The sequence below is a fragment of the Streptomyces sp. NPDC003077 genome, from assembly GCF_040611095.1.
In the GTDB taxonomy this organism is placed as follows: Bacteria; Actinomycetota; Actinomycetes; order Streptomycetales; family Streptomycetaceae; genus Streptomyces.
Window position 1 is genome coordinate 1 of sequence record NZ_JBEXNM010000024.1, and the last position, 55,008, is coordinate 55,008.

The window sequence follows — 55,008 nt, forward strand, 5'->3', positions numbered from 1 at the left end:
CGGGGGGGGGGCGTTTTTGGGGGGGGGGGTTCTCACCCCCCCCCCCCCGCCTCTCCCCCGCGTTATACCGGCGCGGGGGGGGCCCCCACCCCCCCCGGCCCCCACGCCGACAGAAGGACGAAAAAAGCGGGCTCAGGCGGTCCTCTCCCGATCACGCCACGGCAGTTCGGCCGTGATCTGCGTCGGCCCGCCCTCGGGGGAGTGCAGGGCCAGCAGCCCGTCCACCGCGCTCAGCCGCTCGGCGAGCCCGGCCAGGCCGCTGCCGCCGTCCAGCCGCGCGCCGCCCCGCCCGTCGTCCTCGACCTGCACGAGCAGCCGCTTGCCGACCCGCCACACCTCCACGGACGCCGAGCGGGCCCCGCTGTGCTTGGAGACGTTCTGCAGCAGCTCCGAGACGGTGAAGTACGCGATGCCCTCGATGGCCGCCGCCGGCCGCTCGTCCACGTCCACCGAGACCCGGACGGGCACCGTGCACCGCCCGCCCAACGAGGTCAGCGCGGGCCCGAGCCCCCGGTCGGTGAGGATCGCCGGGTGGATACCCCGGGCCAGGTCCCGCAGCTCCTGCAACGCCAGCTTCACTTCCCCGTGGGCCTCGTCCACCATCTTGGCCGCCGCCTCGGGGTCCTCCAGCAGCTTCTCCTTTGCCAGGCCCAGCCCCATCGCCAGTGCGACCAGCCGCGCCTGCGCGCCGTCGTGCAGGTCGCGCTCGATGCGGCGCAGGTCGGCGGCGGCGGTGTCGGTGACGATCGCCCGGTCCGACTCCAGCTCGGCGATCCGCCGCTCCAGCTCGTCCGACGGGCACAGCAGCCCGCGCACCATCATCCGGTCCACGTTCGCCAGCCCCCGGGCGATCCACGGCACCAGCGGCCACAGCCCGACCAGCGAGACGAGCGTGACGGAGAAGGTGAGGACGGCCCACGGCAACCGGATGAACATGTAGAGCGCGTGCCGCCACCCGACCGGATCCTTCAGGCCGGCCCACACCCTCGCCAGGAACCCGGGCTCCGCTGCCCGCAGCGGGCTCGGCTCGTCCACGTGCACGCCCAGCAGCCTCCGCGCGCGGGCGCGTTCGAACTTCCCGTACTGACGGCACGCCATCAGCCCGCTCGCCAGCAACGGCAGCCCGATGACGGTGACCGCCATCCCCATGCCCGCGACCAGCCAGACCAGCAGCACCATGAAGGCGACGACGTTCACCGGAAAGTTGCCCAGCAGGTGCGTGATCTCTTTGGCCGTCACGCCGTCGAACACGGGCCGGGGTGGCGGCAGCCGTTCCTCGCCGTGCGGGTCGTCATCAGCGTCGCCGCCGTACGCGGGCGCGTGCGCCCCCTGAAGGGCACCCCCACCTGCGGCGAAATCGGAACGTGCGGTCATACCCCCAGCTTGCCGGGTCGCCCCGCCGGTCGGCCATGGGGTGGGTCGGTCACCTGGGGTGGGGTTTGCCCTACCGGGCGGCTCGCTTCGCCTCCCGGGCCCGGAGCGTCCCGCAACTCGAACCAGACCCGCTTGCCGGTCGGCTCCAACCCGCCGTGCCAGGTGATCCCCCACGCGTGCGCGCACTCTTGGACGAGCATCAGCCCGCGCCCGCCCTCCGCGTGCGGGTCCGGATGACGAGGGCCACCGGGTGGGGGTGTCCGGGGGTGGGCTCGTGGCGCCCGGTCTTCTACGGAGATCAGCACCCACTCCGGATGCACGGTGGCGACAAGCTGCAACTTTGCCACGTCGGTATGCAGGTGCACGTTCGTCACCACCTCGGAGACGAGCAACCGCGCCGGATCGGCCAGCCCGTCGTGCCCGGTGGCCCGCATCAGGGAGGCCACCATGTCGCGGGCGACCTTGGCGGCGTGGGCGTTGTTGGGGCGTCGAGGTGGTAGGTGGACGTACCGGGGGGCAACTTGGGCATGGCTGGGCTCCTTTGGAGGTGAGGCGCGTTCCTTCGGGGTGGGGAGCTGGGCGTTCGTGCGACGGCGCGGTGATGGCTTACTGTCGCCCTGCGGTCACTTACCGTAAGGCTGGATGAAGCACTTGTGATTCACCTGCTGGAAAAAGTGACCCTTCGTGTGGTGCTTCGTATGACCGTGCGACAACGACGGCCCGAACCGAGGGGGCGGAAAAGATGCCGGCCAGAGCAATGCCCACGGCGCGGCAGCGCAGGCTCGGTACCGAGGTGCGCAAGATGCGCGAGCGCGCAGGCATGACGGTGGGGCAAGGTGCCGAGATCCTGGGCGTGGGACGCACATTGATCAGCAACTCGGAAGCCGGCCGCATCGGCCTGAGCCCGGAACGCGTAAGAACCTTCGCCGAGATCTACGAGTGCCGCGACACGCGGTACGTCGACGCCCTCGCGGACATGGCGGGCGAGCGCGGATCCGGATGGTGGGAGGAATACCGGGGAAAACTGCGAGCAGGCGCGTTGGACCTGGCGGAGCTGGAACATCACGCGGTAGGGATTCGGGCGGTCCAGATCATGCATGTGGCAGGACTGTTGCAAACCGAGGCGTACGCCAGGGCAGTGATGCTGACCGCCGTACCGGATCTGGAACCCGCCCAACTGCGGCGCAGGCTTTCCTATCGGATGAGGCGGCGCGACGTGCTGGATCGCGAAAACCCGCCCGAGTGCACATTCATCCTCCATGAAGCCGCACTCCGCATGGAATTCGGCGGCAGGCAAGTGCTACGCGATCAACTGGAGCACCTTCTCGAAGAGTCGGAGCGGCCGAACGTCGTGGTGCGGGTGGTGCCTTTTGCCGCAGGCGGGATTCCGGCTACCGGCCTTGCCATGCAATACGTCAAGGGGCCGGTGCCGCGACTGGACACCGTTCAACTGGGCCTTGTGGAGCCCTCCATGCTCGACGCGGAGTCGGTGCTCGCCAAACACCGAGATGCTTTGGACAAGACAGAAGCACAGTCACTGGAGCCCGTACCCACCCGAGATTACGTGCGATCGGTCGTTCGTGACCTGTGAGAGGTGAATCAAGCATGTACTGGCAGAAGTCTTCGTACTCGACAGATGCCGAAGAGGCTGCCTGCGTCGAGATATGTGCTGTGGACGGCGCTGTCCACGTGCGTGAGGGCGATGTGCCGGAGGCGCAACTTCGACTCGGATCGGCAGCCATCGCTGCTTTCCTCCGCGCCACGAAGGCAGATCGCTTCGTGCGCTGACAAGGATGCCGCCTTGTGCCGTGTGGCCCCGGCACGAGCGGCGTACTGGTGACCCTGCTTCAACAAATTCCGGAAACCGGTGTTAACGCGGGTTGCGTCAATGATGCCTATGTAGCACGGAGACCCCTCATTTCGCTTGCGCCATGAGCTGACGCAGTGTTCGATTCGCACAGTGAACGATCAGCAGATACCTCCCCACGCATCCCCTTACGCCCAGCCCCATCACTATGCGGCCCACATGCCGCCGCCCTCCTACCCGTATCCGATGCCGCACCCCGCCGGCCCGCCCGAGTGGATGCTCGCCGACCAGGGTGCGCGGTTGGGGGCTCGGCTCATGGACGTGGTCTTCGTGTTTCTCGGCATGGGGATTGTGGGCGGGGCGGTGTCCCTGGTAGGCGCGCTGACAGCGGACGGAGCCGCTCAGAATGTCATCAGCGGCGTGCTCGGCTTCATCGGCGCGGCGGCGTGGCTTCTCTACGAGCCCGTCATGAATGGGTTGTTCGGCGGCACCTTCGGCAAGCGGATCTGCGGTCTGCGCGTGGTCCGCCTCTCGGATGGCGCGGCGGTTTCGTTCTGGCGTGCCCTCGGGCGCTGGGCGATCATGTGGCCCATGGCAATGGTGCCGTTCCTGGGAATCCTGAACGCGCTCTGGTGCTGCTGGGACAAGCCGTACCGGCAGTGCCTGCACGACAAGGTGGCGGGCACGGTGGTGGTGAAGCGCGATATGTGGCGGGGCGTCGGCTGAGCGGTACTCCTGGTCTGTTCTTCCATCCGGTAGCCGTATGGGCAGATTGCCGACGGATGAAGCCCTTGGTGTCCTTGATCGCCCGGGAACCGACGGCGTTGTCAGTGGTGTCTGATAGACCTGTGGTGTTCCTGTCGCGGCGTCATCAATGATGTTGCCGATACAGCCGTGGCACCGGTTGGGTGGACAGGGCACACGCGAGTACATGAATGCCGAACGCGCACGCCGGGGGAAGGCATGCGCGAAGGGGGAGGTTGAGCAACGGTGGGCCTGAAGTTCGACATGGGCAGCCAGACGCTGTCGACGCTTTCCGGCCAGACTCAGGGGTCGTCGGAGGACCTGGGCGCCCTGGTGAAGCAGTTGGTCGTCGCGGCGCAGCCGCTGGAGGGCAAGTTCAACGGCCAGGGCAAGGCGGCCTTCGACAATTTCAAGCGAAATTCGGACGAGATCGCGGCATCCCTGAACAGCGCGCTCCGATCCATTCTGGGCGGTCAGAAGGGCATGGACCAGTCCTTCATCGCCGGTGAGCAGGAAGCCGCGGACAACGCCCGGCAGTCGATGGCGTCGGCGAATTTCGACGCGGCCCGCTTCTCCGGCCGCTGATCGGCATACGAGGAAGCGGCTGACGTACCGGCTCACAGAACGAATACCCTCCCGCGCGCAATGCCGCGGGAAGGCCACACGGGGAGGACACACACAACATGACGGCTGGCATGGACCGGCGAAGCTATGACACGGGAGCTTCCGCCGAGGCGCAGTCCAACATCCAATCGGTGATCGCACGCCTTGAGTCCCTCATCGGCGAACGGGACCGCCAGGTGAAGGCGGCGATGGCCGACTTCACCGCCGACGGTGTCTCGGAGCAGTACCAGGCGGTGGAACAGCGCTGGAACCGTTCCGCGAGTGAGGTGCGCTCGATCATCCACCTGCTGCGCTCGACGCTGGAGAAGAACGACGGCACGGCACAGACGACGCTCCAGCGCGCCAAGGCCGCGGTCGACGGCATCGGCTGACCGGCGCGGCACCTGGCTACGAATGCTGCGGGGACGTGGCTGGCGCATGCGCATGTGCGAGGTAACGGGGGAGCTTGATCGGTGATCTGGGGGATACGGGGATGACGAGTTGGGACATCACGCCATCGGGCGTGCACGGGGTGCTGAACAAGACCCGCGGTACGGCGGGTGATCTCGCGAACAAGATCTCTACGTACACGGGCGACTTGGCCTCGGCCGCGAGTGCTGCCGGCACGCTGTCGTTCGGCGGCAAGGCGAAGTCTGCCGCGCAGGGCGAGGGCGCTTCGGGCGGGCCGGTGGGCGCGGCACTGGCCGAATTCTCCGAAAAGACCCAGAACGATCTCGTCTTCCTCGTGGCACGCGCGATGAAATCGGTTTCCGGGGCGACAGACGCCACCCTGGCCTACATCCAGGGTGACACGGAGATGGCAGCGAATTCGCAGCACACTGCTCTGGGAGCGCCCGATCTGAAGAAGTTCGCCGCGGAGGCCGAGCGGTTGAACGGTGATGGCGGGAAGCAGGGGGGTAAATGAACGCCAACCTGATAGACCCTACCGGCATCCCCACCTACACGGGGAACATCGACGAACTGGAGAAGAAGGCCGCCGACCTGAAGAAGGACGCCGAGGCCATTCGCGATGGTGGCGCGGATATCCACTCGGATTTCCAGGGTCTGCGTGCCTTCTACCAGGCGCCCGAAGCCGAGCAGCTTTTCGCCACGACGAAGCCGGTGGCCGACAAGGCGGACGCCTTCGCAGGCGATCTGGAGAAGGTCGCCTCGGCTCTGGACGGTTTCGCCGCCGAGATCCGTCCCCTGGTGGAGAAACTCGACGATCTGAAGCAGCAGGCAGCCGCCTTCATCGCCGAGGACGTCAAGACGGACGAGGACTGGCAGTACGACGACGACAAGGTGGCCAAGAACAACGACCTGTGGCAGGACGTCACCACGACGGCCGACGCGTTCTGGGCCGCCGAACGGGCCGCTGCCAACAAGATCACCGCGCTGGTCGGCGGTACGCACTGGGTCGTGGACGACGGCACGCACAAGCCCAACGCTTACAGGTTCTCCGCCGAGGACATGAAACGGGCGGGGGCAGCGCCTTGGGGAAAGCCCGTCGAAGAAGAGCACCATTGGTATGAGATCGGCCACTGGGTCAAGAAGACCGTGTGGAACGGGCTGATTGTCGATTTCATCGGCAAGGGCATAGTTCAGGACGGGATTGTCGGCACCGCCGATGGCCTGCTCACCCTGTTCGGTGGCCATGGCGGTGAGCGGGCGAAGGCAGCGTGGAACGGACTGGGCAATGTGTTCAGCGGCCTCGCTCAGTACACCATTTGGCCGTTCGAATGGCTCCTTTCCCGCACCGTCGGCGGGACCAACGGGGACAACGAGCAGAAGGCGGCGTTCCGCCAGGTTCTCAGGGGCTTTGTGGCCTGGGACCAGTGGCAAGAGAACCCCGCCCGAGCGGCGGGCGGCGCCGCCTTCAACGTTGTGACCACCTTCTTCTCCGGGGGAACGGCCACGGCCACGCGAACCGGAGCGGGAGCGGCTGCCAAGGCGGCGAAACTGGCGGACGCGGTCGGCAAGATCGGCCGGGCGATCGACCCAGTGGCGCAGGGCTCCAAACTGGCCGGTGCGGCTGTCAAGGCCGGCAAGATCGACCAAATGGTGAGCTCGGCCTTGCAGTCCACCAAGGCGTCCACCGCCCTGGAAAAGCTGCGCAACGCTTTCACTGTCACGGCCACCACCACTCCGTCCGGCGCCACCCACCTTCCGGACGGCCGTGCACTGAATGTGCACGGGCCCGTGCCGGAACTCCCGCCGGGAAAGACGGCGGTGGAGGTGTCGCAGAGCACAGGAGGCGTTCCGGCACACTCGGTCAAGTACGGGGATGACGAGTTCCTGACGCCGGACGGCCGGGTTGTCGATGGGAACGGGGCTCCGCGCAAGGGGTCCGCGGCGATGGTTGAGCTCTCCGAAGCCGACCGGGCTGTATTGGGAAATGCCCATTCGCCGGCGACTCGTGAGCACGCCACTGTATCGGTTGGGCATCAAGCGTCGGTCATCGGAGATAGCCAGCATGGCTCGTCCGGAATGCGCCCGGACTCCGGGAGCGTGCCCACTGGCCATGGTGATTCCGCCAGAATGGAACACCGCGGGGGTGGACAGCCGCAGGTTGGCAATTCACCTTCGGGCACCGTCCCCACGCACCATGGTGGACACGGGGGTCAATCACACAATGGGAGTGGGGGTTCGGCGGACGCTCACAGCGATGGGCGGTCGACGCAGACAGCCCACAACCCGCATGGTGGTGCCGATACATCTCATGACCACAGCCCTGATGACACTGGCTTCTCTGACGATCTGCCGCACGGTCCTGAGGAGAACGGTGCTGCTGGTGCCGCTGTTGAGGACCAGGGCGATCACTGGACGCCGATGGACCCGAAGGTCGTCGAGGAGCGGATTGCACAGCTGGAGAGTGAAGGCCATGCTCCTGGCCGCCATCTCCATCCGAGTGATGATGCGCTGAAGCGGCGCCTGGGTACGCCGATGACCGACCAGGACGGCAACCTGAAGATTTACAGTCCTGCCTCTGAAAACGTCGGACATGTGAAATCAGAAAACAATATTGACCCGTTGACGGGGACGACGGTTGACGGGGCTAACGGAAGGGTGCACAGAGTGGGCGGATGTGCGACCCGTTTCGATAGTGCCGAAGACATGGTGAGGGCGGACGCCTTTTTCAGAGATTACATCGCCAGGAGCGGAAGGGTTCCTACTGAGTCGTTCCCGATTTCTGACATCCTGGGCCCTGGTGGCCATGAGCGGCTGACTGGATTCTACAGAGATCCTTTGCATCCTGATGAATTCCTGCCGATAGACTTCCGTGGCGGAAGTATTAAGGCGATCTATCGGGAGGTGGACGGTGAGTACAAGCTCATTACCATGTACGCTAACCATGCTCCTGGACGTCACCCTTGAGAGGGATGCAAAATGAACGATACATTTAAAGGCTTCATCAAGACGTATCTAGACATTGATGTGGCTTACTATCCGGACCTGCGCCTGAAGGAAACGCTGCATTCATGCGACGATGAATTCGTTGATGCTGTCCGGAGTGGATTTAAGGATCTGCTTCGGTCGCGCAGCCTGTCTCCATATGATTGGGAGGGGCTGACCATGATCGAATTTGAGGATGAAGATGCCCTGTATGACTACCTGAACCGGATGTACGCATACCTCTTCTTGGGTTCGGAAGATCAGCCATTTCCCCCTGAGTGAGGTGGCCCGGCGGTCCTCAAGGGAGGCTCGTCGGGCCTTGCCACCTAAACCTCGGAGTTTGGGAACACGTGATGACCGGGGGAGCGTGCCATCGTCCGATGTTGCCTGCGCGTCGGCGCAATGCCGAGTAACGCCTCACTGGGGTGAGGGACCATGCCGGAGCCGTCTGGGTTCCTTCGATCCTGCCTGGTCGCACCGTCACGATTGAGGCCCCGTAAAGTACCCCCACAAAGACCCGGGGAGGAACACAACCGATGGCGCGGGACTACGACAGTCAGTTGCTGGAGTCGGTTTCCGTGCGGCGTCGGAGGTTGCGGGACGCGTTGCTGTTCGGGGAGCAGCGGGCGCGGCGGAGTCTGGACGAGAACGTCGGGAAGATCTTCGGGAGTGTTGCCCTGGCGGCCGTGGTCTGCGCCGGGTGTGTGGGGTGGTCGTTCGTGTCGGAGAAGCTGGCGCATGACGGAAGTGCGCCCGGCGGGCGACCGGGTGTGAGTGCGGGGGCCACGTCGGCATGGTGAGGACGGAAGCCGGGCGGCGCATGGCGCTGAGCCGGGTGACGCTGGTGGGGCGGCGACGGCGGGTCGACATGGTGCTGCCGGCGCATGAGCCCGTCGGCGCGTTGCTGCCCGAGATCCTGCGGCTGCTCGGTGACGAGGTGGAGAAGAAGCCGTCGTTGCGTCGGCTGGTGACGTCCGACGGGACGGTGCTGGCGCAGGACGAGACGCTTGCTTCCGCGAACGTCGTCGACGGAGCCGTGCTGCGCCTGGTGCGGGAACAGGAGACGCCGGCCGCGCCCGTCGTGCACGACGTCACCGACGAGGTCGCGGACGACCTCGACGTCCGCGGGTGGCGGTGGGGCGAACGCAGCCGGTCGTGGTCCGCGGTCGCGGGCGGCGTACTGCTGGCGGTGGTCGCCGGGGTGTGCGCGGGGTGGTGGTACGGGCACGACCGTGCCGCTGTCTGGTGCGGCGTGGCGGCGCTGATCGCCGCCGCGGCCGGTGCCGTGGTCGGTTTCCTGTGGCGCGGGAAGAGGCTGGGAACGGCGCTGCTCCTGGTGGGTGGCGCGCTGGGTGTACTCGGGTCCTGGGACGCCACCGGGGACGGACGGGCACGCCTGGCTGCCGTAGGGCTGACCGTGGCCGTCGTGCTCGCGCTGCTCGGGTTCCTCACGGAGCTGGGGCGGGGCGGTCTCATCGGTGCCGGGGCCGTCGTCGTCGCGGTCGGCGTCTGGGAGCTGGGGCTGGCGCTGACCAGCCCGGCGCGCACGGGTGTCGCGGTGGGCGTCGTCTCCGTACTGGTGCTGGGCTATCTGCCGCGGCTCGCGATGATGTCGGCCGGGCTGACCCGCTTGGACGACCGGCGATCAGGCGGCACGCCCGTCAGCCGTCACAAGGTGGCCACCGCGCTGGGCGCGACGCACCGGGGCCTGGCGCTGGCCACCGTCACGGCGGCGGCGTCGGCGGGAGCGGCCGGGGTGCTCGCGCTGAGTGGTGCGGAAGGCCCGGGCGGCGCGGCCGGTGGCTGGCCGGTGGGAGTGGCCGTGCTGCTGTGCGTGGTCCTGTTCTCGCGGGCGCGTGCCTATCCGCTGGCCGTGGAGGTCCTGGCGCTGCTGGCGGCCGGTACGGCGGTGGCCGTGCGGCTCGTCCTGTCGTGGGAGTCCGGGGCCGGGAACCGGGCGGGCGCGTTGGGCGTGTTGTGCTTGCTGGCCGCGCTGCCGCTGGTGGCGCTCGCGGTACGGCCACCGGAGCATGTGCGGGTGCGGCTGAGCCGGCTGATGAATCTTGTCGAGTCGGTGGGCGTGGTGGTGCTGATCCCCGTCGCCTTGGGCGCCTTCGGGGTGTACGGCCGCCTGCTGCACACGTTCTGAGGCGGCGCGGTGGGCACCGGTCCGGGGTGGAGGAGCGGGCCCGGACCGGGCAGGCCGGACGTACGGACGGAAAGGACGAGGCGGAGACGACATGGCGGGAGAGCCGGGGCGGGACGAGCCGTCCGGACAGCCGGGTGACTGGCAGCGGGACCTGCTGCGGGACCTGGGCGGGCTCGCCGTCCCGCCGGTGCCCCCGGTGCCGGAACAGGCTTCGGAGTCCGTGCCGACGGCGGGCCGGGAAGCGGGGAATGGATGGGGGCCGGTGGCGGGGCGCGCTTCGGCGGCCGAGCAGGGTTCTGCGGACGGTAACGCTCTCGGTACATGGTCCGGGGCCGTGCCGCCGGGAGCCGGGCTGCCGTCGGTCGGCTCGGTGCCCTCGCCGACGGCGTCGTCCGCGCCCGGTGTTCGTCCGGACATCCCCGGAACCACCGAGCCCGTGCCGGATTCGTCCGCGTCCGGAACCGGCCACGGGAACGCCTCTGCGGGCAGCCCCATGCCTCCGCTCGCCCCGCAGGCGAACGCCGTAGGCGCGGACGCCCCGGCGGGCACCACCCTGCCGCCCGTCCCCGGGCCGTACGCGTCCCCGCCGGCCCCCCACCCCGCGTACGCGGCTCCGGCCGAGCCCTCTCGCGCCCCGACCCCCGTCTCCGTACCCCTGCTGCCGGCGGATCTGGCGGGTGTACGAGTCAAGCCGCGGCACGGCGAGTCCGTCACCCGGCGGGCGGGGCGGATGCTGCGGCGGGTGTTCGCGTCCTCCGCCGCGGCCGAGACGGAGGCCGTCACGCGTGCCGCGCGCGCCATCCAGCAGCCGGTGACCACGGGGCGGCAGATCGCCGTGTCCAGCATCCGTGGCGGGGCGGGCAAGTCCACCGTCGCCGCGCTGCTGGCCCTGACGTACGCGCACTACCGCACCGATCCGGTGCTCGCGGTGGAGGCCGATCCGGCGCTGGGCACCCTGCCGCACCGGCTGGGTGCACGGGAGGTGCGCTGGTCGGGCACCGACCTGGCGCGGATCGTGGACCCGTCCATGCAGATCACCGACCTGACCGGGTATCTGCTGCCGTTCGCGGGTGGTGGCTGGCTGCTGCCCGGCAGCCAGGGAGCCATCGGCGCCCGGCTGGACATCGAGAGCTACCGCGTCGTGATGACCTCGCTGCGCCGCTACTTCGCGACCACCGTCGTGGACACCGAGACGCTTCCGGCCGAGGTGGCGCGTACGGCCCTGGTGACCACCCAGGCGCGGGTGCTGGTGTCTCCGGCGACCGTGGAGGGCGTGCTGGCCACCCGGTCCGTCCTGGAGTGGATGGGCGGGGTGCATCGCGGGCTGCCGCGGACGGCGGTCGTGGTGCTGAACCAGACGTCCCCCGACACCGGCGTTGACATGCGCAAAGCCATGGGGGCCTTGGGCGTCGAGGGCCCCGCGGTGCTGCCGCTGCCGTACGACCGGCACCTGGCGGGTGGCGGCGCCGTCCGCCCCGAGTTGCTGGGCGCGTCCACGCGGGAGGCGGTGACCCGGCTCGCGGCCGAGGTGATGGACCGGGCGATGCCACGCGCCCAGGCGAGGCGGCGTACGGGCACCGGCCCAGCGGACTCGGGACCGCCGGTCTCCGGGCACGGCGGGGCCGAGGGGAACGGGGCACGGTCGCCTCGATGAGCACACGTACCATCCATCGCCCGGCCCGTACCACCCGCCCGCTCCCCGGACCCGCGGAGCGGCGGATCGAGCCGCCGCCCAACCTGCCCGAGGGCCGCACGGGTTCGGTGGCCACCGCGCTGCTGCCCATGGCGGGCGTGGTCAGTTCGGTCGTGATGATGACCGTCATCCGGAACAGCCGGTTCGCCGTGCTGGGTGCGATCGTGCTGGTCGTCGCGGTGCTCGGTGGCGTGCTGCTGTTCTTCTCGCAGCGTGGCCGGGCCCAGCGGCAGCGGCGGGCGCAGCGTGAGCGCTACCTGGAGTACCTGGAGGAGCTGAGGGAGGAGCTCAGCGCGGAGGACCGGAGCCGCCGGGATGCCGCGCGGGTGCTGGCGCCGCCGCCCGAGGCGCTGTACGACCTGGTGCGCGATCCGGCGCGGCGATGGGAACGGCGGCGCACGGACGCGGACTTCCTGGACGTGCGAGTCGGCACCGGGGCCGTTCCCGTGCGGACGCTCACGTTGGAACGGCAGGGCGGCAACGTGCTGACGCCTCCGGACGCGTTCATGCTGAACGAGGCGGCCGGTCTGCAGGAGCGTTTCACCACGGCCCCCGACATGCCGCTGACGGTCCCCCTGGACCGGGCGGGCAACGTCTCGCTGGTGGGGGAGCGCGAGGCGGTACTCCGCGCGGCACGCACGCTGGTGGTCCAGACGGCCGTCTGCCACGCGCCGGACGACGTGGCGATCGCTCTCGCCTGCCCTCCGGACCGGCTGGCGGACTGGGAGTGGGCGAAATGGCTGCCGCACGTCCTCGATCCGGAGGAGCGGGACGGCCCGGTCAGCGCCCGCCGCATCGCCCCCGGCATGGAGCCGCTGGGGGCCGCGCTCGCCGCCGAACTGCGGGAGCGCGCCGTCTACGCGACCGAGGTCCGGCGCGGACTGGCCGGACAGGACGCGCTGCGCCTGACCAAGCGGCTGCTGGTGATCAGTGACGGATACGGCGCCACCGCGCGGGAACTGCCGCGCCCGGACGACGCCGTGTCCCTGAGGGACATGGGCGTCACGGTGCTGCACCTGCTGGCGGAACGGACCGACGAGCCGGGAGAGATCGCGCTGCGCCTCTCCATGGATGGTGACGACGGCCGGGAGGTCGTCGTGGAGGACGTCCGGCCGACGCCCTCGGGCATTCCCGCCGAGCCTCTGCACGGCACCCTCGACGCCGTGACCGCCGCCGGGGCCGACGGGATCGCCCGTATGCTCGCGCCGCTGCGCCTCTCCCCGGAGTCGGCGACCGCCGGAACCCCGCTGTCGGGACCGGTGGACTTCGCGGAACTCCTCGGCGTGGCCGACCCGCGCGACGCGGACGTGCGCCGTCTGTGGCAGCCACGCGGCACCCAGGCGTTCCTGAGAGTGCCGATCGGGCTGAACGACGCCCACGAGCCGGTGCTGCTGGACCTCAAGGAATCCGCCGAACTGGGCATGGGCCCACACGGGCTGTGCGTGGGCGCGACCGGATCCGGCAAGAGCGAACTGTTGCGGACCCTGGTGCTGGCCCTGGTGACGGGCCATCCGCCCGAGGACCTGGCGATGGTGCTCGTCGACTACAAAGGTGGTGCGACCTTCGCGCCGTTCGGCGGCCTGCCGCACGTCGCGGGTGTCATCACGAACCTGGAGAACCACGCGGGACTGGTCGAACGGGTGCACACCAGCCTCGCCGGAGAGGTCCGCCGCCGTCAGCAGGTGCTCAAGGAGGCCGGTGACCTCCCGGACATATCCGCCTACCGGGCCGCGCGGGAGCACCGGCCGGAGCTGGAGCCGCTGCCGCACCTGCTCGTCGTGATCGACGAGTTCGGCGAGCTGCTCACCGCGAAACCGGACTTCATCGACCTGTTCCTGTCCATCGGCCGCATCGGCCGGTCCATCGGCGTGCACCTCCTGCTGTCCAGCCAGCGGATCGAGGGCGGCAAGCTGCGCGGACTGGACACCTACCTCTCGTACCGGCTGGGGCTGCGCACGTTCTCGCCGGAGGAGTCGCGCACCGTGCTGGATGCGCCCGACGCCTTCCACCTGCCGCCGCTGCCCGGGTTCGGCTACCTCAAGGTCGACACCAGCCACTACGAGCGCTTCAAGGCGGGGTATGTCTCCGGCCCTTATGAGGGACCACCGCTCCAGGAGGACAGCGGTGACGGCGGGACCGCGGTCCTGCCCTACCCCGCGTACAACGAACTCGCCGGTCCGGAAGAACCCGGTGGCACGGCCCCCGCTCCCGCGCGCCGCACCACCGGCCCCACCCTGCTCTCCGGCCTCGTCGACCGGCTCGCCGACGCCGCGCCCCCGGTGCGCCGGATCTGGCTCCCTCCGTTGCCGGCGGCGCTGCCGCTGGACGCCGCGGCCGGCCCCGTGGAGATGGACGGGACGCACGGGCTGCGGCTGTCCCGGCACTCCGGGCAGACGCTGCGGGTGCCCCTCGGTCTGCTGGACGACCCGGCGCGGCAGCGCCAGGACCGGTGGTCGCTGGACCTCACGGCGGCCGGCGGGCACGTCGCGGTCATCGGCGGCCCGCAGAGCGGCAAGACGACGCTGCTGCGAACCCTGATGCTCTCGCTGGCCCTCACCCACACCCCGCGGGAAGTCGGTGTCTACGGCCTCGACCTGGTCGGCGGTGGGCTCATGGCCATGGCGGGGCTGCCGCACGTCGGTGGCGTGGCGGGCCGGTCGGACCGGGAACGGGCGGCGCGGACGGTCGAAGAGGTGCGGGCCATGCTCACCGCTCGCGAGGCGCTGTTCCGGGAGGCGGGCATCGACTCCGTCGAGGAGCTGCGCCGACGGCGTGCACGGGGGGAGTTGCGGGGCGTGGCGGGCGTCGGCTCCACCGACATCGTCCTGGTGGTGGACGGGTTCGGAGAACTGCGGGAAGAGTTCGCCGAGCTGGACGACGCCGTGGCCGACCTCCTCAAGCGGGGCAGTGGCTACGGCATCCACGTCGTGGCCGGGATGCTGCGCTGGAATGACGTCCGGATCGCCGCCCAGTCGGCCTTCGGCACCAAGATCGAACTGCGGCTGAACGACCCCGGCGAGTCGACGGTCAGCCGCGCGCTCGCCGAGACCCTGGCGTCCGAGGGCCCGGGCCGAGCGCTGACCGAGCTGCCGGAGGGCAAGCTCTTCGCCCAGGTGGCGCTGCCCCGCATCGACGCCCGGGCGACGGCCGACGACTTGGGCGGGGCGGCCGAGGCCGCCGTGCGCGCGGTGCGCGGCGCGTGGAGCGGCGAGGAGGCGGCACCGGTACGCGTCCTGCCCGCGCGGCTCCCCGCGGCGCGGCTCCCGGCGGCCGGGGACGAGCCGCACCGGGTGCCGATCGGCCTCGACCAGGCCGGGCTGAATCCGGTCGTCCTCGATCTGTTCGGCCGGGACCAGCACCTGATCGTCCTCGGCGACGGCGAGTGCGGGAAGACCAACCTGCTGCGCCTGGTGGCACGCGGGCTGGTGGAGCGGTACGGGGACGAGGACCTGGTCTTCGCGGTGATGGATCCGCGGCGCGGGCTGTCCGGCGCGGTGCCGGAAGACCACCTCGGCGGGTACGCGCACAACGCGCGGCTCGCGGCGGGACTGTCCGAGGTCGTCACCCGGGAGCTGGAGAAGCGACTGCCGGACGATTCCCCGCCGTCCGGCGCACCGGTGACCGGGAAGTCCTTCGACGGGCCCCGGATCGTCGTCCTCGTCGACGACTACGACGTCCTCGCCGGTGGGGGACGGCAACCGCTGGACGCGCTGCTCCCGTACCTGCCCTCCGCCCCGGACATCGGGCTGCACGTCGTCGTCGCCCGCCGGACGGCCGGAGCGTCGCGCGCCCTGTACGAACCGTTCCTCACGGCACTGCGGGAGAGCGGCACGGCGGCTCTGGTGATGGCGGGCGACCGGGGCGAGGGCCAGCTCTTCCCCGGCGTGTACCCGGCCGCCCAACCGCGGGGACGAGGCGTGTTCGTACGACGTGGAGAGGGAGGCCGGCTCGTGCAGACGGCCCTGGCGCCGGAGACGGCGGGCGCGGAGGAGATGGGGGACGCGGACAGGACGAGGACGGTGGCCGCGACGACGGCGGCTTCCGGTGAACGGGGGAGAACCGAACGATGACCACGGACGTGATCGCGCTGACCACGCGCATGCCCGACGTGTGGAGCCTGGCGGCCGGGCTGATGGCGGGCGGCCCGGACACCCGGGTGTCCGACGGCGCCGACGGCGCGGTGATCTGTTTGTCCGATGCCCAGGGCAGGCCGCTGGCGTCCATCGAGGCGCCCGTCCTGGTGCGCACACCGGGCGAGGCGGCCCGGCTGCTCGGCCCGGAAGGCGCGGTGGCGGGCACGGGGCCCTTGTGGTGGACCGAGGTGCGCGCGGCCACCGGGACGCACGGTGGGGAGCGGCTCGCCGGCACGATAGCCACCCGTCTGGTCGCCCGGCTCGGCGGCGTGGTGTGGCCGAGCCGGGCCGCCGTCGACGCGTATGGCGAAACGGCGGCGGACGTGGTCGCGGCGGCCGGTCCCGGCACGGGGAGTCCCGCGATCGACGTGCTCACGGGCAAGGCCGCGGTGATCATCCAGGACCGCCCGGTCGTCGCCATGACGACCTGGCTCGCGGATGCCGTCAGGATGGCGGCGGAAGGGGACAGAGCGGTGCAGATCGTCACGCCACCCGGCGCGCGGCTCACGCTGCCCGTCCGCGCGACGCTGTCCGGACTGCCCCACCGCTGGGTCGTCCAGGACGGTGCCGGTGGTTACTACGACGGGCTCTCCGGGGCCGTACTGCGGTGGGACGGGGGCCCTGACGGACAGTTCGCGGCAACCGGGACGCCGGCCCCCGCGTACTTCCGGGGGACACCCGCGGAGAGGGGCCCGGACACGGCCGGGAACGGGGCGGGGGCCGGTGGCACCGGCACATCCGGTGAGGACGCCGGGCAGCAGCTCGTCCTTTCCCTGCGGACCCGGCACGACGCCGACGGCGACCTCGTCCTCGGAGGCGCGCTGGAGGACGTCTGGCAGCACCTGGCAGGAAGCCCGCCGGCCGGGTGGGGCACCGCCGAGCCGGCGGGCTCCCGGTGGTCCCGGCAGGAGCTGACCGAGTTCGTCCGCGGGCGCGCGCCGGAACCCACCTGGGTGGTCGTGGTCGGCGAGCCGGACCGGCCGGGTATCGCCACGCTGCGGGTCAGCCGGACGACCGGAGGCGTCGAGGAGGACATCACCGTGGCCTTCGGCCACCCGCCGGGCGGTGCCCTCCCTCTGGACACGCTGCCCGCGTTGGCGGAGCGCCTGGTGGCCCGGCACGAGCTGGTCTCCCTCCTGGTCCAGCGGCGCCCGGGGCGTACGGACCTGACCGTGCCACCCCGGTTCGAGGGGCCCGCCCTGCCGGTGGCCTTCGCGCTGGGCCGTGCGGACGTGAGCACGATCGGCCTTACCCGCGCACGCCGCCCACCGCTGCCCGACCGGCCGGTCCAGTTGGGTCCGGCCGCGGCGGCGGGGTTCTACTACCCGCTGGGTGACGGTGGCTGGGACGCGCTGCAGGAACTCGTCGGGCATCTCCGTCCGTCCTCCGGGCGGCACGGGCCGCGGAGCGCGGGCGCCGCCCGCCCCGATGGACCGCCGCCGCAACGCGCGCGGTGATGCCCGGGCCGGACGCGGTCATGCCTGATCCGAGTGCGTGAAGGCGACGTACGGGCCGGGGCGGATCGACGCCCGGGCCTGGGGGATGGGGTGACGCCCGGCCCGCGGGGTACGGGGTGACGCCCGGGCCCGGGGTGCGGGGTGACGCCCGGGCCCAGGTTCGGGCCGACGCCCCACCTCGGGACGGGAGCGCCCCCGCCCCGAGGTTTGGGAACGGGCCGGCGCGCCTACGCGGGAGGGGTGACGGACGCGCCTCGCCGGCCCTCAGAGTGGACGGCCGGTGATCATGAAGCGTGACCATCTGGGCGCGGAGAGTGGGGTCAAGTCAGGACAACCCCACCCATCACATGACGCGACTGCCCGATGTCTTGGCCCCAGGGCCTAGACTCCCGTCCGTACAGATCGTCGATACGGGTCGCCGGCGCGCAGGCCGGTGACGGTCGATGCCGTCGGACAAGAGCAGTCAGGGAGCGAGGGGCGGACGTGCCGGACGCGACCGTACGCACCAACGTCGCCGCGGACTATTTCCAGGGCTATTCGGTCGTCGGGCTGATCGCCGTGATCGGCGTGCTCTTCGTCGCCGTGGCCTTCGGGGCCGGTCGGCTGCTGCGGCCGGTGGTGCCGACGCCGGAGAAGCTGCTGACGTACGAATGCGGCGTGGACCCGGTCGGCGAGGGCTGGGCGCACACCCAGATCCGGTATTACGTCTACGCGTTCCTGTACGTCATCTTCGCCGTCGACTCGATCTTCCTGTTCCCCTGGGCGACGGTCTTCTCCGCGCCCGGCTTCGGCGGCGTCACGCTGGTGGAGATGTTCATCTTCCTCGGCTTCCTCGCCATCGGCCTGCTCTACGCATGGAAGAAGGGCGTCCTGGAATGGACGTGACCCCCGCCCCCGAGACCAACGGCGCGCAGCCCGCGGCCCCCAATGGCGCGCGCGGCCCCGAACTGTTGCCGGAGCCCCGGCGGCTCGGCCCGCTGGCGCGGCTGGCGCCCGAGCCCATGAAGGTCATCCTGAACTGGGGCCGCCGCTACAGCCTCTGGGTCTTCAACTTCGGGCTGGCCTGCTGCGCCATCGAGTTCATCGCCGCGTCCATGGCCCGGCACGACTTCATCCGGCTCGGCGTCATCCCGTTCGCGCCCGGCCCGCGCCAGGCCGACCTGATGATCGTCTCCGGCACGGTGACGGACAAGATGGCGCCCGCCGTCAAACGTCTGTACGAGCAGATGCCCGAGCCGAAGTACGTGATCTCCTTCGGCGCCTGCTCGAACTGCGGCGGCCCGTACTGGGACTCGTACTGCGTCACCAAGGGTGTCGATCAGATCATTCCGGTTGATGTCTATGTTCCGGGCTGTCCGCCCCGGCCCGAAGCGCTCCTCCAGGGCATTCTGAAGCTCCAGGAGAAGATCGCTCGGGAGTCGCTGGGGGAGCGGTACGGGAACGGGGACGGCCGCGCGGATGGTGTTGCCGAGGGCAATGGGGCCAATGGGTCCAACAGGTCCAATGGGGTCAACGGGGGTGCGGGGCGGCCGTCGGCCGCCGCGTTGAACAGTGGGCTGATCGCGCCCCCGCCGCCGCCCGTGGGTGACGGAGCGGAGACGCGTGGCGGCGCGCCGGAGAAGGGAGCGGGGGAGCAGTGAGCGAGCAGCCCGAGCCCAAGCCCCAGGGGCCGGCCGTCCCGCCTGCGGACGGGCCGAGCCCCGATGCGTCTTCCGGGGGCTCCGGGATGCCTGGTGCTTCCGGGGCTTCTGCAGCTCCCGGAGCTTCTGCGGCTTCCGGTGCTTCTGCTGAGAGTGCGGCGGCTGTCGACGCGTCCTCTGGTGGGGGCGCCGGCACGCCGTCAGGCCAGGGCACGGCCGCCGACGCGGCGCCGCTCGTCGGGTGGCTGCCGCGTCCGGTGGACGAGATCTTCGGCCCCGGCGCCACGGCCGAGGAGGCGTACGACCTGCTCACCGTCGATGTACCGGCGGACGCCTGGATCACCGCGCTGACGGCCGCCCGCGACGATCTGGGCTGCGCCTACTTCGACTGGCTGAGCGCGGTGGACGAGCCGGGCACCGGCTTCCGGGTGTGCGCGCACGTGGCCGCGCTGCCGGGCGCCGGGGGCGCGGGAGCGTCGGGGAGCGCGGGGGAGTCGTGGAGCGCCGGGGTGCCGGGCGCGCCCGGTTCCGTGCGCCGGTTGCTCGTACGGACCACCGTCCCGCATGGCGCGGCGGTGCTGCCCACCGCCGTCGACGTGTACGCGGGCGCGGGCTGGCACGAGCGCGAGACGCACGAGATGTTCGGCGTGGACTTCACCGGCCACCCGCACCTCGTCCCGCTGCTGCTCCCGGAGGGCTTCGAGGGCCACCCGCTGCGCAAGGACTTCGTCCTGGCGGCCCGGGTCGCCAAGGCGTGGCCCGGCGCGAAGGAACCCGGCGAGTCGGAGCACGGCGGGCCCAAGCGCCGCCAGATGCTCCCGCCCGGCGTCCCGGACCCGAACGAGTGGGGCCCCCTCAAGGGCCAGCTCCCGGCTGCTCCGGCGCGCCCCGCGCGCGGCGCCCGGGCGGCGGGCGCGGCAGGCGGTGCGCCGGGGCGCGCGACGGCGGGTTCGGCCGGGCGTGCGCCGGCGGGCGAGCGTCCTGTGCGCCGGACGCGTTCGGCGAGCGCGGGCTCGACGAGCCAGCGGGCGGCGGAGCCGGCGGGCGAGACGCCGGTGAGCGAGACGCCGGTGACTGGGGCTGAGGCTGCTGGGGCCGGTGAGGCTGGTTCCGGGGCCGGTACGGCTGCTGCCGGTGCCGGGCCTCGTCGTTCGCGTAGTGCGTCTGGTGGCTCGGCGAGTCAGCGAGCGACGGCCGGGGTGTCGGGTTCGGGGGAGGCGCCGGAAGCCGGTGGCGCTGAGACATCTGGTGCCGGTGCTGCGCCGGGTGCCGGTGGGCCTCGTCGTTCGCGTAGTGCGTCCGGCGGATCGGCCAGCCAGAGGCAGGCCGGAGCGGGGGATGCATCCGCGGCCGGTGGCGGTACCGGTGCCGCTCCCGCGTCGCCTCGGCGTTCGCGTAGTGCTTCCGAGGGATCGGCCAGTCAGCGCGCTTCTGAAGGGGCGGCCGGCCGGCCTGCACCCGAGAGGCCGGCGAGCCAGCGTCCCGCGCGGCGTTCTTCGGACGCGCCGTGGCACCACGCCCGTCCGAGCACGGACGAAGCGGACGCGCAGGACGTCACCAAGGCGCCTGCTCCGGGCGAGACCGACGCGCCCGCTTCGGATGACGCCAACGTGCCAGCTCCGGACGAGGCCAAGGCATCCGCTCCGGGCGAGGCCAACGCGCCCGCTTCGGATGACGCCAAGGCGCCAGCTTTGGGCGAGACCAAGGCGCTTGCTCCGGACGAGGCCAAGGCATCCGCTTCGGACGAGACCAACGCGCCCGCTCCGAACGACACCGACGCCCCCGCATCGCAGGAGGCCAACGCCCAAGAGCCGGCCTCCACCCCCACCTCCCAAAAAGACGACCCCAAACCCCCCACCCCCCAGCAACAAGACGCTCCCAAGCCCCCCACCCCGCCGACAGGAGGCGACACCCCGTGAGCGACGCGCTCGACATCGCGTTGCGGCTGATCGCCGTGTTCGTCGTCTTCCTGGTGTTCCCGCTCGTCATCGGGCAGACCGAGCACAAGGTCATGGCCCACATGCAGGGGCGGCTCGGGCCCATGTACGCGGGTGGCTTCCATGGGTGGGCGCAGCTCGTCGCGGACGGGGTGAAGTTCGCGCAGAAGGAGGACGTCGTACCGGCCGGGGCGGACCGGCGGATCTTCCAGCTCGCGCCCGCCGTGGCGCTGCTGCCGTACCTGCTGGTGCTGGTGGCGATCCCGATCGGGCCGGACAACGCCGTGGGCCAGGTCGTGGACGCGGGGATCTTCTTCGTCCTCGCCGTCATGGGCGTGGGCGTGCTCGGGTCGCTGATGGCGGGCTGGGCGTCGGCGAACAAGTTCTCGTTGCTGGGCGGGCTCCGTACGGCCGCCCAGCTCATGGCGTACGAGCTGCCGATGCTGCTCGCCGCGGCCTCCGTGGCGATGGCCGCCGGAACGCTCTCGCTGCCCGGCATCCTGGACGCCTTCCACTGGTGGTGGGTGCCCTGGCAGATCGTCGGCGGGCTGGTCTTCTTCACGGCGGGGCTGGCCGAGCTGCAACGGCCGCCGTTCGACATGCCGGTCGCCGACTCCGAGATCATCTTCGGTGCGTACACCGAGTACACCGGTCTGCGGTTCGCGCTGTTCCTGCTCGCCGAGTACGCCGGGATCGTCGTGCTGTGCGCCCTGACCTCCGTGCTGTTCCTCGGGGGCTGGCACGGGCCGTTCGGCGCGGATGGGCTGGGCTGGCTGTGGACGCTGCTGAAGACGGCGGTGCTCGCCTTCGGCGTCATCTGGTTGCGGGTCAGTTACCCGCGCCTCCGTGAGGACCAGCTCCAGAAGCTCGCGTGGACGGTGCTGATCCCGCTCGCCCTCGCCCAGATCGCCCTCACCGGCGTCGTCAAGGTGGTGATCTCCTGATGGCCGCGGGGAAGACACCGGGCCGCCTCGGTTCCGGACTGGCCAAGGGGCTGGCCGTCACGCTGCGGACGATGACGAAGCGCTCGGTCACCGAGCAGTACCCCGACGTCCAGCCCGACCTGGCGCCGCGCACGCGCGGGGTGATCGGGCTGTTCGAGGAGAACTGCACGGTGTGCATGCTGTGCGCCCGCGAATGCCCGGACTGGTGCATCTACATCGACTCCCACAAGGAGACGGTGCCGCCCGCCGCTCCCGGTGGGCGCGAGCGCAGCCGCAATGTGCTGGACCGTTTCGCCATCGACTTCTCGCTGTGCATGTACTGCGGGATCTGCGTCGAGGTGTGTCCGTTCGACGCACTTTTCTGGTCGCCCGAGTTCGAGTACGCGGAAACGGACATCCACGAGCTGACCCACGAACGCGACAAGCTGCGCGAGTGGATGTGGACGGTCCCGGAACCGCCCGCGCTCGATCCCGCCGCCGAGGACCCCAAGGAGATCGCCGCCGCCCGCAAGGCCGCGGACAAGCTCGCAGCTCAAGAACGTGCCGAGGCGGAAGCCGTCCAGGAACGGGAGCGGGAGCGGGAACGCGAACGGGAACGTGCCGAGGCCGAGCAGGCGGCCCGGGCAGTCGAAGCGGCCCAGGCGGAACAGGAAGCCAAGGAAGCCCGGGCAGCCGAGGAGGAGCAGGCCACCACCGACGCGCCTCAAGCAGACCAGGCCACCCCGCCCATCGCGCCCCCCGACCACCACCACCGCCCCCCAGAGCAGAAGGAGGAGGGAGAAGCGTGACGCTCGCCGCCGCAGCCGGCCACGGCTTCCTCTCGCCCACCGGTGTGGAGATCGCCTTCCTCCTCGTCGGCATCGTCACCCTGGGCGCGGCCGTCGTCACCGTCACCACCAAGCAGCTCGTGCACGCCGCCCTGTGGCTGGTCGTGACGCTCGGGGGCGTCGCCGTCGCGTACCTGCTGCTGACCGCCGAGTTCATCGCCTGGGTGCAGGTGCTGATCTACGTCGGTTCGGTCGTCGTCCTGCTGCTGTTCGGGCTGATGCTGACGAAGGCGCCCATCGGCCGGTCCCCGGACGCGGACTCGGGCAACCGCTGGGCCGCCCTCGCCGTGGCGCTCGCCTCCGCCGCCGCGCTGGTCTGGGTCGTCGTGGACGCGTTCCGTACGACGTGGATCGATCTGGACGGACCCGGGGCCGTGCAGGGCTCCACCGACGTGTCGGGCCGCAGCCTCTTCCAGCACTGGGTGCTGCCCTTCGAGGCGCTGTCCGTCCTGCTCCTGGCCGCCCTCGTCGGCGCGATCGTCCTCTCCCGCAAGCACGGCGGCGCGTCCGGCGACCCGGCCCGTGGCGCCCGCCGCACCGGAGCTTCCGTCCGCACCGCGCGCGAGCCCGGCAGCCCCCGGACCGGCAGCCCGGAACCCGGCCGCTCCGGAACCGGCGGTCCCGGGCCCGCCACCCCCGGACCCGGCCGCACCGGAGAGGAAGCGCGCTGATGCACCTCGCCTATCCGGCCGTCCTCGCCGTCCTCCTCTTCTGCGTCGGCCTGTACGGCGTGCTCGCCCGGCGCAACGCGATCCTGGTCCTGATGTCCGTCGAGCTGATGCTCAACGCCGTCAACCTCAACCTCGTCGCCTTCGACGTCTGGCTCCGCGACACGCTGCACGCGGGCCAGGCGCTCACCCTGTTCGTGATCGCCGTCGCCGCCGCCGAGATCGGCATCGGCCTGGCGATCGTCCTGCTCGTCTACCGCAACCGCGGCAGCTCCGACGTCGACCGGCTGCGCGACCTCGCCGAGCAGCCGGACGGCGCCGACGACGCCGACGACGAGGGGGCCGGCACGGACCCCGACCACCACCCTCGCCCGGACCGTGAGGCGGAGGCCGCCGCGTGACCATCACGACCACTGCCGTGCTCGTGCCCCTGCTGCCCTTCCTCGGGGCGGTCGCGGGCCTGTTCCTGGGCCGCCGGGCGCCCGGCTTCGTCCGGCCGCTGGCCGTACTGCCGACCCTCGCCGCCACCGCGCTGGCGATCGTGGTCGCGGTCCGACAGGGCGGCGGCGCGGCCGTCGACGCGGCGACGCAGCTCACCCCCACCGGGTCGGTGCCCATCGACCTCGCCCTGCACCTGGACGGCTTCGCCGCGCTGGTCGCCGTCCTCGTCGGCGTCGTGGCCTCCTGCGTGCAGCTCTACTCGACGGGCTACCTGCGGGACGATCCGCGCTACCCCTCGTACGCCGCCCTGGTCTCGCTGTTCACCTCCGCGATGCTGCTCGTCGTCTACTCCGGCGACCTGATCGTGCTGCTGGTCGGCTGGGAGATCATGGGCATCTGCTCGTACTTCCTGGTCGGCCACTACTGGGAGACCGAGGCCGCCCGTGCCGCCTCCCTGAAGGCCTTCCTGGTCACCAAGCTCGGTGACGTCCCCTTCCTGTTCGGCCTCTTCGCGCTGGCGGCGGACGCGGGGACGTTCCGGATCACCGGCATCCTGCACACCGTCGCGCACGGCGGACTGGACCACCCCACGCTGATCGCGCTCCTGCTGCTGGCCGGCGTCGCGGGCAAGTCCGCGCAGTTCCCGCTGCACACCTGGCTCCCCGACGCGATGGCGGGCCCGACCCCGGTCTCGGCCCTCATCCACGCCGCCACGATGGTGGCGGCCGGTGTCTACTTCGTCGCCCGGCTCCTTCCCGTCTTCACCGCCTCCGCGGCGGCGCTGGTCGTCCTCGCCGTCATGGCCGCGATCACCATGATCGGATCCGCCCTGGCCGCCTTGGCCCAGGACGACATCAAGCGGGTGCTGGCCTACTCGACCGTCGGCCAGCTCGGCTACATGACGGGCGCGCTGGCCGTCGGCGACCGCGGTGCCGCCGTTTTCCACCTCCTGTCCCACGGCGCCTTCAAGGCGCTCCTCTTCCTCGGGGCGGGCGTGATCATCCATGCCGCCGGCACGAACTCCCTCGCCGCCATGTCCCGCATGTCCGGCCTCTCCCGGCGGATCCCGGACGCCTTCTGGACGATGACGGTCGCGCTCCTCGCCCTCGCCGCCATCCCCCCGTTCGCCGGCTTCTTCTCCAAGGAAGCCGTCCTGGGCGCCGCCGAACACGCCGCCATCGGCGAGGCGCACGGCGTCCCGGGCGCGGCCGGATGGACCGTCCTGCTCGCCGGTCTGCTCACCGCCCTCCTCACGGCCGGTTACGCGACCCGGCTGTGGCTGCTCGCCTTCCGTTCCCCTGCTGCCCGCCGCCCGTGGGCCGACACGGCGGGTGGGGGCGTCAGCCCGGGGACGGCCGCGAGCCGCGCCGTGCCGTACGCGGACGCGGCGGCCGGAGCGGCGTCCCCCGGTGCCGGCGCCCCGGCCGGGGCCGCCCCGACGGGCACCGGGGCGGTCGCGACCGTCCCGGCCGGAGCCACCGCCGACCCGCGCGCCGTCGAGGCCCCCGACCACGGCCGCCAGCCGGTCGTCATGAACGCCGTGCTGTGGGTGCTGTTCGTCCCCACCGTCGCGTTCGGCCTGGTCACCCCCTTCCTTCCCGACTGGTTCGACGGGCGGTCGCTCGCCCCGACCGCCACCACCTCCGTCCTCGGCACCGGCGTGGCGCTCGTCGGCGTCCTCATCACATACGCCGCCTGGCGCCACACCACCGCTCTCGCCGCCCGTACGCCGATCGGCGCCGTGACCGCGAACCCGGACGTCACCCCCGCCGCCTCCGAGGAAGGCGCCATCGCCACCCACCCCGTCGCCTACGGGGACAACGCGAGCGCCCCCGACCCCGCCGACCCCGGCCGACTGCTCCTGGGACGGCTGCACCGGTACGCGGCCACCGGCTTCCGGCTCGACGCGGTGTACGACGCGCTGTTCGTCCGGCCCGTACGGGCCGCCGCCCGGCTCGTCCGCTTCCTGGACCGGGAGGTCGTCGACACGTACGTGCGCGGCGCGGCCACCGCGCCCCGCTGGCTGGGCGCGGCCGTCCGGCGCGCCCAGACCGGCAACGTGCAGACCTACCTCGGCGCGCTGCTGGCCGGCTCGCTGGTGCTGGCCGTCGCCGCCGTCCTCGTCGCCACGGGCACGGGAGCCTGACGATGCGAACCGCGACCCTCCCGCCGAAGCCGCGTCAGGCACCCGCCACGGACGGCCCGAACCCGGCACCCGGCCTCAACCCGGCACCTGGCCTCAGCCCGGCACCCGGGCTCAACCCGGCGTCCGGCCTCGCCCCGGCGTCCGGCCCGAGCCCGAAGCCCGATCGGGGATCGGAACGGGCCCCGGGCCTGACCTCGGTTACCCCGAGCCCGACGCCCGACCGGGGCTCGGTACGGATCCCGGGCCCGGCCTCGGCCACGCCTGCCTCAAACCTGGCCTGGGCTGTCCCGGGCCTGGCCTCGGCCCCGGCTGCACCAGGCGTGCCCCCGGCCACCCCGAGCCGGGCGGCCGGCCCAGCTCCGAGCCCCGGACCGGCCGCCACCCCCGCACGACGGGTCCCCGTCACAGAACCCGCCGCGCGCCCCCAGGCGCCGGAAGCACCGACCGACAAGGCCCCGGCGGCTCCGAAGCATTCGACGGCACTCCGGACCCCGGCAGCCCCCGAGGTGCCGACCGATCCGGCAGCCCGCGAGGTGCTGGCCGCCCCGGCAACCCCCAATGCTCCGGCCAGCCCGGCCAGCCCGGCCAGCCCGGCCAGCCCGGCCAATCCCGCAGCCCTGGCAACCCCCGAGCCCCCGGCCCGGTCCTCGCGCACCCCCAACGCCCCGGCCTCGCACACCCCCGTGGCGCGAGCCCTGCACGTCCTCCGGTCCCCGCACGTCCCCCGGCCCCGGGCCCCGTACGCCCAGCCGATCACCTCCTTCCCGGCCCGGCCCGCCGGGGCCGATGCCACTCCGAGGAGGGCCTGACCCCGTGAATCACACCGTTATGCAACTCCTCCTCGCGGTCGTCGTCGTTCTCCCCCTCGTGGGTGCAGTCGCGGCCCTGCTCCCGGCGCCGCCCGGCCTCAAGGGCCGCAGCCCCGAGCAGGCCGTGCTGCGCCACGGCGTCACCGTCACCGGTGTCGTGCTGGCCGCGGCCATCGCGCTCGCGGTCGGCTTCGACCACGACCACCCGGCGCGGATGCAGGCCACCACCGACATCAGCTGGATCCCGGCCCTCGACATCCGTATCCACCTCGGCATCGACGGCATTTCCCTCCCCCTTCTCGTCCTGACCGCGCTGCTGACCTTCCTGTGCGCGCTGTACTCCTACAGCCACCTGCCGAAGGGCCCGTCACCCAAGGCGTTCGTGGCGCTGCTGCTCGTCCTGGAGTCCGGCACTCTGGCGACCTTCGCCGTCCTCGACCTGGTGCTGTTCTTCCTCGCCTTCGAGATGGTGCTGATCCCGATGTACTTCCTCATCGCCCGCTGGGGCGGTGAGCACCGTGTCGCCGCGGCCTGGAAGTTCATCCTCTACACGCTGCTCGGCTCCGTCGTGATGCTGCTCGGCCTCCTCCTCATCGGCCTGAAATCCGGCACGTTCGACATGGTGGCACTCGCCACTGACAACGGGCCGAAAGCCCAGCTCAGCCACACGATTCAGATCCTGGCGGTGCTCGCCGTCGGCATCGGACTGGCCGTCAAATCGCCGATGTGGCCGCTGCACAGCTGGCTGCCCGACGCGCACACCGCCGCGCCCACCGTCGGCTCCGTGCTTCTGGCGGGCGTGCTGCTGAAGATGGGTACGTACGGATTCGTCCGGATCGCGCTGCCCATCGCGCCGGACGGCATGCACACCTTCGCGCCGTACCTCGCGGCCTTCGCCGTGGCGGGCATCATCTACGGGTCGCTGGCCTGCCTGGCGCTGGCACGCCGGGGCGCGAAGGGCGACCTCAAGCGCCTCATCGCGTACAGCTCGGTCGGGCACATGGGCTTCGTCCTGCTCGGCATCGCGACCATGACCCCCACCGGCGTCAACGGCGCGCTGTTCGCCAACATCGCGCACGGACTGATCACCGGCCTGCTCTTCTTCCTGGTCGGCGCCCTCAAGGACCGGTACGGCACCAGCGACCTGGACCAGCTCGCGGGCCACACCGGCGCCGCCCTCTACGGCCGGGCCCCGCGCCTGGGCGGCCTGTTCGCCTTCGGCGCCATCGCCTCCCTGGGCCTGCCCGGACTTGCCGGCTTCTGGGGCGAGATGCTCGCCATGTTTGGTGCCTTCCAGCCCGCCGCGGGCCTCAGCCGCCCCGCCTTCCTCACCTTCATGGCGCTGGCGGGCCTGGGCACCCTGCTCACCGCCGCCTACCTGCTGATCGTCGTCCGCAGGGTGTGCATGGGCGGCCGGACGGAGGAGTCGGCACGCCAGCCGTACGGAAGCGGAACCGGCGTCGGCACCGGCACCGGCACCGAACCGGACGGAGGCCCGACCGCCCCCGCCCCCGCGGCCCCCGCCACGACCGGGAGCACAGCCACCGCCACCGCACCCGCCACAACCACCACCCTGGCCCCGGAAAACCAGGGCGGCCCCACCATCCCCGACATCGCCCGCCACGAGTACGCCGCCTGGTCCCCCCTCGCCGTCCTCACCGTCGTCGCCGGACTGTGGCCCGCGGCCCTCCTCGGCCTCACCGACCCGGCCGTCCAGCAACTCCTCGGAGGCGGTAAGTGATGCAGTCCCTGATCCAGTCCGTCGACTGGCTCGCCATCGCGCCGCCCACCATCACGGCGGTCGTCGCCCTGGTGGTGCTGGTCGCCGACCTGTTCGTCCCCGAGGCGAGGAAGCCCGTCCTCGGCTGGATCGCCACGGCCGGCCTGGCGATCGCCGCGCTCAGCCTGCTGCCCCTCCTGGACGGCGACCGCCGCACCTTCTGCCTCGTCACCAAGCCGGACGTGTGCAGCTACACCGCCGACCACTTCACCGTGATCCTCCAGTTCCTGGTGCTGGCCGGGGCGCTGCTGACCGCACTGCTGTCCGTGGACACCGTCAAGGACCACCGGCTGCCGGCCGGCGAGTTCTGGTTCCTGCTGCTGTCCTCGGCCGCCGGCGCCGCGCTGCTGCCCGCCTCCCGCGACCTGGCGACGCTCGTCATCGCCCTCGAAGTGGCCTCGCTGCCGGTCTTCGCCCTGGTGGGGCTGCGGCGCGGGGACCGCCGCTCCTCAGAGGCGGCGCTGAAGTTCTTCCTGTCCTCGGTGACCGCGACGGCCGTCATGCTCCTCGGCGTCAGCTTCGTCTACGCCGCCACCGGGAGCCTGCACCTGTCCCAGGTGGCGCGCGCCCTCACCGACCTGCCGGACCCCCGGCTTGCGACCCTCGCCGCGACCGGCGTCGCGCTCACCCTGGTCGGCTTCGCCTTCAAGACCGCGGCCGTCCCGTTCCACTTCTGGGTACCCGACACGTATGTGGGCGCGCCGCTGCCGATCGCCGCCTACCTGTCCGTCATCGGCAAGGCGGTCGGATTCACCGGGCTGATCCTGGTCACGGTGCGGGGTTTCCCCTCGTACGCGCACGTCTGGGGACCGGCGCTGGCGGTGCTGGCGGCGCTCACCATGACGGCGGGCAACGTCGCCGCGCTGCGACAGCGCCCCGGCCGCGCGCACAGCGCCGTCCGCCTGCTGGCCTGGTCCTCGGTCGGCCAGGCCGGGTACCTGCTGGTCCCGATCGCCGCCGCCGGTTACGCGGACGACCCGGCGCACGCCGTCGGCTCCACCGTCGCCTACGCCCTGATGTACGCGGCGGTCAACCTGGGCGCCTTCGCGGTGGCGGCCCTCGTGGCCCGTACGCACCCGCGCAACCGCGTCGCGGACTACCGCGGCCTGTACGCCGTCCGGCCGCTGTCCGCGCTCGCCCTCGGGTTCTTCCTGCTGTGCCTGGCGGGCCTGCCGCCCGGGATCATCGGCCTGTTCGCCAAGGTGACGGTCTTCTCGGCGGCGGTCGACGCGGGCCTGGGCTGGCTCGCCGTCGTCATGGCCGTCAACGTCGTCATCGCGCTGTACTACTACCTCCAGTGGACGGCGCTCCTCTTCCGCCCCGCCGAGCAGCCGGCCGACACCGCAGCCGCCCCCGCGACCACCCCCGCCCGGCGCACGGCCATCCCCGCCCCCCTGGCCACCGCCATCGCCCTCGCCGCCGTCCTGGGACTCGCCCTGTCCGGCGCCCCCCAACTGGTACTGCGCTTCGCCTCGGGCGCGCTCCTGTAGGAACATCGGCGCGCTCCTATCAGGAACTCGGGCGTGCTCCTGTAGGAACACCGGCGCGCTCCTATCAGGAACTCGGGCGCGCTCCCGTAGGAGCGAAGGCGCTTCCCTACAGGAACGAAGGCGCTTCCTACAGGAACGGGAACCCTTCCGTGTGGCCTGTGGGGGCACACTCCTCACGCGCCCCCACAGGCCGCACGACCCACCAGCCAGAGGCGCCCCCACCACACCTCGCGCACCCCACGCCCTCCCCGGCGCACACCACCCCTCCCGACGCCCCCCGTCCCGCCCCCGCCCGACGGGGAACCGTGCCCTCTCATCTGGCGTTGACCAGTAAGGAAGGGTCCACTGGAAGGTGGAGCACACCACTGGAGCACCACGCAAAGGGTTCCCCTGCCGCACACCTGGAGGGCGTACCGTGCACCGCCGGCACAACGGGCTCAGGACCGCCGTACTCCTCGGGGGACTGTCCGCACTCATCATCGTCATCGGCAGTCTCTTCGGCCGTACGGGCCTGATCGTCGCGGTCCTGGTCGCCCTGGGCACCAACGCCTACGCCTACTGGAACAGCGACAAGCTGGCGCTGCGGGCGATGCGCGCCCGGCCGGTCAGCGAGTTCCAGGCACCCGGCCTGTACCGCATGGTCAGAGAGCTCTCCACGGCCGCCCGCCAGCCCATGCCCCGCCTGTACATCTCGCCCACCCAGGCCCCGAACGCCTTCGCCACCGGCCGCAATCCGCGCAACGCCGCCGTCTGCTGTACGGACGGCATCCTCCAGCTCCTGGACGAGCGCGAGCTGCGCGGCGTGATCGGCCACGAACTGAGCCACGTCTACAACCGCGACATCCTCATCTCCTCGGTCGCCGGAGCGCTCGCCTCAGTGGTGATGTTCCTGGCGAACTTCGCCTGGCTGGTCCCCGTAGGGCGCTCGGACGACGACGAGGGGCCCGGCATCGTCGGCATGCTGCTGATAGCGATCCTCGGCCCGGTGGCGGCCTCGCTGATCCAGCTCGCCGTCAGCCGCTCCCGCGAGTACCAGGCCGACGCGTCCGGCGCCCAGCTCACCGGCGATCCGCTCGCCCTCGCCTCGGCGCTGCGCAAACTGGAGGCCGGCACGAAGCAGCTCCCGCTGCCGCCCGAGCCCCGCATCGAGACCGCCAGCCACATGATGATCGCCAACCCGTTCCGGGCGGGCGAGGGACTGTCCAAGCTGTTCTCCACCCACCCGCCCATGCGCGAGCGCATCACTCGCCTGGAGCAAATGGCAGGTCACCGACCGTGAAAACGCTTCTGAACCTCATCTGGCTCGTCCTCTCCGGCTTCTGGCTCTTCCTCGGCTACCTGCTCGCGGGCGTGCTGATGTGCGTCCTGATCATCACGATCCCCTGGGGCATAGCCGCGTTCCGCATCGGCGTCTACGCCCTGTGGCCCTTCGGGTACACGACGGTCCAGCGGCGCGACGCGGGCGCCGCGTCCTTCCTGGGGAACGTGATCTGGTTCCTGCTGGCGGGGTGGTGGCTGGCGATCGGGCACATCGTGACGGGCATCGCCCTGTGCGTGACGATCATCGGCATCCCGTTCGGCATCGCCAACTTCAAGCTGATCCCGGTGTCCCTCGTCCCCCTGGGCCGCGAGATCGTCCGCACGGACCAGCCCTTCGCGACCCGCTGATGGCTGTCCCGCTGAGGTCGCCCCGGGGTCTCAGACCCGGGTGTCGGGCCCGGGGCGTCAGGCCCGCACGAGCCCCTGGTGCCCCACATACCGCTTGAACCCCAGCGGCGTCACCCCGGGAAGCCCCTGGATGAACGTCATCACCGCTCCGTCACTCCGCAGCGAGGACTCGACCATCCGCTCGTGCGAGGCCACGTCCCCCCACTCGCTGTAGTTGAAGACCCGGGTGCCGTCCTCGCTGATGTGGAAGTGCGAGGCGATCGACCCCTGCCCGGGCTGCACCCCGCCCATCATTTCCAGCAGGCCATCGACGAGCCGCCGGGCGGCCTCGTGCCCCGTCGTCTCGAACCGGACGGTCACGATGCACCCGGGCTGCGGACGCTCCCCCTGAGGCAGCAGACTCCGGTAGTACCGGAAAACCCGCGGCCCCGAAACCTCCTTCCCCACAACGGCCGCCATCCGCGCCCGCAGCCCCGAACCCTCGCCCCGCACGAACTCCTCGTGCGCCGCGTCACTCGTCCACTGCCCGTAATTGAGCACCGTCCGGCCATCCGTCCCCGCGTAGAAGACCCGCGAGACGAACCCCTCCGGCAACGGCGTCCGCACCCACGCCCGCGTCCCCTCCGCCAGCACCTCGCGCTGCCGCTCGGGGCTCCCCACGTCCCACTCGCTGATCAGGACGCGGCCGACCCCCGGCCGCCGCACCTCCGGCAGCCCGTCGATGACGAACCCCTCGTCCCGCTTGCTCCGCACATCCGTCTCGTAACGCTCGCTGCTCGTCGTCATGAAGCGATCGTCATCCCTCAACCAAACTTGAGGTCAAGCCGTCAAGCCGTCAAGCCCGTTCTCGCGCCGGAACCATCCCGCCCGCGCGCGGCAGCTCGGATTCCCGCTACCTGGACATTTCCCGGCGAAATTTGGCACGGTAAGCGCCGCCGGCCCAAAAATAAAACAAGTGGCCGAAATTTCCCGGGAGTTCCACCGTGCCCTCCTCGCGCCTCGCACCCGAAACCGCCGCCTTCTACGCCACCCAGAGCACGTTCTCCACACCCGGCGACCTGACCCACCTCTACGACGACCTGCCCACCGACCCACGAGAACTGGCCGTCATCGCCCGAGGGCTGATGCTCAACCGGGTCGAGGGCGAGGACTTCGGCTACGTCATCCCCGAGGACCGCCTCCACGACGACGCCGAAACCCGCTACCTCGACGACATCCTGCGCGTCATCACCGCCCGGAACCCCGCCCCCCTGACCCGGCGCCGCGACCCCGCCGACCGCTTCGTCGGCATCTGCCGCGACACCTCCCTGCTGTACTGCTCGCTCCTGCGCCACGCCGGCGTCCCCGCCCGGCTGCGCTGCGGTTTCGCCGACTACTTCGGCACGGACGGCTTCCACGCCGACCACGTCGTCACCGAATACTGGGACGACGCACGCGGCTGGCTGCTGGCCGACGCCGAACTCGCCGACCCGCAGGTCACGCACGAAGGCGACTTCGACTTCATGGACGTCCCGCGCGACCGCTACCTGGTCGCGGGTGCCGCCTGGCAGGCCGTACGCGCGGGCGAGGCCGACCCGAAGACCTTCGGCCTCCAGCCGCCCTCGGGGACGCTGGTGGGGGAGTGGTTCGTCGCCGGCAACGTCCGGCTGGACCTCGCGGCACTCAACAAGACCGAAACGCTGCTGTGGGACGTCTGGGGCGCGGACGTGGACAACGACGACGCCATAACGGACGACTTCCGCGCGCTGTACGACGAGGCGGCCCGGCTGACGACCGGCGACGTCCCGTTCGCCGCCGCCCGCGACCTCTTCCTGCGCCACGAGGGGCTGCGCACCCCGAAGATGATCCTGTCGGTGGGCGCCTTCACGGGGCCGCGGGAGGTCGTTCTGCGGTGACGGGGGCTGGTCCCCAGTGAGGCGACGAGGCCGTGCGGAGGTCGTGCCGCGGGACGGGGTCCGTGACGTGACGGAGCCGGTGCGGAGATCGTGCCGCGGGATGGGATCCGTGACGTGACGAGGTCGTGCGAGGCCGTTGCGCGGGCCGGCCCGTGACGCGACGAAGCCGCGCGAGGCCGCCCTGCGGGGCGGGGCCCGTAACGTGACGGGGCCGCCGCCGGGAAGTCCCGGGGCGGCCCCGTCACGCTCACACATGTGTCCACCCGGCCGGGCTCGGGCCCGTACGGCCGGAAGGGCTTACGCCGGCGATGTCACCGGTAGTTCACGAACTGGATCGCGAAGTCCAGGTCCTTGCCCTTCAGGAGCTGCTGGACGGCCTGGAGGTCGTCGCGGCTCTTGGAGCTGACGCGCAGCTCGTCACCCTGGACCTGCGCCTTGACGCCCTTCGGGCCCTCGTCGCGGATGATCTTCGCCACCTTCTTGGCGTTCTCCTGAGAGATGCCCTCCTCGATGGAGGCGAAGATCTTGTACTCCTTGCCGGACGCCTGCGGGTCGCCCGCGTCCAGCGCCTTCAGGGAGATACCGCGCTTGACCAGCTTGGACTGGAAGATGTCGAGGACAGCCTTCACGCGCTCCTCGGCGTTGGCCCGCATCTCGATCTTCTCGCCCGACCACGCGATCGACGCGCCCACGCCCTTGAAGTCGTAACGCTGGGAGATCTCCTTGGCGGCCTGGTTGAGGGCGTTGTCGACCTCCTGCCGCTCGACCTTCGAGACGATGTCGAAACTGGAGTCGGCCATGTTGAGTTGGCTCCTCGTACGTAGATTCGTCAGGTGTGCGACCGTCTGCCGGGTCGCCACCGCAAGCCTAGTCACAGCGGGGCGGGGCGACCCCGGAAGAACCGGGTGGCGGACCACCCCCAGCCATCGGGTATGGTTTACACCGTTGCCGCGGAAAACCGCAGAACAGCGGATCCGGGCAGCAACTTCTGGCGGTGTGCCCGAGCGGCCAAAGGGAGCAGACTGTAAATCTGCCGGCTCAGCCTTCCCAGGTTCGAATCCTGGCGCCGCCACACGAGGTGAAACGCCCCGTGACCTCTGGAAACAGCAGGTCACGGGGCGTTTTCCGTGCGCGCCGCCGACCAATGCCCTGTCTCGCTCTGTCGCGCGTTCAGTCGCTCTGTCTCGAAGCGTGTGGACGACGCGTGGACGAGATTCCTGGCCGCTCAGGCGTCGCGCCGACCGAGACGGGCGGAGATCTTTGCATTGGCCGCTTCGTCTCCGCCGCTCAGAAACTTGGCGTAGACGCGGAACAGGACGGCCACGCTGTGACCGGCGCGTTTCGCCACGAGCTGAGGTTCCACGCCCGAGCTGAGCCACGTGGAGACCGCGGCGTGACGCAGGTCGTACGGCCGCTTGGCCAGCGTCGATGCCTGCTGTGCCGGGGTCAGCGCGCGCGATCGCGCTTCGGCCCAGACTTCGCCGTACCCGGTGTCCTGGATCAGCCCTCCGCGCAGCGTGCGGAAGACTCGGCCATCCGGGGCGGTGCCGTACGCCGTGACGTGCCACCGCAGCAGCGCGACCAGCTCTGGAGGGATGGGCACCTCCCGGACCGCTTTGCGTGACCGGTGCTTCAGCCATCGCGTGTCGTGAGATTCACCACTGTCCGTCCAGGCCGCACCCGATCGTGGGCGCGTCTCCTTGAGGCGCAGCTTCCCCCAGCCCCGGCGCGGAAGGTCGCAGGCGGAAAGCCGGAGGCCGATGACCTCCGCCGGCCGTGCCGCGGCGTAGTAGATGCAGCCGAAGAACGCCACCAGGCGCCGCCCCCGCGGGCTCTGCTCCCGTACGGCCGCCAAGAGCTTCGCCGCTTGTCCCGGGTCGGGCACACAGGCCGGGTCCACCTCCTCTTCCACCTGTTCGGGCGCCTTCCACTGGACGCGGGGGAGCGGGTTGTCCGCGAGGAGGCCGGCGTCCACCGCGTACCCCAGCGCGTTGTGGAAGATCGCTCGCTTCCTGCGAATCGTGCTTGCCGCCGCCGTCGTCCCGTCCAGCTTCTTGGTCAGGGCGTTCAGCGCGGCCCGTACCCGCATCCGGTCGGATAAGCCGGAGACGGGCACGGTGTGCCGCTCGAACCAGGACAGCGCCTTCACCACCTCGGCCGGCGGGTACTGCTCCCAGCGGTTCTTGTTGAAGGCCCAGCTATACAGCGCTGTGCGAACGGTCCGGGGGTCCGGCATGCCCTTGGTGTCCTTGACCAGGGCGGGTGTGACCGTCGCCAGGGCCTCCGCCAGCGTCCGCCGCGTGGACGCGGGGGAGGCGTCCCACTTCATGTCGATGTACCGGCGAGCGTGCTCGTACCACGAGATGTCGCGCTGCTTGGCAAGCAGGGACTTCGGCAGGCCCGTGTTCACGTCGAACGGCTCTCCCGCGCGGGCCGCCGTGATGAGCTGGGCCCGGCGGCTCTCCGCCAGGCCCAGTGTCCGGAACGACTCCGCATGCGGCTGGGGACCCACCTTCCAGCGGACTTGGTACGGGGACCGCGAGTCGCGCTTGCGGATGGCCCAGACCTTGACCGCGTAGCTCCATTCGGTCACGCGGCATCCAGCTCTTCGAGGAAGGCGTCCAGGGCACTCCGGCGGACGCAGATGCGGCCGGTCGGGGTGCGCAGCGCCTCCGGCCCGTAACCGTGGTTGCGCCACCGGTACCAGGTAGCCCGGCTGATGCCGATCTCGTCCAGTGCAGCACTCAAGGGGAGCAGCTCGTCTTTCGGGGTACGGCGGCGGCGTGCGGGCATGACCATGCCAGTCCTCCTTCGGGCAGGGAGAGGGAGGAGGGGGCCGCGGCCCCCTCCAGTAGTCCGCTACATCCGCTACGTCCGCTACAGCGCAGGTCAGGGGCCTGTTTTCTGTAGCGGACGCGTGACGTGTAGCGGATTGGTGCCGCTACACCGGCCGATCGACATCAGCGGATGTAGCGGTTTCAGGGGCCGTGTAGCGGATGTCGGGAAGCCCTTCCGCTACAGATTCACCCCCGCTGACCTGCGGTGTAGCGGTTGTAGCGGATGTAGCGGACTTTTCGGGGGGTGGGGGGCAGTAACGGGCCCACGCGTCGGCAAGATCCTCGGCGTAGTACCCGCGGGGAACCGTGCCGCCGGCCGTGCGGATAGGCCGGGGCTTGATCGGTTTGTTGGCAGCGGTGACGTACTGACCGAGAAGCCGGGCCAGGCCGCGGGGGTTGAGAGCCTTGCCGCCCATGTCGGCCCACGGGGCGTCATCCATGGAGGTCAGACATTCCAGGATGGCGGCGGTGGGCATGCGGTCGCTGCCGCAGAACACGGTGTCCCGCAAGTCGGTCAGCAGCCGGATGCCAAGGGACGCCTCGTCGCCCTCGTTGGCGGCGGCCACCAGCTCGACGCATGCCGCACGGGCGCGCTCGGGCCAGGCTCCGCCGGCCGCTTCGGCGACCGCGAGCAGGGGTTCCCACACGTCCGCCGGGCGGTCGGTGATCCCGTCGGGCAGGGTGGGGAAGGCGCCGTCCACGTCGCCGCGGACAGTCTCAGCCCAGGCTGCCAGCCGCTCGCGCAGGGCGTTGCCCTCCGCGGTGTGGAGGCGTTGCCGGAAGGGTTCGACTCGTTCGTTACGGGCCCGGCGACGCATGCGGATGATGACGGAGCGGGTCAGGATGGTGTCGGGCAAGGAGCCCAATCCGGCGACCGCCACGGCGCAGTAGGAGGGGAAGGCCACCACGCTCTGAGCGTCGCCATCCCTCACGCACCGGTAGGCGACGCCGCTCCGGCGGTGGCCGGCGTTGAGGAAGCCGCGTAGCTCCTCGGTTTCCCCGCCGGCTTTGGGCCCGAACACGGTGTCGATCTCGTCGAAGAGGATGGTGGGACGGCCGTCTCCGAACAGGCCGGTCACGGCCCGGAACAGGGCCGCCACGCTGGCGTTGACGGCCACCATCGGGTACGGCACGAGCGTTTCGATGATCTCCAGTGCCCGGGTCTTCCCGGACCCCGGTTCGGGGGACAGGAAGGCCAGACGGGGCGTGGAGTCGAAGCAGTCGAGCAGATGAACGTGAGCGTCCCATAGGGCCACCGCGACGTACGCGGCTTCCAGCGGGAAGACGTTGAAGCGGCGGTGAAAGGCTTCCACCTCGTCCAGCAGCGCGGCCCCGGGCGGTGTGTCGGGGGCGGTCCCGGTCACGTGGCGTCCCTCCCTTCGGCGACGGACGGGAAGGAGGAGGAGGGCGCCCTTCGGGCGGCGCCCTTTTGGCCGCACGGCCGCCGACGCACGCCGGGACGGATCGGCGGAGTGCGGTAGGAGGAGGTGAGGGGTGTGCTCTTAAGGCGGGGGATGGTGGGGGCGCTCATACCGGCGCCCCTTGCGGGTTGTGGGTGATGGACCAGTTCAACGCGCTGGTAATGGTCGGCACGCACTCGCGCTCCCGAAGGCCGGCCGCCTCCCCTGCCTGCTTAAGAGCCTCCTCAACCACCACGCGCGGAAGGTCGCCGCTGGCCACTAGACGCCCCAGAGCACGCGCGGCCCGGGTCAAGGTCGAGTTGCGCACCCCTTCGGGGGCGCTGGCCACGGCGGCGGTTTCGTTGCGCAGGGCCGCCGCGGCGTAGGCGGTGGCCCTGCCGTTGTCGACGGGCCGCGGAAGCGGACGGACGGGGCGTGGGGCGGGCGTCAGGGCAGCGAGCAGCCACCCGGGCAACGGGACAACCGGGGCGTCGTGTACCACCTCGTACGTGGCGCCGTGGACGATGCTGCCCGTGCCGACGACGTACCCGCCATTTGCGCGGGTGTCGATGTGCGTCCCGAGCGTGCCCGCGGTGTTGTGCAGCCGTAGGTCCGACGGGGCGGTGAAGTACAGGTGACGGCCGCCGCCGGCGGTCCGCACCGTGTAGGTGGCGGGGACAGGCTGTCCGGCGCGCTCGCAGAGCGCAGAGAAGGTAGTCGCGCCGTCAGGCGCGTCCTTCTCGCTTTTCCCCTTCGGCACGTCCAGATCGATCACGACCAGGTGAGAGGGGCCGGTGGCGATGCCGACGTTGTACGGGGCGTGTGCCCAGCATCGGTGGATGCGGTCCGGGGTGGTGGTCGCGCGTTGTTCCCATCGGCGGTGTCCGTCAGCGCACTCGCCAGTACCGGGGCAATGAGCCTCCCCATGCAGGGCCGGACGTTTGTCGCCGGGCCGGAGCGGGTGGACGTGCCAGCCGCGGTCGGCGGCGGCCAAGGCTGCGGCGAGTAGTCGCGGCCGGAGTGCGCTCGTGATCAAAGTAGAGGTCATGCCGCAGCCCTCCCGTCCCCGGCGCGCCGGACTGCGGCGGGGTGGGCCCCAAACAACCACCCATAGGCGTGGTGTGCTTGTTGGGGGACGACCCCGTTGCCGATGATTTTGAGTTGTTCCCTGCGGGGGATGCCGGGAACGGCGGTCACCCAGCCGGTGGGGAGGCCCATCATCCATTCCGCGAACATCGGGTTCAGCCGACGGTTGCCGCGAACGCCCGGCTCGGTGGGGCAGGGCGCGGGCCGCCCGGTCGCCTGTTCCCAACGGCGGATGGCGGGGCCGTAGTCGGTGCCGTCGGCGGCCACCCAGCGACTGTCGAGCCGGACGGCTTGGCCGGGCAGGTAGTACCGTCCCTGGGTGTCGCGTTGGTTGGGGCCGCCGTGCGGTCCGTCCAACGCCTTCGGTGTGGGCAGCAGGTTGACGACCACTTCGTTGAGCGGGCGCGCGTTGCGGCCGAGCAGGTTGGAGGCGCCGGACTTCCAGTCCCGGGCGGCCGGGGTGGGCAGCAGGCTGCGGACGGCGTCCGTCAGGGTGCTGCCGTACCCGTGCCCGTACGGGGTTCCGTCGGCCCGGAAATTCGCGGTTCCCCTTGAGTCGGCCGCTGTGGGTGTGGGCAGCAGGCCCCCGCCTCCGGCGGGAGAGAGAGCAGGAACACGACCTCGTCCTCCAGCGTCGGGCCGTGCCCGCCCGCCTTCCGCTTGGCCGGAGGCTGAGGACCGCCATTGATGCCAAGCTGCGCGGTCGGGGTTTTCAGTAGCGGGATAGGCAACTGTGAACCAGCGGTCCCGAGTGTGGGGCGCACCGGTTTCGGGGTCACTAGCTCGTAGGCATGTCCAGCGCGCGTCATACCCGAGCGTGGCCAAGTCCGCGGCGACGACGTCCAACCCCCGCGAGCGGAGCGCCGCCACGTTTTCCAGGAAGACGAGGCGCGGTCGAACGTGGCGAACAGCTTCAGCGACGTTTTTCCAGACGCGCGACCACTGGCCATGGATTCCATCCCTTCGTCCGGCGTTGGAGATGTTGCGGCAGGGGAAACCGGCGCTGATCACGTCGACCCGGTGGTGGTCGCGGACGCGGCGCCAGTCGGCGTTGTCCACGGCGGTGATGTCCCCGAGGTTGGGCACACCGGCATAGCGGTAGGTGAAAACGGCGGCGGCGTGCGGGTCGTTCTCCGCGAACGCGACCACGCGGGCATCAAGCCCTGCGCGGAGCGCGATTTCCAGACCGCCGTAGCCGGCGCACAGCGCCAGCACACGGGGCCGGGAAGCCGCTCGCCCGAAGTGGGCAGGATGGGCCATGCTGGACTCTCCAGTTCTCTTGAGTGGGCTGGAGTGCCGGGGCGACCGCGAATCTTTGGTCGGATGGGTGGTCGCCCCGGGCGCAGTTAGAACGGCGGTTCTTCCTGGGACGCGCCGCTTGCGGCGGCGGTCTGGTCCTTCGCGCCGATGCGGCTCTGACCGTTCGTTCCGGTGTCCCACGAGGTGGCGGCGGGCACGCCACTTGAGGCGGTGCGCTTGACGGTGGCCTCCGCGAAGCGGAGGGAGGGGCCGATCTCATCGATCTCCACGGCGAGCATGGAGCGGTTGTCGCCGTCGGGGGTCTGCCAGTTGTGCTGGCGGATGCGGCCGTACGCGACCACGCGGGTGCCCTTGGTCAAGCTGCCCGCGGCGTGTTCGGCCAGCGTGCGCCATGCGGTGCAGCGGAAGAACGTCGCGGTACCGTCCCGCCACTCGTTGGCTTGCCGGTCGTAGGCACGGGGAGTGGACGCGATGGTGAACCGGGCCATGGGCTGGCCGTTGGGGGTGTATCGGAGTTCGGGGTCATCGGTGAGATTGCCAATGATGGTGATCGGGGTTTCTCCGAAGGTCATGGCGTGTCCTCAGTCAGTGGTTTCGGCGGTTGGTTTCGGTTCGGCGGTGACGTAGAGGCGGGCGCGGATGCCATCCCGAGCCTGGTACTGGCGGGGCGGTCCGGTCACGAACGCGTCGGCCAGGGCCGCAACGATGCGGTCCACCTCGTGCCGGTCGCAGATGATGCGGATCTCGAACGACACGGTGCTCATCCCTCCACAGCGGATGTGGCGGTGAGGAGCCCTTCCAGGCGTGCGGCCCGGCGTCGGATGACCGCGGTGAAGACCGCTTCGGGGTCGTTGGTGCCGTTGTGGGCATCGAGCCAGGCCACGACGTTGCCGACGTGCGTCCAGGCGGATACGGGCTGAGTCATGCCGCGCGCCCTTCCGGGTTGGTGGTACCGGCGTGGGCGTGAGCCCAGCGGGCGTACTGCTGGCGGACGTAGGCGCGCGGGTCCGGGCCAGGCGGGCGGCCGTCGAGCATCATCAGCTCCGTGCCGGCGGCGGTGGCCAGGTCGGTGGTGTCCGGGCTGTCCGAGTCGGCCAGCGCCACCCTGTCGAGCAGCGCGGCTTTGCGGAGCCAGAATTCCCGCGGCATTGCCTGCCCGAGTTGTTTGCGGATGGCCTGGCGGACGGTCCAACCGATTTCGCTGATGATGCTGGGGGCAAGCGCGTACGCCTGCTCCGCGGTCGGCCAGACGGCGGGTGCGGTGTGGTCGGTGGTCACGCGGCCACCGCCTCGTGGTTCGGGTCGGTGCGGACGACGACGAGGGCGTCTTCGGCCAAGTCGAAGTGGACGTGGACGGGCCCCGCGTTGCGCGAGCGTTCGGCGTCGGCAGCGCGATCGGCCCGGATTGAGGCGCGCGTGTCGCCGTAGGCGAAGGCGGCCACACGGACGGGGTTGGTGCCGCCGGCGCATTCTCGGCACGTCATGACCTTTGTCCTCCTCGCGGAAGTTTCGGGTTGCCGGGACTATCGGCCTACCGACTTGCGCTCTGCTGACCGCCCGAGTGGTAAGCCGCTTTCGGGTTCGCGTCCCGGGTTTTGGTGCGCACCAAAAGCGTGCATCTGGTGCGCACCAACGTCAAGGGTGTCCGTCCTTGACGGTGCCGGTCGCTCGCGCGATGAAGCCCCGGGCGGTGATGTGCTGGGTGATCTGAGTTGGCGCCGCGCGGCGGCCCCGGCCCAAGAGGGCGGCGCCGCCGATAGTCCCGGCCGCGATGAGCGCCACGAGGGACCACAAGGCGTCGCTCAGGGCAAGTAGGCCGGGGGCGGCGGCGGACAAGCCGACGGCGGCGCCACCGATGCCGGCGCCCACCGTCGGGGCGAGCAGGGCGGTGGTCCGGGCCCATGCGGGGATGGGCGCCGCGGACCGCGCGGGCGGCGGCGCGGCGGGGGTGGGGACGTAGGCCAGGGTGCGGGCGCCGCCGGGCAGGATGACCAGCTGCACACCGGGCGGTAGCTCGTGGGGGAGCATCGGTGGATGCCGCGGCGCGGTGTCGGGAACGAGCGGTTCGGGGAGAGCCGGGGGCGCGGCTCGGGGTGCCGGTTCGTTCATTGGTGTCCCTCCGGAACGAGGCAGTGCCTGCGCCACGGTGGTGGCGCAGGCACTGCGGGAGCGGGTGTCAGAGAGCGTCAGCGTCAGGGGGTGTCAGGCCGGGGTGTCACGCGTTTCTGACACCGCGTTTGCCTAGGGGTTTGGGTGTCAGAGGGCCGTGACGGTGTCAGGTGTCAGGCGGCCGTCAGGGCGGGGACGATGCGCCACCGACCAGTGGTGTTCGTCGGCTCCAGCCGGCCTTCTTGCGCGGCCTCCTTGAGGGCCGCGGACACCCACGGACGGGAGAGATTGTTGCGGTCGCACCAGTCCTTGAAATCCACCGGCCCCACGATCATCTGGCCGTTGCTCTCGAACTCCGCAAGAGCGTCGGCGAGCAGGCGCCGGGCCTCCTTCGAACCGGGTTTGCGGCCGGTCTCTTGCCCGAAGATCGGAGCATCGTCGCCCGGCTCGGTGCCGGGCAGATCGGCTTCAGGGTCGATGTTCTGATCCTCGGGATCGACCAGCGGCCCGGCGTACTCCATGTCGTCCTCCTCAGTGACGGCGCGGAGCGGCGCCATTTGCTGACTGCCGGGGGCCGGGCGGCCGGTGTAGAGCTGTCCGGCGACGCTGGTTGCCGCCCCGGCGGTAATCGGATCGGCGGCGGCGCCGTGACGCTGTGCCCACGCGGCAAGCTGCTCCATGACCGACACGGCACGGCTGGTGAACTGCCAGGTCCGTCCCGGGGACGGGTAACGGTCCTCTGGGATACCGGGCGAGACGACGTAGCAGTACCCGGGCCGGCGGTTTCCCCAAGCGCCCGGGTGGGCACCCGCGGCCAGCACCTCGTCTGGCAGCGAGAAACCTTCGTCCCGTGGGTCGCAGCCCAGCGCGATCACGGATGGCAGCGAGGCCCGGGTGCTGGTGGACATCTGGTCGTAGGAGGGGCGCTGGAGCGAGATGATCAGCGCGATGCCAGCGGAGCGGGCCTCCTGCGCGATGCCGGTGAACGCGTCATCACCCAATGCTCGGAGGGAATTGGCGGCCTCTTCGAACCAGGCGATCAGGAACGGCATGCCGGGGCAGCCACACGCCGTGCCGTCCGTGCGGCAGGAATGTGCGGGGTCGGTCTGCGTCTCGGCAGCTTGAGGTACCCACTGTCGGTAGCTGTGCGCGCCAAGCCAGCGGGTGCGGGCAGGGATGGCGGCCTTGACCGCCTCCACCATGACTTCGGTCTGCATGCCGCCCTCCGCACCCCAGTCCAGGCCCGGCCGCAGGGGCGCGAAGTCCTGGAACATCTTCGGGTCGGAGAACCACACGATCACGTCCCGGCGGGACAGAACCTCCGTCAGCAGGTTCAGCCCGGCGTCTCCCTTGCCCGAACCAGTCCCGCCCGCGATGAGCACATGGGTGGAGTTGCGCTTTGTTTCCGGGTCGCCGGGCAGCCAGACGACCAGCGGTGCGCCATCGTCGTAGCGTCCGATGACCAGCGGCTCCGAGATCGAGCCACCGAGATTGGAGGGCCCTTCCCATTCCGCCGGCTGGGCCAGCATGTCTTCCGGCACGATGACCAGTTCCCCGCGCCGTGCGGAGGCGGGGTCGGAGTGGTAACGGACCGCGGAGGTTGGCAGGTCCAGCGCAGAGGCAATGTTGCCCAGTGCCTTGGTCATGTCCTCGTTGGTCTGCGTACCCGGTTCCAGCCCGACCTTGGCGGTAACCCGGTTGGGTTCCACCTTGGCCGCGCCGATCCGGGCACGGGCCAGACCAATCTTTTCCATCAATCCCCCATCAGCTCCTTCGCCGGACGCCTCCGGGCTGTGCCGCAGCACGATCCGTGCGTTCCAGGAGAGGGCCATGGCGGGCCCGAAGAGGAGGTACAGGTCATCGACGGGCCCGGCGGTGGGTCCGGCCAGGCAGGCAGTGGTCACCCAGGCCGAACTTGCGGCCACGGTGATGGCTGAGTGCAGCCGCCGCTGCTTGCTGGCAGCCTTCCCTGCCCACCAGGTGGCCCCGGTCAGCGCCACAGAGGCCAGGGTCAGCCCGACACCGGCGGCGGCGCTGTCGGCCCACCGGGCGTGCCCCAGGCAGCCGACCAGGCCGGTACCGGCCCAGCCCAGCCACGGCGGGACGTGCGGCTTGACGCGGTGCAGCAGGTAGGCGCCGACGCCGCCGGCGTCCGAGCCGCCACGAAGCTGCGTCTCCAGCATCCCAGCGAGTTGTTCTTGCGGGGTGCGCTCAGCCATCGTGCGCGCCTCCTTCCCTTACTGCTGAGCCCAGTTCATGACCGGCACTTGCGGACGCCGGGCACGGTGCCGGACACGGTTGATCTCTTCCTCGAACTCTTGCTGGAAGGTGGAGTAGCAGGCGGCGGCGTTCGTCGCGGCATCCCGCAAGGCGTCAGCGGAGCGCTGCATCTTGCGGGCCACCTTGTGCGCGCGGATGCGGGAGCCGAACGCCCGGCCCTCCGGGTCCGGGACCGGGACCAACACGCTCTTAAGGATCTCCGCACCCATGGCAACTTCGATGGATAGCGTTACGGCCACCGCCCGCAGCGTGTTGCAGTAGCGCCGCACCTGCGCCGGGGAGTTGAATTCCGGTGCGGGCAACAGCAGATCCGGGCCACGGCCGCCGTGATTCCCGCCACCGCCCCCGTGGGTCGTCTTATTGCCCGCGTTGACGTTGACGGTCAGGCCCGGGGAGAACGTTGCCCCGAACGCCTTGTTCTTGACCTTGTGGCTGCCCTTGACGTGAGAGCCGTTGGCTCCGGCGCCGGGTGCCGCGGTGTAAGCCATCAGGCGGTTCCTCCTGAATCAGAGCGAACGGCGGACGAGCAGCCAGGCGGTCTGAGCAGCGAGCCAGGTCAGCAGCCAGACCACCTCCATTGGACCCGCGAGCGGCCCGAACCCGGTGGCCAGCGCCACCCACGCGAAGGCGGCGGCGCCTAGCACGGCCAGCCCGGCACGCCAGGCCAGCGCCGGGCCACGGACGGGCCGGCGGCGCTGGGTGAGGGTCAGCCAGCCCAGCGGCAGAACCGCGGCAGGCGCGAGCAGCAGACCCGACCACCACGCCACCGCGTGGAGGAGCGCGGTCAGCGGCAGGGCCGCCACCGCGAGCGCGGTGGGCGCGAGCGCGCCGCGGCGCCGCCACAGCAGACGGCCCAGCCAGCCCAGCGCCTCGCGGGTCAGGGAGGGACGGTCGGGCAACAACACCACCATGGGTTGCTGTTGCCGTCCGCCACGGCCCTGGTGCGGAATGTGGACGGTGGTGCCGTCGCGCGGCACCCGCACCGTTCGGGAACGACCGATCATGGATTCCCCCTCGAAGTGGCCGGTCAGGGCCGATAGCGGTGGTCGGGGTGGGCGGCGGCCGTCTCCTGCCAGCGCCGGGCCTCCGCGGTGTCGGTGCGGCGAAGGCGAACTTCGAAGCGGCAACCGGGCTCCGAGCAGCGGTGCGTGGTGGTGCCCAGCGCCTCAGCGAGGCTCAGCACGGCAGAGATGGCCGCGGTGGCGGCCAGCGCGGTGCAGGTGAACAGCAGGGAACCGGGGACGCGGTAATCGTCCAGCCGCGTCCACAAGGTCATGGCCGCCCACGCACCCGCACCCAGCGCGAGCGGAACGGTCACACGATGGCGTTGCACGAGATCACCTCAGTCAGGGTTTGTTGTGTTCAGAGAGACAGCGGTCCGGCCGCACACCGCGGAAGGCGTGCGGCCGGACCGGGAAGTGCCGAGCGGAGGGTGGGTTACAGGTCGAACAGCCCGTCCACCACGGGGGCGGGCGCGGCGCGCGTCGCGGCCCGGCGGGCGTCGGTGTGGCAGTCCACGCACCATGCCCGCAGCTCCGACGGGGGAAGGGCCGCCGCCCGCGTCGGGGGCAGGTTCAAGTCCAGCGGCGCGGCCATCAAGCGCACGGGTCCGCGCTGCTTGCCGGCGAGCTGGTCGTGCTCGCGTTGGCAGCGCCCGCGGCCCTTGACGTGCTGGCTGCCGCACTGGCCGACGCATTCGCACCGGTAGCCGGCCGCCTCCATCACGGCCCGCCACTGTTCGGCGTAGGCGATCGGTTCGCTCATGCGGCCACCTCCTTGGAGGCGTGCGCCTTGAGCTCCTGGTAGCGGGCAGAGACCCAGCCGACTGACCAGCCAGTGATGTCGGCCGCCTCCCGCACGCTCAGGCCGGCCGCCCAGCTTTCGTGGACGGTGGCACGAGCATCCGGCTCGGTGAGCTTGCCGTTCACGGGAGTGTTCACGGTGTTCACCGGCCGCCGGGTCACAGGACCGACGGCTGCATGAACAGCGGCCGGAGCAGGGCTCCGGTCCGCCGTTACCGCCTTGCCGGTGGTGTCCGTGAACACGGCCGCCGGGGTGTTCACGGGCGCGGGACGACCGTTCACGACAGGGCCGTCCGCGTGCTCCCCGCGCACCTTCACAAGCGGTGTGGCGGCAGGGTGTTCACGCTGTACGGCCGCCCGTTCACGGCTTTGGCGCTCTTGGGCATCGCGTTCACGACGGGCCGTGACATCGGCTTCCGCCCGCCGTGCCTGCTCGCGTTCCTCGCGGGCCGCGGCTTCCCGACGTTCTTGGCTGGCCAGCCGTTCACGTTCCATGGCCTGCTCGTGTTCACGGCGTTCACGGGCTTCCTGCGCGGCCTGCTCGCGCTGTTCACGGGCCAGCCGCTCAGCGTGCTCCCGCTCCTCCCGCGCCAGGCGGTCGGCGTGTTCACGCGCCTCGCGTTCACGCTGTTCACGACGGGCCGCCTCGCGTTCACGCTCCTCCCGCGCCAGGCGTTCACGCTGCCGTTCACGGTCGCGTTCCTCGTCCTCCTCCGTGCGCCGCTCCCGCTCGATGCGGGCCAGCGCCGCGGCAATGGCGCGCCGGTAGGCCAGGGACGCTTCTGCGTTCACGATGAGCAGCAGGAGCGCGGGCATGTGCACGCCGACCCCCACCAGGTCGCCGCGCAGCGCGGAGTCCCCGACGTTCAGCACGAGGGTCATCAGCCCCGTGATCCAGCGAAGGATGAAGGGCCAGGCGGCCCGGCGGGGCATTGCCCCGTCACGGGCCGCCTGCGCGTGCAGCCGGGCCAGTACCGCGTCCAGCCGCACGACGATGACCACGGCCGAATCGACCACGATCGGCAGGATCGGCGCGGTCCACACCCAGCCGCGCGGGGTGTGCGCGGCCATCAACGGCGTGACCGTCAGAACGGAGTAGACCACCGCGCCGATCGTGATCGTCCACGACCCGATGGTGAGCGTGCGGTCCGCCGCCGCCACATCGGCTGAGGATGTCATCAGGGATGGCCTCATAGTTCCCCCGATGCGGAGCGGAGCGCCGCCCGTGCGGTCTCCAGCTCTCGTTCCAAGGAAGCCACCCGCGCCGCCCACAGGCTCGCCAGCAACAGTGCCGCGGCACGGGTGGCGGTGGCCTCTTCCACGCGGTCGAGTAGTTCCGTGCCATTCCTCAAGACGGCGCGGGCGAAGCGCTCCGCCCCATCGCGTTCCTCGGTCAGCCGCTCGATCGAGCAGAGGTAACCGATCCAGTGGGTGTCCAGCGCCTCCAGAGCGCTGTCCCGCTCACTGCGGACGGCCTCCGCCTCTTCCTGTAGGGCGGCCAGGCGGGCGGTGGTGACGATGCGGATCACGCGGCCACCGCCGTCCGGGCGGCGGCCAGGGGCCGCACGGCGATCCCGGCGACCAGCCGCACCGGACTGTGCGGATTACCCGGCACCTGGCTGTACTCGACCCAGGTCCACTCGTCGTCGGGCGCCACCTCGTAGCCGAGACGGGCCAGGGCCTGTTCGCGTTCGGGCGGGGTGGGTACCGCGGTGTCGTGGCCCCAGGCATGCTCGGGCCAGGCTTCGGCCGGATTGCTCAGGTGCGCGACGAACAGCCGCCACCTGTGGCCGTCAGCACTGGTCAGTTGCGCGAGATAGGTGATCTGGGCCATCACGCACCCCCGAACGGGAGGACACGGGTGTAGTCCAGGGCGTCATCCAGGAGGTGCCGTTGCTCGGCAACCTGCCCGGCGCGGTAGGCGCGCGGGTGCAGCCGCCGGTAGAGGCGGTGGCGCAGCGCGGGCCGCGGTCGGCGGTGAAGGCACGTGTTCATGCCCCTACCTCCGGCGGGCGGCTCGTGGTCCGGCTGGCCAGCTCCCGCCGCGCGGTCAGCAGCCGGTTCTTCGCCCGGCGCAGACGGTGGCGGTCCAGCTCCGACAGGGGGCCGTCCAAAGTGGAGATCTGCGCGTCCAGGAGCGCCACGGCCGCGTGGATGACCGGCTGCTCCTGCTCGATGGCGTCCAGCTCCGCCCGCGTCGGTTCCTGTTCGTCGGACGGGGCGGTGATGCCGCCGTGAAGTGCCATGATGATGGCCATGGGTCGTTAGTCCTCCTTCACGTGGGAACGGCCCAAACCAGCGGTCCCGGGTGGCAGCCCGGGACCGCGCGCCGTTCAGAAAGCGCGTGGCCAGACGGCCGCGCGTCGATGAGGTGGTCAGCTCAGGAAGGTGCCGGCCGCGTCAACGAAGGCGTCATGAGCGCACAGCGCCGCATGGCGCCGGGCCTGTAGGTCGTCCAGGCCGGTCGCGTCGCGGATGACGTAGGTGGCGGTGGTGGCCTGTGCGGCGGCGGCGCGAACCGCTTCGTCCGCGATGAGCAGCCGTACCCGCACCGCCGGCTCCGTAATGGCGCTGCGGGTGCGGTGCGACTCGTCGCGCAGCTCTTGCACGCGCTGGGCCGGCTGGTCGGTCAGGGTCGCGTCGTACAGCTCCCACATGGCCCGACGGTGATCACTGAGGGCGGTGGCCAGGCTCGTAACCGCGTGCATGCGGTCACGGCGTACCTGCTCACGACGCGCCTCGATCCGGTCGGCGCGGGCAACGCGGTGCTGGAGAAGTCCGCTGACCAGTGCTCCGGCCAGCGTGCCCACAACCGCGATCAGGGTGCTCCACATGGTGGATCTCCTTGAAGGACGGGTGTCCACGACTCCCGGCACGCCGCCCGCGAATGCGGCGGTGTGCCGGGACCGTGAGCACTCGTGCTCAACCGCGCGAAAGGAGCGGGCGCGCGGTGGTGGTGACGCGGAAGGGCGCGGCCGACCCACGCTGGTCCGGCACGGGCGGCGCCCAAGAATGTCGTTGCATCGAAACCTCCGACAGGAGCGGAAGGTGAGCGCAGGCTTTGCAGGAGCGCCGTTGCCACGGCGTTCGGTCCCGAGCCTGGGGTCGGTGCGTCATCGTTGCTGCTCTGACGCCAGCAGGGCGGCGGCGCACCAGTTGGCACCCAGGGGTTGGCCTTCAGAAACGAAAGGTGCTCCCTGATTGGGTGTTCTCCAGAGCTGACGCGCGGACAGGTCGGGTTCGCCTGCCACGAAGTGGCCGCCGGCGGCCGTCACCCGGGCCGATGCGGGGGCGGGGACTCAAACCCCTGCCAGTTCGACACTCTGTTGAGTTCTCAAGGCACGGCCGCTTCCCTTGGGCCGTGTCACGGGCCCTCCGGGCGGTGGTGAGCACCGAAGTCAGCGACTTTTTGGTGCGCACCAGTAGCGTGCATCTGGAGCGCACCAGAGTCAAGGGGTCTCGCCCCTTCGAGTTACGTTCACCGCAACTCGATGCGTCACCAGGAGACCGTTCGAGACGGGGGTGCCGGTAGCCAGCGATCCTTAACTTTTCTCGGTTAAGGGGCTGTTGACCTGCGGCAACGTGGGGCATCCTGAGTGGGCTGGTTCCCGGCTCTATCGCCTGGCGGTGCCCGTGAGTACAGGACTTCGGAACGCGCGAACGGCGCGTGGTTGGTCTCAGGAACGGCTGATCCGAGAGATCGAGCAATACGCCCGGCGGAACCTCGTGGATGTCGCCTCTACTGCGAGCCTGCGGGTGTACGTGTCCGACTGGGAGAACAGCAAGCGAAAGATCCCGGACCGGTACGCGGGCATCCTTCGGAAACTGCTCGGCGTCACAGACGCGGAACTGAGGGGCGCCGGGGCGGCCGTCTCCGTTCCGGCGGCGGATGGCTATGACGAGCTGCTCGGACGAATCGACTCGGCCGGTAGCGTCAGCGCGTCCATGGTGCAGGCATTCAACGATCAAACCGAGCTACTGCGCACCATGGATCGCCAGCGAGGCGCCGCGAGCCTCATCGACCAGATGACCGGCCATCTTGCCGCCTTGGAGGAGGCGCTGAGCTTCGCTGTTCTGCCCGACGCGCGGCGCCCCGTAGCGCTCGCTCTTGCCGGCGCATCGACGCTTGCCGCGTGGCAAGCGATCGACTCCGGCGCCGTCGAACGGGCTTGGCGTCATTATGAGATGGCGAAACGCGCGGCTCATGACGCTGAGGCGCCCATGTACCTGGCCCATGCCATGGGGGAACAGGCTTACGTGCTGTGTGAAGCCGGCCGTCCGGCGCTCGGTGCCGAGCTGGTCCGCAGTGCGCAACGGACGCTCGGGCAAGCGGGCTCCCCGCGACTGCGCGCGTGGCTGTTCGCCGCGGAAGCGGAGATGTGCGCCCATGCCGGCATGCCGGACGACTGCAAGCGGGCGCTCGATGCCGCCGCGGCGGTCGTACCGCCAGGCCAGGAGGACCGCGACCCGGACATGCTGAGCATCTTCCTAAACGGCGCACACCTCCTCCGGTGGCGCGGCAACGTTCTTGCCCTGCTGGGGGACGACGAGGCCGTGTCGGACCTCTACGGCGCGCTGGAAGACATGGACCCGACGTTCGTACGGGCGCGGGCAGGGCTCTACATCGACCTGGCCCAAGCGCACCTGGCACGAGCTGAGTACGACGAAGCGACCACCCACCTGAGGCAGGCCCGGCGGCTGGCCGGCCGCACCGGGTCGGTGCGGCAGCGGCGCCGTATCGATCTCCTCAGCGAGCGGGCGTGACGCCTGGCTTCCCGCGGCTTGCCAGGATGTGCAGCAAGGCAACGAGGGTGCCCGACCCCATCAGCTGGCCACGGGCCATCAGCCCCGGGATATCGGACAGCGGGACCCATTCAATGTGCCCCGCCTCTTCGGCATCCGTGGGTGAGCCCACCTGCTCGGCTCCGCGGGCTATGAAGATCTCGTGGGGTGAGTCCACCATGCCGATCATCGGTTGGTAGGTCATGACGTGCTCAAGCGATTTCGGCCGCCACCCGGTTTCCTCCACGACTTCCCGGAGCGCCGTGTCCGCCGGGTCCTCCCCTTCGTCCACGATGCCGCCGGGCAGTTCCCATCCGAACTGCTGAGGAACGAACCGGTACCGCCACATCATGAGCACACGATCCTGTTCGTCCAGGACGGCCGTGATCGCGACATGATGAAGCATCACTACGTGATGTTCGAACCGCTTCACACCGGGCGGTTCCACATCCCAGAGCTGGAGCTTGACCCAAGGGTTGTCGTAAACATCGCGTTGGCCGCGGATGCGCCACGGCTTCAGTCCCTCCGGGGTCGTTACGCTCACGGCGCCCGGCACCTGGTAGGAGCTGCGGCCACGGACTTCCAACGCGCCTTCAGAGACGAGACGAGCAAGCACCTGGCGGAGCGCGGTCCGGCCGATGCCCAGTTCCTCGGCGAGCGCGCGTTCCGATGGGAACTTGGTGCCGGGCGCGTACTCCCCGGAGGCCAGCCGTGCGCGAAGCGTCTCGTAGACCCTGGTCGTCTTCGGTCCCATCCGCGGAGCACTCTCCGTTCTGCCGTAGTGCCTATCAGCGTAACGGGCCGGTTCCACTGTGCCTCCAGCCTCATTTCGTGCGCGGACGACACAAGATCAGGACGAGGTGTGGACGAGATACAGGGAGCCTGCCCGGGCCGGCGGCAAAGCAGCAGCTCCGGGCCAACCCGCATGGAAAATCTTGGGTGGACTGTAAATCTGCCGGCTCAGCCTTCCCAGGTTCGAATCCTGGCGCCGCCACAGTCATGGATCGGCCCCCGTTCCGCGTTCAGCGGAACGGGGGCCGATCTCGTTGTGCCGGTCGGCCTCACAGGGGCCGGACAAACACCCGTCAGGACGGCGTCGCCGCCTTGCGGACCGCCTCCTCGATCTCCGTCTCGCCGCCGATCAGCTCCAGCGTGCGGCCCGCCGTGTCGGGGGCGCGGAGGAGCGCGGCCAGTGTGGCGGCCACGTCGTCCCGGGTGACTTCGCCGCGGCCGGTCGACTCGGCGAGGGAGACGCGTCCGGTGCCGGGGGCGTCCGTGAGGCGGCCGGGGCGCAGGATCGTCCATTCGAGACCGCTTCTGGCCCGTACGTGTGCGTCGGCGGCGCCTTTGGCGCGCAAGTAGGCGGCGAAGACCGGGTCGCTGCCTTCGGGGGGCTCGCTGTCCGCGCCCATGGCCGAGACCATCAGGAAGCGCCGGACGCCCGCGGCCTCCGCGGCGTCCGCGAAGAGGGCGGCGGCGGCACGGTCCACGGTCTCCTTGCGGGCGGCGCCGCTGCCGGGGCCCGCGCCCGCCGCGAAGACGGCCGCGTCCGCGGCCTCCAGATGCCGTACGACGTCTGCCAGGGACGCCGCCTCCAGGTCGCAGACGACCGGTTCGGCACCCGCGGCCAGCAGGTCGCCGGCCTGTTCGGGCCGCCGGACGATGCCGGCGACCTCGTCCCCGCGCCCGGCGAGCAGCCGCTCCAGCCGCAGCGCGATCTGACCATGTCCTCCTGCGATGACAATGCGCATGATCCCGACCGTACGCCTCCGCGGCCCGGCGCACCGCCCGGACGGGGGAGCGGTGCGGGAGCCCGTCCACGCAGAGGCTGGTTCAGGTCCGTTGGGGCGACTGGGCCGGCCGGGGACGGCCTGTCCCATTGGGCGGATGCCCAGCGGTCAGGAGCCGGACCCGTCCCGTTGCGTGGACGTCCAGCGGCCAGGAGCCGGACCCGTTCCGCCGGACGGGCGCCCGCATCGCCTGCCATGCCGCGGACGGGCTCCACTCGCCTCGTGCGTCGGCCGTCAGCTCATGCCGCGGACGATCACTGTGCGGGGCCGCCTCACTCGTCAGCTCGTGCCGGTGTACCGGGGACGGGCCCCACCCGCCCCGCGCGTCGCTCGTGCCGGCGTGCCGCGGACGGGCTCCACTCGCCTCGCGCGTCGGCCGTCAGCTCGTGCCGCGTGCCGCGGACGGCCACTGTGCGGGCTCCGCCCGTCTCCTCGGCCTCGTGTCGGTTGTGCCGCGCGACGGCCGCCCTCACCCCTGCCCCTGGTGCGGCACCCCCCGGACCGTGCGCGCTGCCAGTGCGCCGTACTCGCGGACCGTGCGGGTGCGGGCCACCACCCGTCCGGCGTGCACCACGATGCGGCTGGCCGCCGAGGAGAGGATGTCGGTCAGCCGTTCGCCCCGCACCGCCAGCAGGTCCGCCGGGGAGCCGGGCTCGATGCGTACGGGTGGGAGGCCCAGGGCCGCGCGGGGCGTCGCGCTGATGGCCTCGTAGGCCGACGGTGGGGACTCTCCGTGGCAGACGAGGCGGTAGGCGGCCTCCAGGGGGTCGGCGCGGCCCACGGGGTTCGTCGTGTCGCGGAGGGAGCCGCTGCCCGCCGCGACGCGTACGCCTGCCGCCTGTAGGAGGCGGACGGGTGCCATGAGGGTCGGTGGTGTTTCGGTCCGCCCCAAGGTGCCGCAGTTGCCCTGGGGGAGGCAGACGACGGTGACATTGGCCGCGGCGAGGCGTTCGGCCGCTCGGGCGGCCGTGGCCGCGGGGAGGTGGGCGAGGCCGGCGCAGGGGCCGAGGGTCACGGGGAAGGGCGCGCCGGTCGCCAGGTCCGCGACGCGGGCCAGCCACGCGGGGTCGTCGCCGTCCGTGTGCAGGTCGACGGGGAGACCGTGGGCGGTGGCGAGATCCAGGACCAGCCGGGCGTGGCCCGTCGGATCCGGGTCCCGGGCCGGGTGGCCGCCGAGGGTCGTGGCGCCCATGGCCACCGCGTCGCGCAGCGCCGCCCGGCCGTTCGCGCCGGCCCGGCCCGTCAGCAGAGGGGGCACCGCGACGGCGGACACCTCGGTCAGCCCGCGCAGCGCCCGCCCCGCGAGGAGCACCGCCTCCAGGGAGCGCAGCCCGTGCGCGCCGCCTACGGGGACGTGGCTGCGCAGCGCCGTCGCGCCGTGGGCCAGGTGCAGCAGCGCCGCCTCGGTGGTCCGCCGCCGCACCTCGTGGACGGGGCGCGGGCCGTTCGCCGTCAGGGCGTCGGTGGTGTGGGCGTGGGGTTCGGCGGGGGCGGGGAGCAGCAGGTAGCCGGACAGGTCGAGGGTGTCGGGGCGGGAAGTGCCGGGGCGCGGGCCGTCCGCCGTGGTGACCGCCGCGATCCGGCCGTCGGCGAGCCGGACGTCCACGGTGCGGCCGTCGGCGAGCCGGGCGCCGCTCAGGAGCAGAGGGGCAGGCAGTGGCGTCGCGCCCTGGGGGGCTCCCGTGGGTAGGGGTCCGCCGTGCCGTGGTGCCGGCGGCCAGGGTTTCCGGGGCCGGGGCGGCTGCGGGCTGCTGGCGGACATCGCGCTCCTCGTGGGCCGGGCGCGTACGCGATCACGCGGGGCGATCCGAGCCTAGGACGCGTCCGGCGGTCCGCCGGGCAGGTGCGCAAAAGTCATACGGACGTGGTGCGGCTGGGGCGGAAGGGGCTGTTGCGGCGGGCTTCCGGGTACGGATTTCACCTTTGGCGGCAGGCCGTGTAATGTCTTCATCGCTCGCCCCAATAGCTCAGTCGGCAGAGCGTCTCCATGGTAAGGAGAAGGTCTACGGTTCGATTCCGTATTGGGGCTCTGATGTGTGAGGTATCTCGTCCTCGCGGACGAGA

56 protein-coding genes and 3 tRNA genes are annotated in these 55,008 nt (G+C 71.1%); 30 read left to right on the forward strand and 29 right to left on the reverse strand.

Translation table 11 applies throughout. The annotated features are described in order from the left end of the window. Positions 1-132 precede the first annotated feature (132 nt). The gene (locus tag ABZX96_RS17975) at positions 133-1,374 is read right to left on the reverse strand and encodes a sensor domain-containing protein (protein ID WP_355545310.1); all 1,242 of its coding nucleotides are present in this window, start codon (positions 1,372-1,374) and stop codon (positions 133-135) included. After that, positions 1,371-1,823, reverse strand: a complete 453-nt coding sequence (locus tag ABZX96_RS17980; RefSeq protein WP_355545313.1) for an ATP-binding protein — start codon at positions 1,821-1,823, stop codon at positions 1,371-1,373. The genes ABZX96_RS17975 and ABZX96_RS17980 overlap by 4 nt, the downstream gene beginning before the upstream one ends. A gap of 293 nt (positions 1,824-2,116) precedes the next feature. Here ABZX96_RS17980 and ABZX96_RS17985 point away from each other — a divergent pair, with 293 nt between their 5' ends. The 25 genes from ABZX96_RS17985 to ABZX96_RS18105 all read left to right on the forward strand — a co-directional run bounded on the left by ABZX96_RS17985 (position 2,117) and on the right by ABZX96_RS18105 (position 31,703). Next, positions 2,117-2,965 (forward strand): Scr1 family TA system antitoxin-like transcriptional regulator, encoded by an 849-nt coding sequence (locus ABZX96_RS17985; RefSeq protein ID WP_355545316.1) that lies wholly within the window; start codon positions 2,117-2,119, stop codon positions 2,963-2,965. Between the two features lie 14 nt (positions 2,966-2,979). Then, the gene (locus ABZX96_RS17990) at positions 2,980-3,162 is read left to right on the forward strand and encodes a DUF397 domain-containing protein (RefSeq protein WP_355545319.1); all 183 of its coding nucleotides are present in this window, start codon (positions 2,980-2,982) and stop codon (positions 3,160-3,162) included. Between the two features lie 172 nt (positions 3,163-3,334). Further along, a complete protein-coding gene (locus ABZX96_RS17995; protein WP_355545322.1) occupies positions 3,335-3,907 on the forward strand; it encodes an RDD family protein in 573 nt (190 codons plus the stop codon). A 270-nt stretch (positions 3,908-4,177) separates the two neighbouring features. Next, complete coding sequence (locus ABZX96_RS18000) at positions 4,178-4,510, forward strand: hypothetical protein (RefSeq protein ID WP_355545589.1); 333 nt, start codon at positions 4,178-4,180, stop codon at positions 4,508-4,510. A gap of 98 nt (positions 4,511-4,608) precedes the next feature. Further along, a complete protein-coding gene (locus ABZX96_RS18005) occupies positions 4,609-4,920 on the forward strand; it encodes a pore-forming ESAT-6 family protein (RefSeq protein ID WP_355545325.1) in 312 nt (103 codons plus the stop codon). 74 nt (positions 4,921-4,994) lie between these two features. Continuing rightward, complete coding sequence (locus ABZX96_RS18010; RefSeq protein WP_355545328.1) at positions 4,995-5,453, forward strand: DUF6507 family protein; 459 nt, start codon at positions 4,995-4,997, stop codon at positions 5,451-5,453. After that, positions 5,450-7,903, forward strand: a complete 2,454-nt coding sequence (locus ABZX96_RS18015) for a hypothetical protein (RefSeq protein ID WP_355545331.1) — start codon at positions 5,450-5,452, stop codon at positions 7,901-7,903. Before ABZX96_RS18010 ends, ABZX96_RS18015 begins: the two co-directional genes overlap by 4 nt. Before the next feature lie 12 nt (positions 7,904-7,915). Then, positions 7,916-8,203 (forward strand): hypothetical protein, encoded by a 288-nt coding sequence (locus ABZX96_RS18020; RefSeq protein WP_355545334.1) that lies wholly within the window; start codon positions 7,916-7,918, stop codon positions 8,201-8,203. A 254-nt stretch (positions 8,204-8,457) separates the two neighbouring features. Continuing rightward, positions 8,458-8,721 carry a hypothetical protein gene (locus ABZX96_RS18025; protein ID WP_355545337.1) on the forward strand — a complete coding sequence of 88 codons (264 nt, stop codon included), beginning with the start codon at positions 8,458-8,460 and terminating at the stop codon, positions 8,719-8,721. Continuing rightward, entirely contained in the window at positions 8,715-10,070 is a 1,356-nt protein-coding gene (gene eccD / locus ABZX96_RS18030) for a type VII secretion integral membrane protein EccD (RefSeq protein ID WP_355545340.1), read from the forward strand. Before ABZX96_RS18025 ends, eccD begins: the two co-directional genes overlap by 7 nt. 91 nt (positions 10,071-10,161) lie before the next feature. Beyond that, positions 10,162-11,724, forward strand: a complete 1,563-nt coding sequence (locus ABZX96_RS18035; RefSeq protein ID WP_355545343.1) for a hypothetical protein — start codon at positions 10,162-10,164, stop codon at positions 11,722-11,724. Continuing rightward, positions 11,721-15,833, forward strand: coding sequence for a type VII secretion protein EccCa (gene eccCa / locus ABZX96_RS18040; protein ID WP_355545346.1), 4,113 nt, complete (start codon positions 11,721-11,723; stop codon positions 15,831-15,833). Before ABZX96_RS18035 ends, eccCa begins: the two co-directional genes overlap by 4 nt. Continuing rightward, complete coding sequence (locus ABZX96_RS18045) at positions 15,830-17,353, forward strand: DUF6177 family protein (RefSeq protein ID WP_355545349.1); 1,524 nt, start codon at positions 15,830-15,832, stop codon at positions 17,351-17,353. The genes eccCa and ABZX96_RS18045 overlap by 4 nt, the downstream gene beginning before the upstream one ends. Before the next feature lie 483 nt (positions 17,354-17,836). After that, on the forward strand, positions 17,837-18,238 hold the full coding sequence (locus ABZX96_RS18050; RefSeq protein WP_355545352.1) for an NADH-quinone oxidoreductase subunit A: 402 nt from the start codon (positions 17,837-17,839) through the stop codon (positions 18,236-18,238). Continuing rightward, positions 18,229-18,993 (forward strand): NADH-quinone oxidoreductase subunit B family protein, encoded by a 765-nt coding sequence (locus ABZX96_RS18055; RefSeq protein ID WP_355545355.1) that lies wholly within the window; start codon positions 18,229-18,231, stop codon positions 18,991-18,993. Before ABZX96_RS18050 ends, ABZX96_RS18055 begins: the two co-directional genes overlap by 10 nt. Positions 18,994-19,250: 257 nt before the next feature. Next, positions 19,251-20,912: an NADH-quinone oxidoreductase subunit C gene (locus tag ABZX96_RS18060; RefSeq protein WP_355545358.1), complete on the forward strand. Its 1,662-nt coding sequence runs from the start codon at positions 19,251-19,253 to the stop codon at positions 20,910-20,912. After that, on the forward strand, positions 20,909-21,874 hold the full coding sequence (locus tag ABZX96_RS18065) for a complex I subunit 1 family protein (RefSeq protein ID WP_355545361.1): 966 nt from the start codon (positions 20,909-20,911) through the stop codon (positions 21,872-21,874). Before ABZX96_RS18060 ends, ABZX96_RS18065 begins: the two co-directional genes overlap by 4 nt. Beyond that, positions 21,874-22,662 (forward strand): NADH-quinone oxidoreductase subunit I, encoded by a 789-nt coding sequence (locus ABZX96_RS18070; protein ID WP_355545364.1) that lies wholly within the window; start codon positions 21,874-21,876, stop codon positions 22,660-22,662. Before ABZX96_RS18065 ends, ABZX96_RS18070 begins: the two co-directional genes overlap by 1 nt. After that, positions 22,659-23,372, forward strand: a complete 714-nt coding sequence (locus ABZX96_RS18075) for an NADH-quinone oxidoreductase subunit J (RefSeq protein WP_355545367.1) — start codon at positions 22,659-22,661, stop codon at positions 23,370-23,372. Before ABZX96_RS18070 ends, ABZX96_RS18075 begins: the two co-directional genes overlap by 4 nt. Next, the gene (gene nuoK / locus ABZX96_RS18080) at positions 23,372-23,770 is read left to right on the forward strand and encodes an NADH-quinone oxidoreductase subunit NuoK (protein ID WP_355545370.1); all 399 of its coding nucleotides are present in this window, start codon (positions 23,372-23,374) and stop codon (positions 23,768-23,770) included. Before ABZX96_RS18075 ends, nuoK begins: the two co-directional genes overlap by 1 nt. Next, positions 23,767-25,956 (forward strand): NADH-quinone oxidoreductase subunit L, encoded by a 2,190-nt coding sequence (locus ABZX96_RS18085; protein ID WP_355545373.1) that lies wholly within the window; start codon positions 23,767-23,769, stop codon positions 25,954-25,956. Before nuoK ends, ABZX96_RS18085 begins: the two co-directional genes overlap by 4 nt. Before the next feature lie 828 nt (positions 25,957-26,784). Next, positions 26,785-28,506 (forward strand): NADH-quinone oxidoreductase subunit M, encoded by a 1,722-nt coding sequence (locus tag ABZX96_RS18090; protein ID WP_355545591.1) that lies wholly within the window; start codon positions 26,785-26,787, stop codon positions 28,504-28,506. Then, complete coding sequence (locus ABZX96_RS18095; RefSeq protein ID WP_355545376.1) at positions 28,506-30,035, forward strand: NADH-quinone oxidoreductase subunit N; 1,530 nt, start codon at positions 28,506-28,508, stop codon at positions 30,033-30,035. Before ABZX96_RS18090 ends, ABZX96_RS18095 begins: the two co-directional genes overlap by 1 nt. A 415-nt stretch (positions 30,036-30,450) precedes the next feature. Continuing rightward, complete coding sequence (gene htpX / locus ABZX96_RS18100; RefSeq protein WP_355545379.1) at positions 30,451-31,314, forward strand: zinc metalloprotease HtpX; 864 nt, start codon at positions 30,451-30,453, stop codon at positions 31,312-31,314. Beyond that, the gene (locus tag ABZX96_RS18105) at positions 31,311-31,703 is read left to right on the forward strand and encodes a YccF domain-containing protein (protein ID WP_355545382.1); all 393 of its coding nucleotides are present in this window, start codon (positions 31,311-31,313) and stop codon (positions 31,701-31,703) included. Before htpX ends, ABZX96_RS18105 begins: the two co-directional genes overlap by 4 nt. A gap of 57 nt (positions 31,704-31,760) precedes the next feature. On the opposite strand, the gene ABZX96_RS18110 is transcribed toward ABZX96_RS18105, so the two are convergent. Then, positions 31,761-32,489, reverse strand: coding sequence for a hypothetical protein (locus ABZX96_RS18110; protein ID WP_355545385.1), 729 nt, complete (start codon positions 32,487-32,489; stop codon positions 31,761-31,763). 197 nt (positions 32,490-32,686) lie between these two features. Here ABZX96_RS18110 and ABZX96_RS18115 point away from each other — a divergent pair, with 197 nt between their 5' ends. After that, positions 32,687-33,598: a transglutaminase-like domain-containing protein gene (locus ABZX96_RS18115; protein WP_355545388.1), complete on the forward strand. Its 912-nt coding sequence runs from the start codon at positions 32,687-32,689 to the stop codon at positions 33,596-33,598. Between the two features lie 311 nt (positions 33,599-33,909). Here ABZX96_RS18115 and ABZX96_RS18120 read toward each other — a convergent pair whose 3' ends face one another. Then, complete coding sequence (locus ABZX96_RS18120; RefSeq protein WP_355545391.1) at positions 33,910-34,398, reverse strand: YajQ family cyclic di-GMP-binding protein; 489 nt, start codon at positions 34,396-34,398, stop codon at positions 33,910-33,912. A gap of 190 nt (positions 34,399-34,588) precedes the next feature. Here ABZX96_RS18120 and ABZX96_RS18125 point away from each other — a divergent pair. Continuing rightward, positions 34,589-34,670, forward strand: a tRNA-Tyr gene (locus ABZX96_RS18125). 153 nt (positions 34,671-34,823) lie between these two features. Here the strand turns inward: ABZX96_RS18125 and ABZX96_RS18130 are convergent. The 22 genes from ABZX96_RS18130 to ABZX96_RS18235 all read right to left on the reverse strand — a co-directional run bounded on the left by ABZX96_RS18130 (position 34,824) and on the right by ABZX96_RS18235 (position 49,206). Next, positions 34,824-36,191: a site-specific integrase gene (locus ABZX96_RS18130; RefSeq protein WP_355545394.1), complete on the reverse strand. Its 1,368-nt coding sequence runs from the start codon at positions 36,189-36,191 to the stop codon at positions 34,824-34,826. Further along, entirely contained in the window at positions 36,188-36,397 is a 210-nt protein-coding gene (locus ABZX96_RS18135) for a helix-turn-helix domain-containing protein (RefSeq protein ID WP_355545397.1), read from the reverse strand. Before ABZX96_RS18135 ends, ABZX96_RS18130 begins: the two co-directional genes overlap by 4 nt. 142 nt (positions 36,398-36,539) lie before the next feature. Further along, positions 36,540-37,799, reverse strand: coding sequence for a DUF3631 domain-containing protein (locus ABZX96_RS18140; protein ID WP_355545400.1), 1,260 nt, complete (start codon positions 37,797-37,799; stop codon positions 36,540-36,542). Between the two features lie 163 nt (positions 37,800-37,962). Then, the gene (locus ABZX96_RS18145; protein ID WP_355545403.1) at positions 37,963-38,883 is read right to left on the reverse strand and encodes a bifunctional DNA primase/polymerase; all 921 of its coding nucleotides are present in this window, start codon (positions 38,881-38,883) and stop codon (positions 37,963-37,965) included. Further along, complete coding sequence (locus ABZX96_RS18150; RefSeq protein ID WP_355545405.1) at positions 38,880-40,181, reverse strand: DNA cytosine methyltransferase; 1,302 nt, start codon at positions 40,179-40,181, stop codon at positions 38,880-38,882. Before ABZX96_RS18150 ends, ABZX96_RS18145 begins: the two co-directional genes overlap by 4 nt. An 86-nt stretch (positions 40,182-40,267) precedes the next feature. Continuing rightward, positions 40,268-40,753: a single-stranded DNA-binding protein gene (gene ssb / locus ABZX96_RS18155; RefSeq protein ID WP_355545408.1), complete on the reverse strand. Its 486-nt coding sequence runs from the start codon at positions 40,751-40,753 to the stop codon at positions 40,268-40,270. Positions 40,754-40,762: 9 nt separating this feature from the next. Further along, complete coding sequence (locus ABZX96_RS18160; protein ID WP_355545411.1) at positions 40,763-40,945, reverse strand: hypothetical protein; 183 nt, start codon at positions 40,943-40,945, stop codon at positions 40,763-40,765. Continuing rightward, positions 40,942-41,106, reverse strand: a complete 165-nt coding sequence (locus tag ABZX96_RS18165; RefSeq protein ID WP_355545414.1) for a hypothetical protein — start codon at positions 41,104-41,106, stop codon at positions 40,942-40,944. Before ABZX96_RS18165 ends, ABZX96_RS18160 begins: the two co-directional genes overlap by 4 nt. Continuing rightward, a complete protein-coding gene (locus ABZX96_RS18170) occupies positions 41,103-41,459 on the reverse strand; it encodes a hypothetical protein (protein WP_355545417.1) in 357 nt (118 codons plus the stop codon). The genes ABZX96_RS18165 and ABZX96_RS18170 overlap by 4 nt, the downstream gene beginning before the upstream one ends. Continuing rightward, the gene (locus ABZX96_RS18175) at positions 41,456-41,665 is read right to left on the reverse strand and encodes a hypothetical protein (protein ID WP_355545420.1); all 210 of its coding nucleotides are present in this window, start codon (positions 41,663-41,665) and stop codon (positions 41,456-41,458) included. The genes ABZX96_RS18170 and ABZX96_RS18175 overlap by 4 nt, the downstream gene beginning before the upstream one ends. Positions 41,666-41,816: 151 nt before the next feature. After that, complete coding sequence (locus tag ABZX96_RS18180; protein ID WP_355545423.1) at positions 41,817-42,290, reverse strand: hypothetical protein; 474 nt, start codon at positions 42,288-42,290, stop codon at positions 41,817-41,819. A 173-nt stretch (positions 42,291-42,463) separates the two neighbouring features. Continuing rightward, positions 42,464-44,473, reverse strand: coding sequence for a plasmid transfer protein TraB (gene traB, locus ABZX96_RS18185; RefSeq protein ID WP_355545593.1), 2,010 nt, complete (start codon positions 44,471-44,473; stop codon positions 42,464-42,466). Positions 44,474-44,527: 54 nt separating this feature from the next. Further along, entirely contained in the window at positions 44,528-45,058 is a 531-nt protein-coding gene (gene traA, locus ABZX96_RS18190; protein ID WP_355545426.1) for a plasmid transfer protein TraA, read from the reverse strand. An 18-nt stretch (positions 45,059-45,076) separates the two neighbouring features. After that, the gene (locus tag ABZX96_RS18195; protein WP_355545429.1) at positions 45,077-45,574 is read right to left on the reverse strand and encodes a hypothetical protein; all 498 of its coding nucleotides are present in this window, start codon (positions 45,572-45,574) and stop codon (positions 45,077-45,079) included. Positions 45,575-45,597: 23 nt separating this feature from the next. Then, the gene (locus tag ABZX96_RS18200) at positions 45,598-45,903 is read right to left on the reverse strand and encodes a hypothetical protein (protein WP_355545432.1); all 306 of its coding nucleotides are present in this window, start codon (positions 45,901-45,903) and stop codon (positions 45,598-45,600) included. A 104-nt stretch (positions 45,904-46,007) separates the two neighbouring features. Then, entirely contained in the window at positions 46,008-46,334 is a 327-nt protein-coding gene (locus ABZX96_RS18205; RefSeq protein ID WP_355545435.1) for a hypothetical protein, read from the reverse strand. Continuing rightward, positions 46,331-47,533 (reverse strand): hypothetical protein, encoded by a 1,203-nt coding sequence (locus ABZX96_RS18210; RefSeq protein WP_355545438.1) that lies wholly within the window; start codon positions 47,531-47,533, stop codon positions 46,331-46,333. Before ABZX96_RS18210 ends, ABZX96_RS18205 begins: the two co-directional genes overlap by 4 nt. 29 nt (positions 47,534-47,562) lie before the next feature. Continuing rightward, positions 47,563-47,901: a hypothetical protein gene (locus tag ABZX96_RS18215; protein WP_355545440.1), complete on the reverse strand. Its 339-nt coding sequence runs from the start codon at positions 47,899-47,901 to the stop codon at positions 47,563-47,565. Beyond that, positions 47,898-48,206 (reverse strand): DUF6303 family protein, encoded by a 309-nt coding sequence (locus ABZX96_RS18220; protein WP_355545442.1) that lies wholly within the window; start codon positions 48,204-48,206, stop codon positions 47,898-47,900. Before ABZX96_RS18220 ends, ABZX96_RS18215 begins: the two co-directional genes overlap by 4 nt. Then, complete coding sequence (locus ABZX96_RS18225; protein ID WP_355545445.1) at positions 48,206-48,367, reverse strand: hypothetical protein; 162 nt, start codon at positions 48,365-48,367, stop codon at positions 48,206-48,208. The genes ABZX96_RS18220 and ABZX96_RS18225 overlap by 1 nt, the downstream gene beginning before the upstream one ends. Next, positions 48,364-48,630, reverse strand: a complete 267-nt coding sequence (locus ABZX96_RS18230; RefSeq protein WP_355545448.1) for a DUF6284 family protein — start codon at positions 48,628-48,630, stop codon at positions 48,364-48,366. The genes ABZX96_RS18225 and ABZX96_RS18230 overlap by 4 nt, the downstream gene beginning before the upstream one ends. Positions 48,631-48,747: 117 nt before the next feature. Further along, complete coding sequence (locus ABZX96_RS18235; RefSeq protein ID WP_355545451.1) at positions 48,748-49,206, reverse strand: pRL2-23; 459 nt, start codon at positions 49,204-49,206, stop codon at positions 48,748-48,750. Positions 49,207-50,098: 892 nt separating this feature from the next. On the opposite strand from ABZX96_RS18235, the gene ABZX96_RS18240 reads away from it, so the two are divergent. Next, positions 50,099-51,136 (forward strand): XRE family transcriptional regulator, encoded by a 1,038-nt coding sequence (locus ABZX96_RS18240; RefSeq protein WP_355545454.1) that lies wholly within the window; start codon positions 50,099-50,101, stop codon positions 51,134-51,136. On the opposite strand, the gene ABZX96_RS18245 is transcribed toward ABZX96_RS18240, so the two are convergent. After that, positions 51,120-51,908, reverse strand: coding sequence for an NUDIX domain-containing protein (locus ABZX96_RS18245; RefSeq protein ID WP_355545456.1), 789 nt, complete (start codon positions 51,906-51,908; stop codon positions 51,120-51,122). The genes ABZX96_RS18240 and ABZX96_RS18245 overlap by 17 nt on opposite strands. A 139-nt stretch (positions 51,909-52,047) precedes the next feature. On the opposite strand from ABZX96_RS18245, the gene ABZX96_RS18250 reads away from it, so the two are divergent. Continuing rightward, a tRNA-Tyr gene (locus ABZX96_RS18250) sits at positions 52,048-52,148 on the forward strand. A gap of 91 nt (positions 52,149-52,239) precedes the next feature. On the opposite strand, the gene ABZX96_RS18255 is transcribed toward ABZX96_RS18250, so the two are convergent. Both ABZX96_RS18255 and ABZX96_RS18260 read right to left on the reverse strand, forming a co-directional pair. Beyond that, the gene (locus ABZX96_RS18255) at positions 52,240-52,905 is read right to left on the reverse strand and encodes an NAD(P)H-binding protein (protein ID WP_355545459.1); all 666 of its coding nucleotides are present in this window, start codon (positions 52,903-52,905) and stop codon (positions 52,240-52,242) included. Positions 52,906-53,413: 508 nt separating this feature from the next. After that, positions 53,414-54,706 (reverse strand): amidohydrolase family protein, encoded by a 1,293-nt coding sequence (locus ABZX96_RS18260; RefSeq protein WP_355545462.1) that lies wholly within the window; start codon positions 54,704-54,706, stop codon positions 53,414-53,416. A 194-nt stretch (positions 54,707-54,900) separates the two neighbouring features. On the opposite strand from ABZX96_RS18260, the gene ABZX96_RS18265 reads away from it, so the two are divergent. Then, positions 54,901-54,973 (forward strand) — tRNA-Thr (locus tag ABZX96_RS18265). Positions 54,974-55,008: the final 35 nt, after the last annotated feature.

What these genes read in the sequence shown, in the direction of transcription:
- ABZX96_RS17975 (WP_355545310.1), bottom strand. Translation starts at nt 1,374, where the DNA reads ATGACCGCACGTTCCGATTTCGCCGCAGGTGGGGGTGCCCTTCAGGGG.
- ABZX96_RS17980 (WP_355545313.1), bottom strand. Translation starts at nt 1,823, where the DNA reads ATGGTGGCCTCCCTGATGCGGGCCACCGGGCACGACGGGCTGGCCGAT.
- ABZX96_RS17985 (WP_355545316.1), top strand. Translation starts at nt 2,117, where the DNA reads ATGCCGGCCAGAGCAATGCCCACGGCGCGGCAGCGCAGGCTCGGTACC.
- ABZX96_RS17990 (WP_355545319.1), top strand. Translation starts at nt 2,980, where the DNA reads ATGTACTGGCAGAAGTCTTCGTACTCGACAGATGCCGAAGAGGCTGCC.
- ABZX96_RS18005 (WP_355545325.1), top strand. Translation starts at nt 4,609, where the DNA reads ATGACGGCTGGCATGGACCGGCGAAGCTATGACACGGGAGCTTCCGCC.
- ABZX96_RS18015 (WP_355545331.1), top strand. Translation starts at nt 5,450, where the DNA reads ATGAACGCCAACCTGATAGACCCTACCGGCATCCCCACCTACACGGGG.
- ABZX96_RS18020 (WP_355545334.1), top strand. Translation starts at nt 7,916, where the DNA reads ATGAACGATACATTTAAAGGCTTCATCAAGACGTATCTAGACATTGAT.
- ABZX96_RS18025 (WP_355545337.1), top strand. Translation starts at nt 8,458, where the DNA reads ATGGCGCGGGACTACGACAGTCAGTTGCTGGAGTCGGTTTCCGTGCGG.
- eccD (WP_355545340.1), top strand. Translation starts at nt 8,715, where the DNA reads ATGGTGAGGACGGAAGCCGGGCGGCGCATGGCGCTGAGCCGGGTGACG.
- ABZX96_RS18035 (WP_355545343.1), top strand. Translation starts at nt 10,162, where the DNA reads ATGGCGGGAGAGCCGGGGCGGGACGAGCCGTCCGGACAGCCGGGTGAC.
- eccCa (WP_355545346.1), top strand. Translation starts at nt 11,721, where the DNA reads ATGAGCACACGTACCATCCATCGCCCGGCCCGTACCACCCGCCCGCTC.
- ABZX96_RS18045 (WP_355545349.1), top strand. Translation starts at nt 15,830, where the DNA reads ATGACCACGGACGTGATCGCGCTGACCACGCGCATGCCCGACGTGTGG.
- ABZX96_RS18055 (WP_355545355.1), top strand. Translation starts at nt 18,229, where the DNA reads ATGGACGTGACCCCCGCCCCCGAGACCAACGGCGCGCAGCCCGCGGCC.
- ABZX96_RS18070 (WP_355545364.1), top strand. Translation starts at nt 21,874, where the DNA reads ATGGCCGCGGGGAAGACACCGGGCCGCCTCGGTTCCGGACTGGCCAAG.
- nuoK (WP_355545370.1), top strand. Translation starts at nt 23,372, where the DNA reads ATGCACCTCGCCTATCCGGCCGTCCTCGCCGTCCTCCTCTTCTGCGTC.
- ABZX96_RS18090 (WP_355545591.1), top strand. Translation starts at nt 26,785, where the DNA reads ATGCAACTCCTCCTCGCGGTCGTCGTCGTTCTCCCCCTCGTGGGTGCA.
- ABZX96_RS18095 (WP_355545376.1), top strand. Translation starts at nt 28,506, where the DNA reads ATGCAGTCCCTGATCCAGTCCGTCGACTGGCTCGCCATCGCGCCGCCC.
- ABZX96_RS18110 (WP_355545385.1), bottom strand. Translation starts at nt 32,489, where the DNA reads ATGACGACGAGCAGCGAGCGTTACGAGACGGATGTGCGGAGCAAGCGG.
- ABZX96_RS18120 (WP_355545391.1), bottom strand. Translation starts at nt 34,398, where the DNA reads ATGGCCGACTCCAGTTTCGACATCGTCTCGAAGGTCGAGCGGCAGGAG.
- ABZX96_RS18135 (WP_355545397.1), bottom strand. Translation starts at nt 36,397, where the DNA reads ATGGTCATGCCCGCACGCCGCCGCCGTACCCCGAAAGACGAGCTGCTC.
- ABZX96_RS18145 (WP_355545403.1), bottom strand. Translation starts at nt 38,883, where the DNA reads ATGACCTCTACTTTGATCACGAGCGCACTCCGGCCGCGACTACTCGCC.
- ABZX96_RS18150 (WP_355545405.1), bottom strand. Translation starts at nt 40,181, where the DNA reads ATGGCCCATCCTGCCCACTTCGGGCGAGCGGCTTCCCGGCCCCGTGTG.
- ssb (WP_355545408.1), bottom strand. Translation starts at nt 40,753, where the DNA reads ATGACCTTCGGAGAAACCCCGATCACCATCATTGGCAATCTCACCGAT.
- ABZX96_RS18160 (WP_355545411.1), bottom strand. Translation starts at nt 40,945, where the DNA reads ATGAGCACCGTGTCGTTCGAGATCCGCATCATCTGCGACCGGCACGAG.
- ABZX96_RS18165 (WP_355545414.1), bottom strand. Translation starts at nt 41,106, where the DNA reads ATGACTCAGCCCGTATCCGCCTGGACGCACGTCGGCAACGTCGTGGCC.
- ABZX96_RS18175 (WP_355545420.1), bottom strand. Translation starts at nt 41,665, where the DNA reads ATGACGTGCCGAGAATGCGCCGGCGGCACCAACCCCGTCCGTGTGGCC.
- ABZX96_RS18180 (WP_355545423.1), bottom strand. Translation starts at nt 42,290, where the DNA reads ATGAACGAACCGGCACCCCGAGCCGCGCCCCCGGCTCTCCCCGAACCG.
- traB (WP_355545593.1), bottom strand. Translation starts at nt 44,473, where the DNA reads ATGCTGGAGACGCAGCTTCGTGGCGGCTCGGACGCCGGCGGCGTCGGC.
- traA (WP_355545426.1), bottom strand. Translation starts at nt 45,058, where the DNA reads ATGGCTTACACCGCGGCACCCGGCGCCGGAGCCAACGGCTCTCACGTC.
- ABZX96_RS18195 (WP_355545429.1), bottom strand. Translation starts at nt 45,574, where the DNA reads ATGATCGGTCGTTCCCGAACGGTGCGGGTGCCGCGCGACGGCACCACC.
- ABZX96_RS18205 (WP_355545435.1), bottom strand. Translation starts at nt 46,334, where the DNA reads ATGAGCGAACCGATCGCCTACGCCGAACAGTGGCGGGCCGTGATGGAG.
- ABZX96_RS18220 (WP_355545442.1), bottom strand. Translation starts at nt 48,206, where the DNA reads ATGGCCCAGATCACCTATCTCGCGCAACTGACCAGTGCTGACGGCCAC.
- ABZX96_RS18225 (WP_355545445.1), bottom strand. Translation starts at nt 48,367, where the DNA reads ATGAACACGTGCCTTCACCGCCGACCGCGGCCCGCGCTGCGCCACCGC.
- ABZX96_RS18230 (WP_355545448.1), bottom strand. Translation starts at nt 48,630, where the DNA reads ATGGCCATCATCATGGCACTTCACGGCGGCATCACCGCCCCGTCCGAC.
- ABZX96_RS18235 (WP_355545451.1), bottom strand. Translation starts at nt 49,206, where the DNA reads ATGTGGAGCACCCTGATCGCGGTTGTGGGCACGCTGGCCGGAGCACTG.
- ABZX96_RS18245 (WP_355545456.1), bottom strand. Translation starts at nt 51,908, where the DNA reads ATGGGACCGAAGACGACCAGGGTCTACGAGACGCTTCGCGCACGGCTG.
- ABZX96_RS18255 (WP_355545459.1), bottom strand. Translation starts at nt 52,905, where the DNA reads ATGCGCATTGTCATCGCAGGAGGACATGGTCAGATCGCGCTGCGGCTG.
- ABZX96_RS18260 (WP_355545462.1), bottom strand. Translation starts at nt 54,706, where the DNA reads ATGTCCGCCAGCAGCCCGCAGCCGCCCCGGCCCCGGAAACCCTGGCCG.